The organism is Mycobacterium sp. 852014-52144_SCH5372336 (genome assembly GCF_001665615.1).
GTDB classification, from domain to species: Bacteria; Actinomycetota; Actinomycetes; order Mycobacteriales; family Mycobacteriaceae; genus Mycobacterium; species Mycobacterium neumannii_A.
Genome location: NZ_LZSW01000048.1, coordinates 226,814 through 280,339, shown reverse-complemented (window position 1 = coordinate 280,339; position 53,526 = coordinate 226,814). Strand labels below are relative to the sequence as shown.

At 66.4% G+C, this 53,526-nt stretch carries 51 protein-coding genes (1 of these 51 running past the window's edge); 20 read left to right on the top strand and 31 right to left on the bottom strand.

Features of this window, described 5'->3' with window-relative positions; translation table 11 throughout:
• From A5759_RS14685 to A5759_RS14655, 7 genes are all read right to left on the bottom strand, one after another.
• The coding region (locus tag A5759_RS14685) for a DUF222 domain-containing protein (protein ID WP_156616922.1) at positions 1-845 on the bottom strand (845 nt) is incomplete at its 3' end.
• Positions 846-1,225: 380 nt separating this feature from the next.
• Positions 1,226-1,564 (bottom strand): hypothetical protein, encoded by a 339-nt coding sequence (locus tag A5759_RS14680; protein WP_197506035.1) that lies wholly within the window; start codon positions 1,562-1,564, stop codon positions 1,226-1,228.
• Positions 1,561-1,932, bottom strand: a complete 372-nt coding sequence (locus A5759_RS14675) for a hypothetical protein (RefSeq protein ID WP_068198964.1) — start codon at positions 1,930-1,932, stop codon at positions 1,561-1,563. The genes A5759_RS14680 and A5759_RS14675 overlap by 4 nt, the downstream gene beginning before the upstream one ends.
• A gap of 44 nt (positions 1,933-1,976) precedes the next feature.
• Positions 1,977-2,615 carry a metalloregulator ArsR/SmtB family transcription factor gene (locus A5759_RS14670; protein ID WP_068198888.1) on the bottom strand — a complete coding sequence of 213 codons (639 nt, stop codon included), beginning with the start codon at positions 2,613-2,615 and terminating at the stop codon, positions 1,977-1,979.
• The gene (gene fdxA / locus A5759_RS14665; RefSeq protein WP_068198886.1) at positions 2,612-2,959 is read right to left on the bottom strand and encodes a ferredoxin; all 348 of its coding nucleotides are present in this window, start codon (positions 2,957-2,959) and stop codon (positions 2,612-2,614) included. The genes A5759_RS14670 and fdxA overlap by 4 nt, the downstream gene beginning before the upstream one ends.
• Before the next feature lie 54 nt (positions 2,960-3,013).
• On the bottom strand, positions 3,014-4,729 hold the full coding sequence (gene ctaD / locus A5759_RS14660) for a cytochrome c oxidase subunit I (protein ID WP_068198884.1): 1,716 nt from the start codon (positions 4,727-4,729) through the stop codon (positions 3,014-3,016).
• A gap of 639 nt (positions 4,730-5,368) precedes the next feature.
• Positions 5,369-7,180 carry a long-chain fatty acid--CoA ligase gene (locus A5759_RS14655; RefSeq protein WP_068198883.1) on the bottom strand — a complete coding sequence of 604 codons (1,812 nt, stop codon included), beginning with the start codon at positions 7,178-7,180 and terminating at the stop codon, positions 5,369-5,371.
• Positions 7,181-7,330: 150 nt separating this feature from the next.
• Between A5759_RS14655 and A5759_RS14650 the strand changes: the two genes are divergently transcribed.
• Positions 7,331-7,690: a DUF4440 domain-containing protein gene (locus A5759_RS14650; protein ID WP_068198882.1), complete on the top strand. Its 360-nt coding sequence runs from the start codon at positions 7,331-7,333 to the stop codon at positions 7,688-7,690.
• Entirely contained in the window at positions 7,687-8,526 is an 840-nt protein-coding gene (locus tag A5759_RS14645) for an SDR family NAD(P)-dependent oxidoreductase (protein ID WP_068198880.1), read from the top strand. Before A5759_RS14650 ends, A5759_RS14645 begins: the two co-directional genes overlap by 4 nt.
• Before the next feature lie 15 nt (positions 8,527-8,541).
• On the opposite strand, the gene A5759_RS14640 is transcribed toward A5759_RS14645, so the two are convergent.
• On the bottom strand, positions 8,542-9,360 hold the full coding sequence (locus A5759_RS14640) for a MerR family transcriptional regulator (RefSeq protein WP_068198879.1): 819 nt from the start codon (positions 9,358-9,360) through the stop codon (positions 8,542-8,544).
• 37 nt (positions 9,361-9,397) lie between these two features.
• Between A5759_RS14640 and A5759_RS14635 the strand changes: the two genes are divergently transcribed.
• Positions 9,398-9,664 (top strand): YdeI/OmpD-associated family protein, encoded by a 267-nt coding sequence (locus A5759_RS14635; protein ID WP_068198876.1) that lies wholly within the window; start codon positions 9,398-9,400, stop codon positions 9,662-9,664.
• On the opposite strand, the gene A5759_RS14630 is transcribed toward A5759_RS14635, so the two are convergent.
• The gene (locus A5759_RS14630; protein ID WP_068198874.1) at positions 9,665-10,870 is read right to left on the bottom strand and encodes an NAD(P)/FAD-dependent oxidoreductase; all 1,206 of its coding nucleotides are present in this window, start codon (positions 10,868-10,870) and stop codon (positions 9,665-9,667) included.
• Between the two features lie 163 nt (positions 10,871-11,033).
• Here A5759_RS14630 and A5759_RS14625 point away from each other — a divergent pair, with 163 nt between their 5' ends.
• Genes A5759_RS14625 through A5759_RS14615 form a run of 3 tightly spaced genes read left to right on the top strand, consistent with a single transcriptional unit; the run spans position 11,034 to position 13,587 of the window.
• Positions 11,034-11,729, top strand: a complete 696-nt coding sequence (locus A5759_RS14625) for a TetR/AcrR family transcriptional regulator (RefSeq protein WP_156616921.1) — start codon at positions 11,034-11,036, stop codon at positions 11,727-11,729.
• Positions 11,726-12,679: an SDR family oxidoreductase gene (locus tag A5759_RS14620; RefSeq protein ID WP_068198869.1), complete on the top strand. Its 954-nt coding sequence runs from the start codon at positions 11,726-11,728 to the stop codon at positions 12,677-12,679. The genes A5759_RS14625 and A5759_RS14620 overlap by 4 nt, the downstream gene beginning before the upstream one ends.
• The gene (locus A5759_RS14615) at positions 12,676-13,587 is read left to right on the top strand and encodes a hypothetical protein (RefSeq protein ID WP_068198868.1); all 912 of its coding nucleotides are present in this window, start codon (positions 12,676-12,678) and stop codon (positions 13,585-13,587) included. The genes A5759_RS14620 and A5759_RS14615 overlap by 4 nt, the downstream gene beginning before the upstream one ends.
• Here the strand turns inward: A5759_RS14615 and A5759_RS14610 are convergent.
• The 5 genes from A5759_RS14610 to A5759_RS14590 form a co-directional block, all read right to left on the bottom strand.
• Complete coding sequence (locus A5759_RS14610; protein WP_068198866.1) at positions 13,584-14,864, bottom strand: hypothetical protein; 1,281 nt, start codon at positions 14,862-14,864, stop codon at positions 13,584-13,586. The two genes, A5759_RS14615 and A5759_RS14610, sit on opposite strands and share 4 nt — an antisense overlap.
• Complete coding sequence (locus A5759_RS14605) at positions 14,858-15,619, bottom strand: SDR family NAD(P)-dependent oxidoreductase (RefSeq protein ID WP_068198864.1); 762 nt, start codon at positions 15,617-15,619, stop codon at positions 14,858-14,860. Before A5759_RS14605 ends, A5759_RS14610 begins: the two co-directional genes overlap by 7 nt.
• Entirely contained in the window at positions 15,616-17,973 is a 2,358-nt protein-coding gene (locus A5759_RS14600) for a CaiB/BaiF CoA-transferase family protein (RefSeq protein ID WP_068198861.1), read from the bottom strand. The genes A5759_RS14605 and A5759_RS14600 overlap by 4 nt, the downstream gene beginning before the upstream one ends.
• Positions 17,974-17,978: 5 nt before the next feature.
• The gene (locus A5759_RS14595; protein WP_064398255.1) at positions 17,979-18,950 is read right to left on the bottom strand and encodes an enoyl-CoA hydratase/isomerase family protein; all 972 of its coding nucleotides are present in this window, start codon (positions 18,948-18,950) and stop codon (positions 17,979-17,981) included.
• A gap of 124 nt (positions 18,951-19,074) precedes the next feature.
• Complete coding sequence (locus A5759_RS14590; RefSeq protein ID WP_082962130.1) at positions 19,075-20,319, bottom strand: cytochrome P450; 1,245 nt, start codon at positions 20,317-20,319, stop codon at positions 19,075-19,077.
• A 548-nt stretch (positions 20,320-20,867) separates the two neighbouring features.
• Here A5759_RS14590 and A5759_RS14585 point away from each other — a divergent pair.
• Positions 20,868-22,292: a hypothetical protein gene (locus tag A5759_RS14585; protein ID WP_068198859.1), complete on the top strand. Its 1,425-nt coding sequence runs from the start codon at positions 20,868-20,870 to the stop codon at positions 22,290-22,292.
• 8 nt (positions 22,293-22,300) lie between these two features.
• Here the strand turns inward: A5759_RS14585 and A5759_RS14580 are convergent, their stop codons facing one another.
• On the bottom strand, positions 22,301-23,218 hold the full coding sequence (locus A5759_RS14580; protein WP_197506045.1) for a nitronate monooxygenase family protein: 918 nt from the start codon (positions 23,216-23,218) through the stop codon (positions 22,301-22,303).
• A 113-nt stretch (positions 23,219-23,331) separates the two neighbouring features.
• On the opposite strand from A5759_RS14580, the gene A5759_RS14575 reads away from it, so the two are divergent.
• Genes A5759_RS14575 through A5759_RS14565 form a run of 3 tightly spaced genes read left to right on the top strand, consistent with a single transcriptional unit; the run spans position 23,332 to position 26,120 of the window.
• Positions 23,332-24,381: a Rieske 2Fe-2S domain-containing protein gene (locus A5759_RS14575; RefSeq protein ID WP_068198855.1), complete on the top strand. Its 1,050-nt coding sequence runs from the start codon at positions 23,332-23,334 to the stop codon at positions 24,379-24,381.
• Positions 24,378-25,469, top strand: coding sequence for a dihydrodipicolinate reductase (locus tag A5759_RS14570; protein ID WP_068198851.1), 1,092 nt, complete (start codon positions 24,378-24,380; stop codon positions 25,467-25,469). Before A5759_RS14575 ends, A5759_RS14570 begins: the two co-directional genes overlap by 4 nt.
• Positions 25,470-25,472: 3 nt before the next feature.
• A complete protein-coding gene (locus A5759_RS14565; protein ID WP_068198848.1) occupies positions 25,473-26,120 on the top strand; it encodes a TetR/AcrR family transcriptional regulator in 648 nt (215 codons plus the stop codon).
• A gap of 2 nt (positions 26,121-26,122) precedes the next feature.
• Here A5759_RS14565 and A5759_RS14560 read toward each other — a convergent pair whose 3' ends face one another.
• The 3 genes from A5759_RS14560 to A5759_RS14550 all read right to left on the bottom strand — a co-directional run bounded on the left by A5759_RS14560 (position 26,123) and on the right by A5759_RS14550 (position 29,470).
• A complete protein-coding gene (locus tag A5759_RS14560; RefSeq protein ID WP_068198959.1) occupies positions 26,123-26,998 on the bottom strand; it encodes a universal stress protein in 876 nt (291 codons plus the stop codon).
• Positions 26,999-27,096: 98 nt separating this feature from the next.
• Positions 27,097-28,221 (bottom strand): acyl-CoA dehydrogenase family protein, encoded by a 1,125-nt coding sequence (locus A5759_RS14555; protein WP_068198847.1) that lies wholly within the window; start codon positions 28,219-28,221, stop codon positions 27,097-27,099.
• A 10-nt stretch (positions 28,222-28,231) separates the two neighbouring features.
• Positions 28,232-29,470, bottom strand: coding sequence for an acyl-CoA dehydrogenase family protein (locus tag A5759_RS14550; RefSeq protein WP_068198844.1), 1,239 nt, complete (start codon positions 29,468-29,470; stop codon positions 28,232-28,234).
• 133 nt (positions 29,471-29,603) lie between these two features.
• On the opposite strand from A5759_RS14550, the gene A5759_RS14545 reads away from it, so the two are divergent.
• Positions 29,604-30,005 carry a PAS domain S-box protein gene (locus A5759_RS14545; protein WP_068198843.1) on the top strand — a complete coding sequence of 134 codons (402 nt, stop codon included), beginning with the start codon at positions 29,604-29,606 and terminating at the stop codon, positions 30,003-30,005.
• On the opposite strand, the gene A5759_RS14540 is transcribed toward A5759_RS14545, so the two are convergent.
• Both A5759_RS14540 and A5759_RS14535 read right to left on the bottom strand, forming a co-directional pair.
• The gene (locus A5759_RS14540; protein WP_369816200.1) at positions 30,006-30,728 is read right to left on the bottom strand and encodes a ScbR family autoregulator-binding transcription factor; all 723 of its coding nucleotides are present in this window, start codon (positions 30,726-30,728) and stop codon (positions 30,006-30,008) included.
• Positions 30,725-31,348, bottom strand: coding sequence for a TetR/AcrR family transcriptional regulator (locus A5759_RS14535; RefSeq protein ID WP_231984637.1), 624 nt, complete (start codon positions 31,346-31,348; stop codon positions 30,725-30,727). The genes A5759_RS14540 and A5759_RS14535 overlap by 4 nt, the downstream gene beginning before the upstream one ends.
• Before the next feature lie 590 nt (positions 31,349-31,938).
• Here A5759_RS14535 and A5759_RS14530 point away from each other — a divergent pair.
• Positions 31,939-32,820 carry a hypothetical protein gene (locus A5759_RS14530; protein WP_064398272.1) on the top strand — a complete coding sequence of 294 codons (882 nt, stop codon included), beginning with the start codon at positions 31,939-31,941 and terminating at the stop codon, positions 32,818-32,820.
• On the opposite strand, the gene A5759_RS14525 is transcribed toward A5759_RS14530, so the two are convergent.
• From A5759_RS14525 to A5759_RS14515, 3 genes are read right to left on the bottom strand one after another with little or no spacing between them, the layout of a single operon-like run.
• Entirely contained in the window at positions 32,767-34,566 is a 1,800-nt protein-coding gene (locus A5759_RS14525) for a bifunctional diguanylate cyclase/phosphodiesterase (protein ID WP_068198954.1), read from the bottom strand. The two genes, A5759_RS14530 and A5759_RS14525, sit on opposite strands and share 54 nt — an antisense overlap.
• Before the next feature lie 47 nt (positions 34,567-34,613).
• On the bottom strand, positions 34,614-36,761 hold the full coding sequence (locus tag A5759_RS14520; protein WP_082962126.1) for an Rv1355c family protein: 2,148 nt from the start codon (positions 36,759-36,761) through the stop codon (positions 34,614-34,616).
• Positions 36,758-37,507, bottom strand: coding sequence for a hypothetical protein (locus A5759_RS14515; protein ID WP_068198841.1), 750 nt, complete (start codon positions 37,505-37,507; stop codon positions 36,758-36,760). The genes A5759_RS14520 and A5759_RS14515 overlap by 4 nt, the downstream gene beginning before the upstream one ends.
• Positions 37,508-37,771: 264 nt before the next feature.
• On the opposite strand from A5759_RS14515, the gene purU reads away from it, so the two are divergent.
• Together purU and A5759_RS14505 are read left to right on the top strand one after the other, a co-directional pair.
• Entirely contained in the window at positions 37,772-38,704 is a 933-nt protein-coding gene (purU, locus tag A5759_RS14510; RefSeq protein WP_197506044.1) for a formyltetrahydrofolate deformylase, read from the top strand.
• 33 nt (positions 38,705-38,737) lie between these two features.
• Positions 38,738-39,190, top strand: coding sequence for a MaoC family dehydratase (locus A5759_RS14505; RefSeq protein WP_068198837.1), 453 nt, complete (start codon positions 38,738-38,740; stop codon positions 39,188-39,190).
• 1 nt (position 39,191) lies between these two features.
• Here A5759_RS14505 and A5759_RS14500 read toward each other — a convergent pair whose 3' ends face one another.
• A complete protein-coding gene (locus tag A5759_RS14500; protein WP_068198835.1) occupies positions 39,192-40,010 on the bottom strand; it encodes a mycofactocin-coupled SDR family oxidoreductase in 819 nt (272 codons plus the stop codon).
• Positions 40,007-41,179, bottom strand: a complete 1,173-nt coding sequence (locus A5759_RS14495) for an acyl-CoA dehydrogenase family protein (RefSeq protein WP_068198832.1) — start codon at positions 41,177-41,179, stop codon at positions 40,007-40,009. Before A5759_RS14495 ends, A5759_RS14500 begins: the two co-directional genes overlap by 4 nt.
• A gap of 167 nt (positions 41,180-41,346) precedes the next feature.
• On the opposite strand from A5759_RS14495, the gene fabG reads away from it, so the two are divergent.
• From fabG to A5759_RS14475, 4 genes are read left to right on the top strand one after another with little or no spacing between them, the layout of a single operon-like run.
• Complete coding sequence (gene fabG, locus A5759_RS14490) at positions 41,347-42,087, top strand: 3-oxoacyl-ACP reductase FabG (RefSeq protein ID WP_068198828.1); 741 nt, start codon at positions 41,347-41,349, stop codon at positions 42,085-42,087.
• Positions 42,084-43,304, top strand: coding sequence for an acetyl-CoA C-acetyltransferase (locus tag A5759_RS14485; RefSeq protein WP_068198826.1), 1,221 nt, complete (start codon positions 42,084-42,086; stop codon positions 43,302-43,304). The genes fabG and A5759_RS14485 overlap by 4 nt, the downstream gene beginning before the upstream one ends.
• Positions 43,301-44,494, top strand: a complete 1,194-nt coding sequence (locus tag A5759_RS14480) for an acyl-CoA dehydrogenase family protein (RefSeq protein WP_068198823.1) — start codon at positions 43,301-43,303, stop codon at positions 44,492-44,494. The genes A5759_RS14485 and A5759_RS14480 overlap by 4 nt, the downstream gene beginning before the upstream one ends.
• A gap of 2 nt (positions 44,495-44,496) precedes the next feature.
• Positions 44,497-45,165 (top strand): GntR family transcriptional regulator, encoded by a 669-nt coding sequence (locus A5759_RS14475; protein WP_068198950.1) that lies wholly within the window; start codon positions 44,497-44,499, stop codon positions 45,163-45,165.
• Here A5759_RS14475 and A5759_RS14470 read toward each other — a convergent pair.
• Genes A5759_RS14470 through A5759_RS14445 form a run of 6 tightly spaced genes read right to left on the bottom strand, consistent with a single transcriptional unit; the run spans position 45,158 to position 52,034 of the window.
• Positions 45,158-46,648, bottom strand: a complete 1,491-nt coding sequence (locus A5759_RS14470) for a class I adenylate-forming enzyme family protein (protein ID WP_068198822.1) — start codon at positions 46,646-46,648, stop codon at positions 45,158-45,160. The genes A5759_RS14475 and A5759_RS14470 overlap by 8 nt on opposite strands.
• Positions 46,641-48,152, bottom strand: coding sequence for a class I adenylate-forming enzyme family protein (locus A5759_RS14465; protein ID WP_068198820.1), 1,512 nt, complete (start codon positions 48,150-48,152; stop codon positions 46,641-46,643). Before A5759_RS14465 ends, A5759_RS14470 begins: the two co-directional genes overlap by 8 nt.
• On the bottom strand, positions 48,145-49,611 hold the full coding sequence (locus A5759_RS14460; protein WP_068198817.1) for a class I adenylate-forming enzyme family protein: 1,467 nt from the start codon (positions 49,609-49,611) through the stop codon (positions 48,145-48,147). The genes A5759_RS14465 and A5759_RS14460 overlap by 8 nt, the downstream gene beginning before the upstream one ends.
• A complete protein-coding gene (locus tag A5759_RS14455) occupies positions 49,611-50,402 on the bottom strand; it encodes an enoyl-CoA hydratase/isomerase family protein (protein WP_064425107.1) in 792 nt (263 codons plus the stop codon). Before A5759_RS14455 ends, A5759_RS14460 begins: the two co-directional genes overlap by 1 nt.
• Position 50,403: 1 nt before the next feature.
• Positions 50,404-51,213, bottom strand: a complete 810-nt coding sequence (locus A5759_RS14450) for an enoyl-CoA hydratase/isomerase family protein (protein ID WP_064398297.1) — start codon at positions 51,211-51,213, stop codon at positions 50,404-50,406.
• A 14-nt stretch (positions 51,214-51,227) separates the two neighbouring features.
• Positions 51,228-52,034 (bottom strand): enoyl-CoA hydratase/isomerase family protein, encoded by an 807-nt coding sequence (locus tag A5759_RS14445; protein ID WP_064398300.1) that lies wholly within the window; start codon positions 52,032-52,034, stop codon positions 51,228-51,230.
• Positions 52,035-52,145: 111 nt separating this feature from the next.
• Here A5759_RS14445 and A5759_RS14440 point away from each other — a divergent pair, with 111 nt between their 5' ends.
• Positions 52,146-52,796 carry a hypothetical protein gene (locus A5759_RS14440; RefSeq protein ID WP_068198815.1) on the top strand — a complete coding sequence of 217 codons (651 nt, stop codon included), beginning with the start codon at positions 52,146-52,148 and terminating at the stop codon, positions 52,794-52,796.
• Positions 52,793-53,526: the 5' portion of a FadR/GntR family transcriptional regulator gene (locus A5759_RS14435; RefSeq protein ID WP_064425111.1), read on the top strand. The gene runs 40 nt beyond the window's last position; the window shows 734 of its 774 coding nt (coding positions 1-734); it begins with the start codon at positions 52,793-52,795; the stop codon falls past the right edge of the window. The genes A5759_RS14440 and A5759_RS14435 overlap by 4 nt, the downstream gene beginning before the upstream one ends.

Sequence of the window (53,526 nt, the reverse complement as noted above, 5' to 3'; positions counted from 1 at the left end):
CTCATCAGGGCGATGCGCCCGACGGCGATCATCGCGTCGTGTTGACGCTGGGCCAGACTGCGGTGGTCGTTGTCGATTTGAGCCTGTGTCGGGGTCCCCGATGTGCAGGGTTGGGGATCGTCGGGATTGCACATACCCGGTGCCGCGTACTTTGCGAAGATCACTTCCCACACGGCCCACGCTTCAGGCGTCAAAGTCCCGAAGATGTCAATCATCCCGTCGGCGCGCTGTTTTTTCTTGGTGACCCCGCGCTTGCGGGCGCGCTCGGCGTCATCGGGCTCGGGCCCGTCCTGATCGAGCAAAAACAGCGTCAGATCGGCGCTGTCCTTGAGTTCCTTGGGACCGACGCCGACCGCCGTGCGGACCAGGTCGACCTCGAACTGCTCGCGAGTGGCCGCATCGACGAATCCGGGCAACCTGTCAACGGCCCTGCGGATGACGTCCACATGCTCGCCGTTGATCAGCCCATGAGCTTGCGCGACAGCCGTCGCGGGCAACGCCGGCGGCAGCGACGGCCCAGTCACCGCCTGACGCGGCGCCAGCACGGCAGCTTCGGTCAGTCGCCGGTTGGCCTCGGTGGTCGAGATCCGCCAGCGGACCCTCAACACCTCTTTCCACGATTTCGCACCCATCTGTTGCGGCGTCGCCTCGACCTGCAGGCGGGCCAGCAAGCGGTGGCGCATCGCGGGAAGTTGGCACCCGAGAGCTTCGAGCTCATCAAGAGCCATGACGAGATCCCGGCGGGTCAGCAAGTCGACGTCACAGGCGGCCGCCTCCTCAAAGGCCGCACGCAACACGGTCACCGCGGCCTGCAGGTCATCACCCGCCATGCCTCGAACATACATTCGACCCCCGACAGGCCACTGACTCAAAGTTTCTGGCAGGTCCGCGTATCCACAACGCGGCCGGTGTTGAGGAGGTTGAGTGGGGCATGGCTAGATCACGTCGAACAAATATCCCTGCCGAGGAGAACCCGACTGGTGTTGACGGGTCGACGTTGGCGCAGCGCAGAGCAATCACTGAGGCGGCGGCGAGCCGCTACTAGCTGGCGCGAAGGCAATACCGCGCGAAACGTGTTGCTGCCACGGATGTGTGATCAAGGATGTACCGGTGCGCGTGCAGCGTGTCAGGGCGATAGAGACCGGATCGAAGCTGCACGGTCCCCCGGAAGTCGCGCGCTGGGATGCGTATGGCGGTCATTGTCTTCGCGGGCGGCTTCCTACGCCTAGCGTCGTGGACTGCCGGCGGGCTTGGTTGCGCGGTCACGACGTGAGGTCTCCCACGTTGCGGTGGGTAATGTCCCGTCGCGCAACGCCGCTCCGACGTTGGCCAGCAGATGCTGCATGACCGCGACACAGGCGTCGCCGTTGTCACGCAGGTCGGTCATGCCGCGGTGAGCGAGAAAGGCATTCACCCGGCGCTCGATCGGCCAGTCAGCGTACGTCAGGCCTGCGAACTCCGACCCGAGGAATCCCCAGGCGATGGTCTCGAGGTCAACCTCGCACAGCCCGCGCAGGTGAACGGACGCGCGTGGTCGCGACGCGCGCTCCAGGCGCGCGGTCATGCGGGCTTCTTCGATTTGTGCAGTGAGGCGGCGGTGTGCGGCTCGTCGGAATGGACGGTGAGCAGGATGACCGAGTCCTGCAGCGCGTCCAGGCAATGCCGACGAGTGGGCAGAGTCACCTGATCGCCGACGACGCCATCCCAACGGTCCTCGATGGTGCTCAGCCGCACGCGCCCCCTCAGCACCTGAAGGGTCGCCTCGGCCGGATCGGCTTCTTGGCGTAACCGGAAGCCTCTGGTCAGCGCGACCACCGTTTGGCGCAGCCCGTGATCGGGGCCGCCGTGAACGGTATAGGCGGCCCGGCCCCCGAACCGACGTGCCCGGCCGAGCTGTTCGTCGGCAAGCACCTGCAACGGAACCGATCTCATCGTCTCCACCTCTGCTTCCTTTTCGATGCGTCGCCCCGCGCCCATCACGAGGGCCCGGTTGTCGAGGCCAGGTGCGCCACACACAGATCCGGTTCGGCGAACGGCGTCAGCGCATCGACCGTGATCGGAGCATCCCAGACCTCCAGTGCGCCCTGCATGAGCCCGAGATGGACCGGACAGACCGCATCCTGGCGGCTGCCTGCTACCTCGAGGAACGGGCAGTTGCGCAACCCGATCTCGCCTTGACCCGTTGTGCCGGAGTGTTTCTCGGGTGCGAACCCCAGGTCGGCGAGCAGATCGGTGAGCCGATCGACGGCCTGACGGCGGCTGCGCGCTCTGCCGGGCTGGGCGACATGACCGGCCCAGGCGCGTCCAGCCGCGACGGCCGGCCGCTCGGGCTGGGCTTGGCGCGCGAGCGCATCGGCGAGGACGGCGGCGAGCGTTCGATAATCACGCGGCCCCCCTGGGTCCATGCCGACAACTGCACGAAACATCAACGGGGGCCGGCCCGGTCCGGTGCGGTCTGCCTCCACGGCTTCTACGCGACCGGACTGAACCAGCGAGTCGAGGTGGAACCGCGCGGTATTGGGGTGAATGTCCAAGCGTTCGGCGATCTCGGCGATGCTCAACGCGGCCTCTGCGCTCCGCAGCAATGCGAACACGTCTTCGCGACGGCCGCTCACGGCTGGTCCTGCCGCTCCATTGCGGCCACCAGCGGGGCATCGGCGGCCACCGGCCCCAGCTTGGCCGCCCCACCCGGCGAGCCCAAGGGGGCATCGCGTCCGGGCAGCGTCTCGAAGAAGAAGGCGGCGTTGTCGGCCAGGTGTCCATGTTCGTCGGCCGGAAGGTCATCTTCGTAATAGATCGCCTCGACCGGGCACACCGGTTCGCACGCACCGCAATCCACGCACTCATCCGGATGGATGTACAGCGCCCTGCCGCCCTCATAGATGCAATCCACCGGGCACTCTTCGACGCACGCCCGATCCATGACGTCCACACAATTCTTGCCAATCACGTAGGTCATGTCACCGAGTTTACACAAATATAACTTGTAAAAACTAGGGCCAATGTCCCATGATCAGCGGTGCGCGACCCCCTCGGCCTCGCGATGACGTCCGATGTGGGATTCGGCGCGCATGCGGTCGACCATCCAGGGGTAATGCAATTCGAATGCCGGCCGTTCCGAGCGGATGCGCGGGAGTTCCGTGAAGTTGTGCCGCGGCGGCGGGCAGCTGGTGGCCCACTCCAGCGAGTTGCCGAAACCCCAGGGGTCATCGACGGTTACCGGCTCGCCGAATCGCCAGCTTCTCAGCACATTCCACGAGAAAACGATCATCGATATGCCGAGGACGAAGGACCCGATGGAGGAGACGACGTTGAGCGTGGTGAAGCCGTCGGACGGCAGATAGTCGGCGTAACGGCGCGGCATACCTTCATTGCCCAGCCAGTGCTGCACAAGGAACGTGGTGTGAAAGCCGATCAGCGTCAGCCAGAAGTGCAGCCTGCCGAGTCGCTCGTCGAGCAGTCGACCGGTCATCTTCGGGAACCAGAAGTAGATTCCCGCGAAGGTGGCGAACACGATCGTGCCGAACAGCACGTAGTGGAAATGCGCGACCAAGAAGTAGGTGTCGGTGACGTGGAAGTCGATCGGTGGGCTGGCCAGCATCACCCCCGACAGGCCACCGAGCAGGAAGGTCACCATGAACCCTACCGAGAACAGCATCGGTGTCTCGAAGGTCAACTGCCCCTTCCACATTGTGCCGATCCAGTTGAAGAACTTGATGCCCGTCGGTATCGCGATCATGTAACTCATGAACGAGAAGAACGGCAGCAACACTGCGCCGGTGGCGAACATGTGGTGTGCCCACACCGCCATCGACAAGGCGGCGATGCCCATCGTCGCGAAAACCATGTTGTTGTAACCGAACATCGGCTTGCGGGCAAAGACAGGGACGATTTCGGTGACGATACCGAAGAACGGCAACGCCACCACATATACCTCTGGGTGGCCGAAGAACCAGAACAGGTGCTGCCACAGGATCGCGCCACCGTTGGCAGCGTCGTAGACGTGGGCGCCCAGATGCCGATCCGCCGCCAACCCCATCAACGCGGCCGTAAGCAACGGGAACACCATCAACACCAGAATTGATGTGATGAGGATGTTCCACGTAAAGATCGGCATTCGGAACATCGTCATGCCCGGCGCGCGCATGCACACCACGGTGGTGACCATGTTGACCGCACCCAGAATCGTGCCCAACCCGCCTACGGCCAGGCCCAATATCCACAGATCACCGCCGGCTCCGGGGGAGTGGATCGCATCTGAGAGCGGCGTGTAGGCCGTCCAGCCGAAATCTGCGGCGCCGGTCGGCGTGATGAAGCCCGACAAGACGATCAGACCGCCGAACAGAAACAGCCAGTAGGACAGCGCGTTCAGTCGGGGGAAGGCGACATCGGGCGCGCCGATCTGCAGCGGCAGAACCAGGTTGGCGAAGCCGAACACGATCGGAGTGGCGTAGAACAGCAACATGATCGTGCCGTGCATAGTGAACAGCTGGTTGTACTGCTCGTTGGACAGGAATTGCAGACCCGGGCTCGCCAACTCGGCGCGGATCAGCAACGCCATCAGGCCGCCCGCGAAGAAGAAGCCGAAACAGGTGACGACATACATGATTCCGATCAGCTTGTGATCGGTGGTCGTCACCAGCCTGTAGACCAGGGTGCCCTTCAGGCCGACACGGGCTGGGAACGGGCGGCGAACTTCCAATACCGCGGGAGGCGCTTCGGCGGTCACGGGTTTCCTCCTGTCCACACGCGGTGGTGATGGTGTGGACCGGCTGGCCGGGCGGTCAGCCGGTTAAATTTCGGCTCGCTTCGCCAGCGAAAGTGCGGTGCATGTCCGCGCGCGTGTGCGGTCGGACGCTGGTGACGGATGCTGCTGCAATACAGCGTCTTTAGTGAGCAGTAACCTGTTGTGGCCGAAGCTGCACCGTCGCCGGAGTCGGCGCTTCGCCCGCGGTCCGTGCTCGGTGAACGACCGCGACAGCCTGCCGTCAGGGGAGCTGTCGCCGCACCTGGTCAGCGGCGCATCGCGACCGCATCGCCGGCGTCGTGAACCGGCCTGGTATCGGCGGCGACGTCGGCTATTCATCCGGACCTCCCGCTACTTTTTACAAGCTAGGGTTGTGTAAAATACTAGCGCGGACGTCGCCGATATGAAACCCTTAACAATCCCTACGTTGCGGCGGGCCCCCGGTTGGGTCCTGCCGCCGGCCAGGGCTTGCGGCGCTTGCCGATGCGACGTGCCTTTGACTCCGCCGACCCAGTTGAGAGAGCGGCTGGTAGTCGCCACACCACTGCAGCCCACGACATTGGCGGTGTCGGTTTTTCGCCAACAGTGTGGAGTGGCAATACGTCTACGGCGATGCAGCGCTCAGGAGTAGAACGAGTCGAGCAACTCCTGGTTCTGTTTTTCGACGACGCCCCGCTTGACCTTCAACGACGGTGTCAGCTCACCGTTTTCGATCGACAGGTCGTGGTCCAGCAGCTCCCATTTCTTGATCGTTTCCCATCGATTCAGTTGCGAGTTGAGCTCGTCGACGTACCCGCCGACCATGTCGCGCACCGCATCCGACTTCACCAGCTCCGAGTAGGACTTTCCGCCGAGGCCGTTTCGCTCGGCCCACCCCGACAGCGCATCGGGATCCAGCGTGATCAGCGCGACGCAGAAGTTGCGGGATTCGCCGAAGACGAGCATGTGACCCGCATACGGGCACAGAGCCATGAACTTGCCTTCGATGGCCGGCGGCGCAACGTACTTTCCGCCCGAGGTCTTGAACAATTCCTTGATCCGGCCGGTGACCGTCAGGAAGCCGTCCTCGTCCAACTTGCCCCGGTCCCCGGTGCGCAGCCACCCGTCGTCGGTGAACGTCTCGGCCGTCTTGTCGGGCAGGTTGTGGTACCCGTCCATCACACACGGGCCCTGCACCTGCACCTCGCCGTCATCGGAGAGACGTACCGACGTGCCGTCGAACACCTGCCCGACGGTGCCCAGCTTGTAGTTGTCGGGCCGGTTGATGAACGCACCGGCCGCGGTTTCGGTCAGGCCGTAGCCCTCCAGGATCAACAGGCCTGCGGCGTGGAACCATTCGGCGATATCGCGGTTCAGCGGAGCGGAGCCGGAGATGAAGAACTTGATGCGCCCGCCGAACACGTCGCGCACCTTGCTGAAGACCAAGCGGTCGAACGCGGCGTGCGCGATCTTCAGCGGAAGCGGTACGTCCTCACCCTTCAGCCGGTGCCGGTCGGCATTGCGTCCCACGGCGAAGGCGGCTTCGAAGAGCTTCTCCTTCACACCCTCCTGAGAGGAGGTGACCTTCGCGTGGGCCTTCTCGAAGATGCGCGGAGCAGCGCCCATGAACGTCGGCTTCACCTCGGCCATGTTCGGAACGATCTTGTCGACGCGGCCGTCGATCGCGCTGGCGAAGCCGCACGCCAGCTGGGCCGTGATCAACACCTTGCCGAACGCGTGGGCCAGCGGCAGCCACAACAGCTGCAGGTCGTCCTCGCCCAGGATGCCGAAGTCGGCGATGGTGTTGCCCTCGTACACCCACGCCCGGTGCGGCAGCCTCACACCTTTGGGCTTGCCGGTCGTCCCCGACGTGTAGATCAGTGTCGCCAACATTTCGGGCTTGATCGAGTCCGCGGTTGTCCGCACACACTCCGGGTGATCTGCGAGGTACTTGGTTCCGACGTCGATCAACTCGGCGATGGTGGTGACCTGGTCCCCGTCGCCCGCACCGTCGAAAAGCACCACCTTCTCGAGGCGCGGCAGGTCGTCGCGCCGCTCCTTGAGCTTCTCCAGTTGCGTCTCGTCCTCGGCGAACACGACGCGAGACTCCGAATCGCTCAGAATGTAGGCGGTATCGGGCGCGTTGGTCGTCGGGTACACCGTGGTGGTGGCCGCTCCCGCGCACATGACCGCGAGATCCGCGAGAATCCATTCGTACCGCGTGCTCGAGGCGATCGCGACCCGTTCCTCGGGCTGGATGCCCAGTGCCAGTAGCCCGGCCGCCACCGCCTCTACCTGTTCGGCGGCCTCTCGCCAGGTAAGCGAAACCCACCGATCCCCATCACGCCTGCGGAACGCCTCCCGGTCGGCGGACTTCCCAACGCGGTCGAAGAACATGGCGGCCACGTTGGCCGGCGACACGGTCGTGGGTTTCTGGTTGGTGTCGGTCGACATCGCTGTTCTCCTGGAATCTCGTACGGCACCGGTGCCGCTAGTGTCGCGCCTCTAGTACCCAATGCGGGCGGGTATGACGCGATGGGACTGTAGCCCCGTGGTTCCGCATCGTCTTGACCCTCTCCCTGGGGGAGACTCGAAGATGGGCGCATGGCAATGCAACAGAGCGACGGCACCGCTATTTCACGGGACGAACTGCCCTGGGCGGTCGCGACCTATCTCACCGCCCACCGCGACGTCACGACCGCGCTGACGGCCTTCACCGTCGACGCCATCGTCACCGACGAAGGGCACACCTACCGCGGCCACGGTGAGATCGCCGACTGGCTGCGCAACGCCGCCAGCGGATACACCTACTCCACCGAACTCGTCAGCGCGACCCGCCTCGGCGGCGCACACCTCGATGTCCTCCAGCACCTGGAGGGTGACTTTCCCGGTAGCGTGGCAGACCTGCACTTCCGCTTCACTCTCGACGGCGAACTCATCACCGGCTTGGTGATCGAACCATGACGCGGACGTGGTTCATCACCGGAGGCACCCCAGGCGGGTTCGGGATGGCGTTCGCCGACGCCGCTCTCGAGATCGGCGACCGGGTCGCGCTGACCGCCCGCCGCCCGGCCGAGCTGACCGACTGGGCGCAACAGCACGGCGAGCGCGTCCTCGTGCTGCCGCTCGACGTCACCGACACCGAGCAGGTGCGGGAGGCGGTGCGCGCCACCGAGGAGCACTTCGGCGGTATCGACGTCCTGGTCAACAACGCCGGCCGCGGCTGGTTCGGGTCAATCGAGGGCATGGCGGACGCTGCGGTCCGAAAGATGTTCGAGCTCAACTTCGTCGCGGTGCTGTCGGTGATTCGCGCGGCGCTGCCCGGTATGCGTGCCAGGGGCAGCGGATGGGTCGTCAACATGTCCTCGGTCGCCGGATTGCGCGGCGTCACCGGCTTCGGTCACTACAGCGCAACGAAAGCCGCGATCGAGGCGATCACCGAGGTTCTCCGCGACGAGGTCGAACCGCTGGGCATCCGCGTCATGGCGGTCGAACCCGGAGCGTTTCGCACCCGTGCCTACGCCGGCTTCGGCCACGAACCGATCGAGGAGTCCATTCCCGAGTACGGCACTCTGCTCGAGCAGGTGCGCGACGCGATGGCCGAACAGGACGGTGCTCAGCCGGGCGATCCCCGACGCGGGGTGCGCGCGGTCGTCGCGGCCATGGCCGAAGACCCGCCGCCCCGGCGGCTCGTCCTCGGCAGCGGCGGCTACGACACCGTCGTGGGCACACTCGAAGAATCTCTCGCCGAGGTCCGGGCGCACGAAAAGTTGTCCCGAGGAGCGGATTTCCCCACCTGAAGGCTGACGCGGAAATCAGATGAGATCCGGGGCAAGCCGAAACACCGGCCAGCCGATCTCGGTTCGCCACCGCGCAGGGTCGCTCGTGTCGCGAGGGCCCACCACGTAGGTTTCGTGGATCGGCCCGTCGACAGCGAGCGCATTGTGCACCACCCAGGCTCCGAGACGGCCGTAGGTGACGTCGAGATCGTCGTGCGGACCATCGTGGATGGCGACGACGAGATCGACGGGCGGAAGCTGCACGACCTCGATGCGGCCCGACGCCCGCGGGGAGCGCACCGGCCGGAAGACCGTCATCGTCCCCACGGACTGGGTAAAAAGTTCGTTGGCGTACCGCCCGCCGGGCGGTCCGGTGCGCTCGGCTTCGGGGAACGCGGCATCCAGTTCGGCCATCGCCTCGTCGTACCACGCAAGCGAATCGTCGAGCCGGACAAGACCGGTGATCGCGGCGACCCGCCGGGCGGGAACCGACCGCAGCTCGACATCCAGATCGGCAGGCTCTGGGTTCAACAACCGGCGTAGGGAGACGACAGCGGCGCGCGTCCGGTGCAGCTCGGCCTCCAGCCGCCGCACATGACCGGCGATCACCTCGGCACGCCTCTGCGGATCCTCGGTGTCGAGGATGGCCCGGACCCCGGCCAGCGGCACGTCGAGCTGGCGCAGCCGGTGGATCACCTGGGCGGTCGGTATCTGTTCGGCCGAGTAGTAGCGGTACCCGGTGGACGGGTCGACGCAGGCGGGCTCGAGCAGTTTGGCCTCGTGGTATCGGCGCAGCGTCCGCACGCTCAGGTGCGTGACCGTGGCGAACTCTCCGATAGTCAAACCCGAGCGCATGCGGCCAGTCTGCCTTCCCGCCGTCTATCCTGCGCCCATGGGAAGCTCGCGAGTCTCCGGCGGCGTGGTGCACCAGCTGCCGACCGATCTGCGTAAGGCATTGCTCGCCAACGACACCGCGCTCGCCGCGTGGAACGACATCACCCCGCTGGCGCGCAACGAGTTCATCTGCTGGGTCGAGGACGCCAAGCAGGAGAAGACCCGCGAACGCCGGATACGGCGGACCCAGGAAGAACTCGAAGAAGGTAAGCGCCGCCCGTGCTGCTGGCCGGGCTGCAAGCACCGTGAGCGAAACGGCAAGTAGTCACTGCTCGTACACGGGCGCCGTCTGCAGCTCCGGTACCGCCGCGGCCAGCAGCGCCGCACGGTCACCGGTCAGCGGGGGATAGATCCGCTCGCCGTTGATGATCCGCTTCGTCGCCTTGGCCGCCGCGCCGGTGCCGACGACGCGGCGGTCCCAGCCCTCGGTGTACACCGCACCGGCCGGGCCGAGGTCGAGCACCGTGACGTACCACGGAATCCGAAGCGTCCGCATGGGCAGGCCCAACAGGTCGCCGATCACGTTGTAACCCGCATACCGACCCATCGGCCTGCCGTGTTGACACGACATCACCGACATGTGCTCGTCGTCCATCCGCGCGGCGGCCACGTCACCCGCCGCGAACACGCCATACACGCCGTCGGCCCGTAGATAGTCGTCGACCGGAAGGCGGCCGAGCCGGTCCAGCGGCACACCCAGCTGGCTCGTCAGCGGATGAGCGCGCATACCGGCACACCAGACGACGGTGGCCGTGTCGATGACCTCACCCGTCGACAGGGTGACGCTGCGCTCGCCGACCGCGGTGACGCCCGCTCCGGTGATCGCCTCGACGCCGTTGTCGCGCAACGCTTTCTCGATGACCGGCCGCGCCGACTCGCCCATGTCCGACCCGACGCCGGCATTCCGGTCGACGAGCACCACCCGCGGTATCGACTCCGGACCGAGGGCGTCCGCCAGCATCGCGGGCAGCTCGCTGGCGGTCTCGATGCCAGTGAGGCCCGCACCGACGACGACGGCCGTCGCCGACGCGGGGTCGTCGGCCCGCAACGTGCGAAGGTGCCTGTGCAGTTCTTGCGCGGCGTCGTAGGTGTCGACGTCGAACCCGAACTCGGTCAGCCCCGGAATGCCGGGTTTGACGACGCGACTGCCCACCGCCAGCACGAGGCGGTCATAGGGCAACGTCGCTCCGTCGGCGGTGCCCAGCGTCGCGGCCGCCGGGTCGATAGCGGTCACCTCCGCGGACACGTGCCCGACGCCGACGGGATCGAGCAACTGCGACAGCGCAATTCGACACGGTGTGAGGTCTGTTTCGTAGTTGCGCACCCGGATATCGTGATACGGCTTGGGACTGACGACGGTGACGTCCACCGTGCGCACGCCGAGTTCGTCGAGGCGGCGCGCCGCGCCGAGGGCGGCCCACAGTCCGGCGAACCCGGACCCGGCCACGAGAACGCGCGCTGACGCCGGCATCGTCTCATCGTCGTGCGGCGACGGGGTGAGGGCAAGCAGCCTGACGAACTCGCGAACTGTACGCCAGGGTCGTGGTAGCCGGCATCCCGCGACCCTCCGGTACATCTCGCGAGCTTCACACCGTGCTCACGCCGCCGAGGCGCTAAATAAATCGCTTGATTTAATGGTTGGGCCCGTGTCTACTGGGTCGGTGACCGCAGCCCGGCCCTTGAGTGGACATCGATCGGAAGGGACGCGCGAAGTATTGCTCGCCGCCGCCGAGCGCCTCTTTGCCGAACGGGGTATGCACGCCGTGTCCAACCGCCAGATCAGCGAGGCGGCTTCGCAGGGCAACAACGCCGCGGTCTGCTACCACTTCGGCACCCGCACCGACCTTTTGCGCGCGATCGAGAGCAAGCATCGGGTGCCGATCGAACAGTTGCGCGCCAGGATGCTGGCCGAGCTCGGCACGGCCGCCTCCCTGCGGGACTGGGTCGACTGCCTGGTGCGTCCGCTGACCGAACACCTCGACCAACTCGGCAATCCGAGTTGGTACGCGCGCTTCGCCGCACAAGCCATGGCCGACCCGAGTTACCGCGAGGTCGTCACCAAGGACGCCCTGTCGTCCCCGCATCTGGTGCAGGTGATCGACGGCATCACAGGATGCCTGGCCGAACTACCCAAGCGGGTCCGCTTCGAACGGATCGTGATGGCGCGCAACCTGCTCATGCACACCTGCGCCGAACACGAAGGGGCGCTGGCGCAACACGGTCCGCTCGCAAGGTCGCCCTGGCCGCGCGCCGCCGAAGGGCTCATCGACGCGATCACCGGCCTGTGGCAGGCGCCTGTCCGCCGGACCGTCTCCAGGAACTCACAATGAGCCGCGGGCTCGAACTGCACGTGCCCGATCTGTCGGGTCGCCTCGCCGTGGTCACCGGCGCCAACAGTGGTCTCGGATTCGGGCTGGCGCGGGAGCTGTCGGCGGCCGGCGCCGACGTGATCCTGGCGGTCCGCAACCACGCCAAAGGGGAGGCCGCGATCGCGCAGATCCGCCGGGCCGTCCCGCGGGCCAGCACACGCATAGCACAGCTGGATCTAGCGTCGCTGGAAAGTGTTGCCGCCCTGGGTGAACAGCTCACCGCCGAAGGTCGTCCGATCGACATCCTCATCAACAACGCAGGCGTGATGACACCGCCGCAGCGGCAGACGACCGACGACAACTTCGAATTGCAGTTCGGCGCGAACCATCTCGGCCACTTCGCCCTGACCGGACACCTGCTGCCGCGGCTGCGGGCCGCCGAAGCCGCGCGCGTGGTCACCGTCAGCAGCATCGCCGCCACGCAGCGCGGATTGACATTCGACGACCCCAACGCCGAACAGGGATACCGGCCCATACGCTCGTACGGGATGGCCAAGCTGGCGCAGCTGATGTTCGCCAAGGAGCTCGATCAACGCAGCCGCGCACACGGATGGGGTGTGATGTCGAACGCCGCGCACCCCGGCTTGAGCAAGACCAACCTGCTCAGCGGCGCTTCCTACGGTCGGGACAAACCCACCCTGAACGCCCGGCTCACCAGGGCCACATGGCGCCTGCTGCCGTTCATGTGGCTCGACGTCGACGAGGGGATCAAACCGACGCTCTACGCCGCGACATCACCCGGCGCCGAAGGCGGTGCGTACTACGGTCCGCGCGGCTTCTACGAGACCGCCGGCGGCGGTGTCGGTTTCGCGAAGGTGCCGGCCGCCGTGCACCGCGCCGACGAGCGCCAAAGGTTGTGGCAGCTGTCCGAGGAACTGACCGCTGTGACCTACCTGGATTTTGCGCCATGACACCTGACGCGATCACCGCGGCCGACGAAATCTTCCACTCCGCCACCGATGAGCCGGACTGGAACGAGAGCGGGTGGTTCAACTTCGCGATCCCCGAGCGCGACATCAACGGGTTCGTGTACTACTACCACGACGTCCGCACCGGAACGAGCGGAGGCGGGCCCGCGATGTGGGACCCCAGTGGTGAACAGACCTACGACTGCCTGTTCTACGACTGGCGCTGGATCCAACCTCCCACGGGCGCACTGGATTTCACCGACTTCCAGCTCCCGAACTCGCTGCGTCACGTCGTCGAAGACCCGATGCACCGCTACCGGCTGTCCTACTCGGAACTGGGGCTCGATCTCGACCTGGAGTGGACGTCACTGATGGCGCCGCACGTCCTCGGCGAGGCATCCCCGCAGCACTGCCACTTCGACCAACCGGGCCGCATGCGGGGCACCGCGACGCTGAACGGCGAGCGCTTCGACATCGACTGCTTCTCGATGCGCGACCGCACCTGGGGTCCGCACCGCCCGGGCGCCCGCCGGTCCGGTGACTACCTGTGGGCCATCGCCGACAACGAATCGAGTTGGCATGCCATCACGATGGCGACCCGCTCTGGTGTCGACCGTGTGATCGGCGGATACCTGCTGCGCGACGGAACGGTGGGCGAACTCGTCACCGGCGCGCGTCGCGTGCTCGACCGCCGCGCGGGCGCCCCCGCAGGGGTGGTGCTCGACGCCGAAGACGACCACGGCCGGACCCTGCACGCCGAAGGCGACGTGCGTACCGCGTTGCGCTGGCTCGGCTGGCCCGGACGGATGACGTTCTGGACGTTGACCGACTGGCGGTGGGACGGCCGACAGGGATGGGGTGAGGACCAGGAGTTCTTCGCTCGCGAACAGGTGCGCGCACTGATGCGTTAAGGCCCAGCCAGTTTCGCCGCCCGGCCGCGGGTCTGCCACAGGTTCAGCACATTGATCAGCATCTGCAACGGCGCGCGCACGCTCTCGTCGGACCGGATACGCGGGTCGGCGCGTGTGGTGTGCGGGCCCGCGTCGGGAAGCCGCTTGCGGATCAACGCAGGCACGTCGAGCAGCCAGGTGACACCCATCAACGTCGCGTACACGACCAAGGACCGCTCCACCGTGGCGGGGTCGAGGACCGGCCCACCGCTTGCGAGCACCTCCCTGCAGAACATCTCGAGCAGCTCGTCGAGATGGTCGTCCCACAGCGATGTCTCGGCTCCCGACAGGGATCCCCATATCGCCATCGACACGTGCATCCGGCTGACGCAGCCCCAGTCCATCAGCCCGCAGCACAACTCGCCGTCGTCGTCGCGCCAGAACCAGGCGTTGTCGACGTTGGCGTTCCAGTGGCACAGCGCAAGGTAGTCGATGTCGGCGCTCAGCTGCTGCCACACGTCTGCTTCGCGCCTCATCAATCGAGGCGCCTCCGCGGTCATCTGAGACAGGAACGACGACGAGCGCACGTTGTGTGCGAACAGGCCCTCGTGGTGTTCGACGAACTCGGCGAGCCGGCGCAGTCGGCGCTCGAGTTGATCAGCGGTGTACACCGGCGGTTGGCCCACGGTCGCCGCCCGCAGGTCCACCGGGAACTGTGCGAGCAGGTCCGCGGGCAGCCGACCCGACCGCTCGGTTCCCGCCAGCCGCGCCACCGCGGTCAACAACGCCCGGTAATACGTTGCCGGCTCGGGCATCTCGTAGTCGAGACACTTGTGGTACTGCGGTTCGATCGCACCGGTGCCGAACGCGATCCGCTCGGTGATCATCAACCCCGTGCCGGTTTCGCGGTGGAAGTCGGCGAAAACCGTAGCCGGCACCGCGATCGGAAACGCCGGAGCGCGCGTGAGCGCCGCGAACCGGGTCTCGGATTCCATCTGGGTGCGCCCGACATCACGCACCGCGTCGTCGAAGTCGCGGGAGAACTTCACGAACAGGTCGGTGCGCGCGTCGGGATGCTCGCGCGCGTAGCGCACGGTCAGCACGGCCTTGCGCCCGGTGCTGCCGCCGGATACCAGGTCGAAGCGCTCGATCGCGACCACTTCGTTGTCTTCGGACAAGACACCGTAAGCACGGAACGCCTCGGTGAGGAACTCCGTTCCGCCCTTCCGCAGCGCTTCGGGGTGGGCGGGGAACGCGAGGCCGGTGGCGTCACCGTGCACCCAGTCGACCTTCACCATGTCTGTTCCGCCGCCCGCACGAGGATCTCGTTGACCGCGACACGCCTATCACGTGTCACCATGTACGTCACCGCGTCCGCGATATCCTCGGGCCTCAGCTTGACCATTCCAGACGTCCTGGCCTGTTGAGCCGTAAGCGCCTGCGAGTCAAGGTGATCGAAGATCTCGGTTTCGACCGTTCCCGGTTCGACGATTCCCACGCGGACCCGGTTGCCGACGAGTTCCTGGCGGATGCCCTCGCTGAACGCGTTGACGCCGAACTTGGTCAGCGAATAGACGGCGGTTCCCGGCCGCGCCACCCGCCCGCCCGTCGAACTGATCGTGACGATATCGGCGACACCCCGCGGCGAATCAGCGGCCGCCGCGATCAGATGGGGGAGCGCGGTGCGCGTGGCGTACAAAACGCCTCGAATGTTGACCGAGACCAGGGCATCCCAATCGGCCAGCGGCGCGTGCGCGGCGGCACCCATGCGCAACAGGCCGGCGTTGTTGACCAACGTGTCGAGGCGACCCCACTCGTCGACGGTCATCGCCACCGCGGCGGCCACCTGATCGGCGTCGGTCACATCGGCGGGCACGGCCAGGGCTCTGCCACCTGCCGCCGCGATCTCATCGGCGAGTGCGCTGAGCCGGTCGCGCCGCCGCGCCACCAGTGCAACCGAGGCGCCCTCGGCGGCGAGCGCACGGGCGGTTGCCGCGCCGATCCCGCTGCTGGCCCCGGTCACCAGCGCCACCGTCCGGGCCAACGCGGTCACGTGGTCCTCACTTCCTGCCCGAGGATGTCGCCGAGCACGTAGTCGTTGTGTTCGCCCAAGTTCGGTGCGCCGCGTTCGATGCGTGCGGGACGGGTCATCAGCCACGAGGGCCCAAGCACCGGCCGCTGTCCTTCGACCCGGTCGGACACGAAGCGATACGTGCCGCGGTCCCAGAGCAATTCGTCGCCGATCACCTCGGTGGCCGTCGCGCTCCTGGTCGCGGGCACACCGGCGCAACGCAGCCGCTCGGCGAGACCGCCCGCCTCGTGCCCCCGGGTGAGCGCGATCAGGTGCGCGTCCAGAACCTCGGCATCGCGTTGTCGCGCGGCCATTGTCGGATAACGGGCGGCGAGTTCATCGGCGCCGAGCACCTCACAGAGACGGTGCCAGGCATCGTCGTCCGTGACGGCGACGACGATCCAGTCCGCGCCCGCGCAGGGGTAGCAGCCGTGCGGCGCCATGTCGGGGTGGCGGTTGCCGTCGGGTCCCAACAGCCGGCCCGTCAGGTTCTGCTCGAACAGGCAGTCACCCACCATCGACGAGAGCACCTCGACGGCGGAGACGTCGACGAATTGGCCCCGCCCCGTGCGCTCCCGGTGCAGTAGCGCCGCCACGGCGGCCAACGCCGCGGCCGCACCCACGGTGGAATCGCCGTACCGCATGCTCGCCCCGAGCGGAGGGCCGCCGGGATAACCGACCAGCGAGGCGAGGCCCGCCAGGGCGGCAAAACACGGCGCGTAGCCGGTCTGATGGCCCAGCGGGCCATCATTGCCCCACATCTTGACGGACACCGAGACGATGTCGGATTTGAGCGCGGTCAGATCCCGGTATCCGAGGCCTTGGCGTTCCATCGCGCCGGGCCGCAGGTTGTTGAGCACGATGTCGCTGCGAGAAATCAACGCCAGCAGGGTATCCCGGCCGCGGGGCGTTTTGATGTCGAGGTCGACGCTGAGGATCTCGGGGTTGATGCTCAGGAAGTAGGGGGCGTGGTTGATGTCGGTGCCGCCGTAGGCGCGCATCTCCTCGGGAGTGGCCGAGCACTCGACCTTGATCACCTCGGCGCCGAGGAAAGCCAGCAGCTTGCCGGCGTAAGGCCCGGCCCACACCTTGGTCAGCTCGACGACCCGCACACCCTGCAGCGGTCCACCCCGCGAACCGTGGGCCTTGGGTTGCGGGTTCCGCGCCGCGGGTGCGGTGCGCGGGCTGGAGAGTTCGGCCAGGACCTCGTCGGTGTGCTGGCCGAGCGTCGGTGCGGGTCGAATGATCCGGGCCGGAGTCGCGCTCAGCCGGTAACCCACGGTGGGGTAGGGGCTCGTGCCCAGCACGGGATGGGTAGCGTCGCAGAAGAACTCACGGTGCCGGTACTGCGGTGAGCGCAGGAGTTCGGCCGCGCCGTTGACCGGCACCAGGGGTACGCCGAGTCGCTGCGCCTCTTCTGCGGTGTCCTCGCCGGGCCGGCCGCGCATCCACTCGGCGAAGCCGCTGCGGAAGTCGGCGACCCGCCCCGGTGTGACGCCGAATTCCAGCCAGTCGTCGTCGAATTCGTCGAGCCACGCCGGCGCCCCCATCAGAGTTTTGAGGCCCAGCCAGTGCGTGCTGTTGGTCATGTAGAGGTAGACAAAGCCGTCGCGCGAGGCGAAGAACGTCGCGGGTCCCGCCTGGTCGTAGTCGTCGCGGCGGTTCTGTGGCGCGATCTCCCCGGTGACGAACCGGCCCAGGATGCAATCGGCGCGCGACACCAGGACGGCCTGCTGTGATACGTCGATGTATTCGCCGCGGCCGGTGTGCATCCGCTCGAACAGCGCCGACATCACACAGAGGGCGGCGTCGAGCGCGCCCTCGTAGTCGGCGAGGAACCGGCCGGGTCCCTTCAACGGCGGCCGGTCGGGATCGGCGTGGCTGGGGGTGTGGTAGCCCCACCCGCTGGCGTGAAAGACGTTCAGGCTCACAGCGTTGTCGAGTGCCGCCGGTGCGGTGAGGCCGAACGGCGTGACGGCGCAGAACACCACGTGTGGATGGCGACGGGCGACGTCCGCGGCCGACAATCCGTGCTCGGCGGCCCAGGTCGCGCTGTGGTCGTCGATCACCGCGTCGGCGGTGGCGATCAGCTGATGCGTTGCGGCGGTGTCGAATTCGACCGATCGCTTGTTGGTGTTGAGGTAGGCGAACAGCGCGCTGCGTTCGGGACCGTCCTCGCCACCGACTAGCGGCGCCATGGCCCGGGTGGGACTGCCCCGCCCGGGCCGTTCGACTTTGACGACATCGGCTCCGAGATCGGCCAGTAGCTTGCCGCAGTACTCACCGGCGACCCGCTCGGCCACCTCGACGATCCGAAAGCCGGTCAGCGCCGACATGCCGGTCAGGGCTTGTTACGTCCCGACCGGCTCAGCCGCCACTCCGGCGGGAAGTTCATGTCGTTGTCCTTGACCACGTTGTTGAGCCCCTTTTCGAAGGTGCCCTCGGTGAGATCGACATCGTTGCGCTGGTCGTTCTGGATCATCGGCAGCATCCCCTCGACCATGCCGGTCAACAGGCTGCCGAAGTACTCGCCCTTGTGCTGCTTGTACAGCTCGAGGAAGGTCTTCTGCACCGCGACCGTGTCGGTCGGGCGCGACTTCGAGCAGGCGAGCGCGTACTTCTCGGTCTCGGCTTCGAGCTGGTCCCTGGGCACGACGCTGTTCAGGAAGCCGCACTCGTACATCTCCTTTGCGCTGAACGGCCTGCCGGTGAACAGCATTTCGGAGAACTTGCGCAAGCCCATCGTCTCGGCCCACCACCACAACCGCGGTCCCCACCCGACATAACGGAACGCCGGATGGCCGAACAGCGCGTCGTCGGAGGAGACCACCAGATCGGCGTCGCCGGCCTGATAGAAATGCCAGCCGTAGCAATACCCCTTCGCTTCGATGATGCTGACCTTGCGAAGTTCCTGTAGGGGCCGGTTGCCGGCACGCGCCTTGGCGTAGAAGTCGGTCACCGTCGACAGGTAGCGATACGAACCCCCGGGCGGGTACTTGACGTCGTCGTCGTTGATCGCGAGTTCGTGCAGCAGCGGCATGCCCGGGTTCTCCAGCATGCCCCGCTGTTCGGGAAGGTCGCCACCGCTGCCGAAATCATCGCCCTCGCCGCGGATCACGACGACCTTGACGTCGTCGTCGACGTTGCACTTGTGGATCATGTCGGCGTAGAGCTGGCGCATGCCCATCGTCGTCGAGTTCTGCGCCTCGGGCCGGTTGAACGTGATGTAGGCGATCCGGTTCTTGCGGTCCTTCTCGAACCGGATGTGCTGCTCGGCTTCCCGTTTCATCTCTTCGTAGTCGTACTCTGGCATGTTCGCTTCCTCCACTTTGTGTTACCTCCGGTAGGTGGCCCGCGTAGCCGGGCAGCTGAACGCCTCCGACGAAGTCGAATTCGTCAGGGGCGAAGACTCTGATCTTCGTGCGTATCGCTCTCCGTCAAACCACCACGGCAGGCATCGACTCCCATCCACGCACGGTGGACGTCGGGCTGAGCTCGGCGTCGGTGACGTCGACGTGCCAGTCCGGGAATCGTTGAAGGATCTCGTCCAGCGCGATGCGTCCTTCCAATCGTGCGAGCGCGTTGCCGAGGCAGAAGTGCGTGCCGACCCCGAAGCCGAGGTGCTGACGCGGGGGCCGATGAATATTGAACCGCTCGCTGTCAGCGCCGAAGCGTCGCGGGTCACGATTGGCCGCGCCGACGATCACCATCATCGCGTTGCCCGCGGGCACCGTCTCGCCGTAGTAGGTCACGTCGCGGGTGACATATCGGCAGACATGCGGGGCGGGTGGCTCGAAACGCACGACCTCCTCGATGGCCGCAGGCAGCATTGACCGGTCGGCGACCAACGCGCGCCGCTGGTCGGGGTGATCGGAGAGCAACTTGCCGGCCCAGCCGATCAGCCGGGTGGTGGTCTCGCTGCCTGCCGTCGCGATCACCTGCAGGTAGAGCAGAAGTTCCTCGCGGCCCAGTCGCCGCAGCGTCCCGGTCTCGTCGGTGAACTCGGCGTTGAGCAGTTCGGTCATGATGTCGTCGCTGGGATGCCGTGCCCGCCAGTCGATGTAATCAGCGAAGACCTGACCCGTGGCGATGGGGCCGTCGGGGTTGTCGGTCATCTTGCCGCCCCGTTCGGTGCGGATCGCCGACTCGCCGTGTTCGATCACGTGCTCCTGGTCGGCCTCCGGAATGCCGAGCAGCATGCCGATCACCCGCATGGGCATCTGAGCGCCGAGGTCCTTGACGAAGTCGAAGCGGCACGCGCCGACCAAAGGGTCCAGGCAGCGGGCGGTGAACTGACGGATCTTGGGTTCGAGCGCGTTCACCTTTCTGGGGGTGAAGATTCGCGACAGTAGCTTGCGGTGGATGTTGTGGACCGGCGGGTCCTCGAAGATCAGCGTGCCGGCCGGGATGTCCAGGCCGGCCTTGATGATCTCCAGGACCGCCCCGCGAGCCGAGCTGAACGTCTCGTGGTCGAGCAGTGCCGCGTCGACGTCGGCGTAGCGGCTCAGCGCATAGAAGTCGTGCTCGGCGTTGTAGTAGAGCGGTGCGTGCTCACGTATCCGCGAGAACATCGGATAGGGGTCGCGGTTGAGGTCGGCGTCGTAGGGGTCGTAGTGGACCCCCTCCTTGTCGGTATCGCTGTCCCGGCTGTCTCGCACACCTTCGTCAGCGCTCACCGTCATCTGCGTTCCGCCTTTCACCGGACCTCACCGGAGCGGTGCCGTCACACGCCACCGGTTCGTGGACAGTCTGTCAGCGCTCGTCCGCGCCGGGGCTGTTTAGACTGTCCGCTTAAAATGGCGCGTCTTTGGATCAGCGGACTGCTTTTTCGGCTACCAAAAGACCACCAAGATCAATTGTCGGCCGGATCAGTCTCGCGGTCGGGGATGGGGCACCGCTGAGAGGGTCTCCGGCGCAGACGTCGCAATGTCACGGCCGTGCGGTCACCACCGGCGACCTGCCTCGATGATCTCGGAAGCCGACCCGCTGTCCGCGGAGCGAATCAGCCGTCACGATTCGAAACCGAAGGTTCGGAACCCGGCGCGGCGGCGTTGATCTTGAGCCGCTATTCGCGACGGTTCTTCAGTCGGCAAAGATTTGCACCGAGCCGCCCGCAATCGTCACCAATAGCTCTGTATTGCGAGGCTAATTCTGTGTAACAATCGTCTATCAAACCCTCTCTCAACGAGGGTTCTCTTTTCGGACGGAGGCGATCATTCCCACGTCACCTTTGCGCCTCACGGCGGGTGTCTGTGTCCTCGCTGCCGGATTGCTGTTCGGCGGCGGCGGTGCCGTCGCCAGTGCTGACGACTCAGGTAGCACCGGTGGCGCGGGAACGAGCGGCTCGACCGGGACCAGCCAGGGTTCCACCACCGGCACCGACGGCTCGGGGAGTTCGGGTGCCACCACCGGGACGGCGACCAAGTCCACTCCGAAGATCGACCGGCGCTTCCGGCTCCGCCTTCCCGACTTCTCCCGGCAGTCGCCGTCGCGCAAAGACGGGTTCACCCGCCCCACCACCATCGTGCGGGGCGGCGTCGACACGACCGCGACCACGGGGACCAAGGCGGACGCCGGTGTGACCGGGGACGAAGAGAGCGCTGCCGACGAAGCCAACGCCGCACCTGCCAATCCGCAGGGGACCGAACTGGGCGTCGGGGCGCAGACGACCGAAAGCGGAACCGTCCCCGAGACCCAGGAACTGACGACGGAGACCGAACCCGCTGCCGAGGCTCCGGTTTCGACGGCGCCCGCGGACGGTTCGGCCACTCAACCCGACTCCAACTCCGCCGCAGACGACGCCGCAGCCTCGCCTGCCCCGCAGACCGGCACGACGCCCGCCGTTCAGGTCAACACCCCTGTGACCCCGGAAGCCAAGACGACCGATCCGCTGACCAACGCGTTCGTCACCATCAACGGCGCGGTGGTGACGTGGTCGGAGTCGCTCGCCGCGCTGCAGACATCGAAGACGCCGATCCGAGATGCGATCACCTCGTGGCAGACCATGCTGACGACGGTGACGGGCGCAGTCACGCGGGTGCCTTCGGATTTCTACGCGATGCTGGGCATTCCCGCTTCGTCCGGTCCGCCCCAGTCGTTGATCGGTGGAAGCGGCACGCTGGATGCCAGGAAGGTGAACGCCCCGATCGGAGGAACACTGGTCGGACCGCATCCGGGCGAAGCCACGCGGCCCCTGGCCCCCGCGCACAGCGGATCGCTGTTCGGCACCATGGCCCCGCGGCCGGTGCAGGGCAAGGTGGCCACCACTGACACCGTCCAGCCGCTCTCGGTGTCGGGAACGGTTCCGCTGACCACCGCCGCCGCGCCGGCGAGTGCGAAGTCGATCTTCGAGCACGTCATCGAGGCGGTCCTGGTTCCGGCATCGCTGACGGCGCTGGCTGCCGTGGCGTTGCCGGGTGTCGCCGCCTTGCTCATCGTCGCCGCCGCGGGCATCCGGGTCGGCTACCGGCAGGCGAAAGCAGCTGTCGCTCTGCGCGTCTCTGGTATCGCGCGGTTCGCCGGCCCGGGCCCGCTGGGGGTCGTCCGCTCGGGCTCCATGGTCGCGCTCCGTCAGCGCGCCCGTGGGCCGCGCACCAAACGCGCGGTGTGCCCGGAAGCCGAACGCGTGGCGCGCAGCCACGAGCGTGTCGCCTAGCCCGCGGACTACATCCTCGATTTGGCGTCGGTCAACGCCGCATCGATCTCGGTCCACGTGCGCCGCACGATGTCCGCGACCGGCAGCAGCCCCCGGATCCGGGACGAAACCTGACCGGTGTTGGCCACGCTGGCGTTCATATCGCCGTCGAAGTAAAGCTCCGTGATCTTGCCCAGCAGGCGTGCGCCGGGGTCGTGAGCCGCGACCCGCGCGGCCAGCCCGGTGCGCAGGACACGCATCGTCGGGTTGCCGGGGATGTCGAGAAGCACGGTGCCGGAGTCGTCGGCCGTCACGATCGCATCCTTGAAATTCGCGTGCACGGCCGCCTCGACGCTGGCCAGCATCCGGGTGCCCATCTGGACGCCCTCGGCACCGAGTACCAGCGCCGCCGCGGTCGACCGTGCGTCGCACATGCCGCCCGCTGCGATGATCGGCAGGTCGACGTTCTCGGCGACCAACGGAAGCAGCACCATCGTCGATGCACCCAGCAGCGACTTGAACCCGCCGCCTTCGACGCCCTCGACCACCAACGCATCGACGCCGGCATCGGCCGCCTTGCGCGCACCCTTGAGGGATCCGACGACGTGCACGACCGTCATGCCGGCGTCGTGAAGGCGTGCGGTGAACAACGCGGGATCGCCTGCCGAGGTGAAGACGTGGTTCACCCCGGCAGCGGCCAGGGTGTCGACGATGGACGGGTCGGCCTTCCAGCCTTGGATCATCAGGTTGGCGGCGACAGGCTTGTCGGTGAGGTCTCGCACTCGGTACAGATCGGCGCGGCCGTCTTCGGTCAGCGTCTCGATCATGCCAAGGCCGCCGGCCTCAGAGACGGCGGCGGCGAGCTCGGCGCGCGCGATGTAGGTCATGGGCGCCTGCACGACAGGGAAGTCCACGCCGAGAAGCTCCTGGATTCGGTTGGTCACCAGGTCATTCTGCGTGAGGCCCGCCCGCAACGAAATCACCCTGGCCAAATTTACATTGAGTGCTCTATCATTTGTCCGACCGAGACCCAGTGGCAGCGCAGCCCGAGAGGACGTCGATGGCCAAGCCACCCCTGTCGATGAAGCCGACCGGATGGTTCCAGGTCGCGTGGTCGGCAGAGCTCAAGCCAGGCGATGTACGGCGGATGAAGTACTTCGACCGCGAGATGATCGCGTGGCGAACGTCTTCGGGCCAAGCGGTGGTGATGGACGCCTACTGCGAGCACCTCGGAGCCCACCTGGGATACGGCGGCCACGTCGAGGGCGACGTCATCGAGTGCCCGTTCCACGGCTGGCAGTGGAACTCCGAAGGCCGCAACGTCTGCATCCCGTACCAGGACCGCCCGAACCGCGGCAGGCGGATCCGCAGCTACCCCGTCGCCGAACGCAACGACTCGATCTACATCTGGCACGACATCGACGGACGCGCACCCTATTTCGACGCGCCCGACATCTTCGGCAGCTTCGGTGACACCCGCACCGCCGCCGACTACTACCCGCCGATGACCCTCTTCCGCGAGGGGCTCGAACTGCATCCTCAGTACGTGCTGGAGAACGGCGTCGACTTCGCGCACTTCAAGTTCGTGCACAAGACACCGATCATCCCTGTCTTCACTCGTCACGACTTCGCCGAGCCGTGGTCGTATGTCGACTTCACCATCACCTTCGAAGGCGACGAATCCCAGTCGATCGACGATGTCCGAAGTGGTGTGGAAGCCATCAACGGCGGCCTCGGCATCGCGGTGACCAAGAGCTGGGGCATGGTGGACAACCGGACGATCTCGGCGATCACCCCCGTGGACGACCGAACGTCGGATGTCCGGTTCATGGTCTACATCGGCCGCACCCCCGGCCGTGACGACCAGCGGGCCGAGGCGAAGGCCACCGAGTTCGGCGCCGAAGTCGTCCGCCAGTTCACGCAGGACGTACACATCTGGTCGCACCAGCGCTACTCCGACCCGCCCGCGCTGGCGACGGCCGAGTACGAGGGTTTCACCGCGCTACGCAAGTGGGCGACCCAGTTCTATCCCGACGGCCGCGGCGGCAAAGCTGCGGACCTTCAAACATCCGGTGCCGCAACGTCGTCCGAGAAAGGTCCGACCCGATGACCGCACAACCCACCCGCCCGACACGTGTGTTCCAGGTGGCCACAGGCAACCTCGGGACCGAGATGATCAAGCGGATCGGAGAGCATCCGGATCTCGAACTCGTCGGATTGCACTGCTACACCCCCGAAAAGGTCGGAAGGGATGCCGGTGAGATCGTCGGCATCGGGCCGGTCGGGGTGCGCGCCACCGGCACGATCGAGGAGATCATCGCCGCCCAACCCGACGTCCTGACGTTCCACGGGGTGTTCCCCGACGAGGACCTCTACATCAGAGTCCTCGAGGCGGGCATCAACATCGTCACCACGGCCGACTGGATCACCGGCTGGCACCGCGACACCAACCATCCACATCCCTCGGGTAAGCCCGTGTCCCAACTCCTCGAGGAGGCCTGCCGCAAGGGCAATTCCACGTTCTACGGCACGGGCATGAACCCCGGACTCAACCAGATTCTCGGCGTGGTGTGTTCGGCCGACGTCGCCGAGATCGAGAACGTCACCACTATCGAGTCGGTCGACGTGTCGTGCCATCACTCCAAGGACACCTGGATCGAGGTCGGCTACGGCCGGCCCGTCGACGATCCCGAGATCCCGGGCAAGCTGGAGAAGTACACCCGGGTGTTCGCCGACAGCGTGCTGATGATGGCCGACTGCTTCGATCTGAAACTCGACGAGGTCAAGTTCAGCTACGAATTAGGCGCCTGCACAAAGGATGTCGACCTCGGTTGGTATCAGCTGCCGAAGGGCTCGCTAGGCGGTAACTACATCAAGTACCAGGGCATCGTCGACGGGGTCCCTCGGGTGGAGACGCATCTGGAATGGCAGATGACACCGCACACCGATCCACACTGGGACATCAAGGGCTGCTACATCACCCAGATCAAGGGGGATCCGTGTGTGTACAACAAGCACATGATCTTCCCGAAGCCCGGGGTGGACCTGTCCAACCCCGAGGCCTTCGCCTCGATCGGAATGACGGTCACGGGAATGCCTGCGCTGCATGCCATCCGGTCGGTCGTGGCCGCACCGCCGGGGTTGATCACCAGTGCCGACCTGCCGTTGCGCGGGTTCGCCGGCCGTTTCAAGAGGTAGGGAATGCCGCAGGCCGCCAACGTCGCGCCGCGCCGCCCGCCGAACGGTAAGCAGCTCAGAGCGGATCGGACCCGCGCGCTCGTCATCGAGGAGACGGTGCGCTGCGTCCTGGAAGAGGGATTCGCCGCGGCGAGCGCCAAGCACATCACCGAACGCGCGGGTGTGACCTGGGGGGTGATCCAGTACCACTTCGGTGACAGGGACGGGTTGTTGATGGCCGTCGTCGACGAGGGCTTCGGGCAACTGGTGGCCTGCCTGCACGATGTCCAGGCCGCGCTGGGGGAGCACCACGGACGCGCGCGCACCGAGCTGGTGATCAACGCGGTCGCCGACGCGTTCCTGAGCCCGACATCCATTGCCGCGCTGGAGATCTTGATCGCGACCCGAACCGGGCGCGCCGATGCTCAGCAACGTCACCTGGCCGTACTGTTCTCCACACTGACCCGGCTCGGCCGCTTCGTGGCCGAGGGTCTCGACCAGAAGCACGCCGACGCGGTGGGCAACCTGATCTGGACCACGCTGATGGGCGCGATGGTGGCCAAGATGGCCGTCGAGGAGCCGGTCGACGTCGGTCGCGAGCTGCGCGCGCTGATCGACGTCGTCACGGCCTACGTCGAGCTTCAGCTCGACGAGGCGGCGGCCGCGCGATAGTTCTACCGCGGCCGGACGACGATCACCGGCGCCTTGGCCGACTGAGCCACCTTCGACGCAACGGAGCCGAGCACAAGGCTGGAGAATCCGCCGCGGCCCCGGCTGCCGACGACGACAAGCGCGGCCTCACCCGACGCTTCGACGAGCCGTCGTGCGGGGTCATCACTGACGATCCGGCGCTGCACCTGCACATCCGGATACCGTTCCTGCCAGCCGGCGAGGCGTTCGGACAGGACCCGGTGTCCGCCGTCCTCGTAGCGTTCCCAGTCGCTGCCGATGGATGGGAACGAGGCGTCACTCCACGCGTGCAGCGCGATCAGTCCCACACCGCGCCTCGAGGCCTCGTCGAACGCCAACTCCGTGGCGTCTTCGGAGGCAGGCGAGCCGTCGATGCCGACGAGGACGGGGGCGCTGGTGTCGACCGCGGCGGCATCGTCGGTGCGCACGATCGCGATGGGACCTTTTCCGTGGTGCAGCAGGCCACTGCTGACCGAACCGAGGAAGGCTCGGCCGAGAACACCGAGGCCCCGCGACCCGGACACGGTCATGTATGCGTCGCGTGAGGCGGTGACGAGCGCGGCGGGCGCCGCGGCGTTCACGATGTGCGCTTCGATGGCCGGCGGCGTCTTGTCACCGGCGGCGGCCTGGACGGTCTTCTGCGCCGCGTCGAGGATGTCGCGGCCACTGGATTCCATCGAGTCGATGTAGCTGGCTTCCAGATACGCGACGGGCCACGTCACGACGACAGGAGTGATGGCATGGAGCAACCTGACCGGCTGGTCCCGCAACAGTGCTTCGCGAGTCGCCCAACGAATCGCGGCCTCCGAGTCCGGTGATCCGTCGACGCCAACAAGTATTCCGCTCGGACCGGCAGCCATGATTTCTCCCTTCACCACATGGCGGTTGTTGATTTCGACGTTACGGCCTAAACCGTCCATGTGGACAGGGCCTTTGGTCCCTCATGCCACCGCGAGGGTCAGGTCTTGGACAGCTCCGCGTACCGGGTGACGTGGAAGTCGGTGGTGCCGAACTCGTACTGAAGCGCGGTCAACCGCTTGAAATAGTGGCCGATCGCGAGTTCCTCGGTCATCCCCATGCCGCCGTGCAGTTGCACCGACTGCTGTCCGATGAACCGCGCGGCCCGGCCCACGGTGGCCTTGGCCGCCGACACCGCGCGGGCCCGCACATCCGGCTCGGCCTCGAGGTTGAGGACCGCCAGGTACGTGGCGGACACCGCCTGCTCGACTTCCATGTACATGTCGACCATGCGGTGCTGCAGCACCTGGAAACTGCCGATCGGCAGCCCGAACTGCTGACGTTGTTTGGCGTATTCGACGGTGTCGGCCAACACCTTCCGCATGCACCCGACCGCTTCCGCGCAGACCGCGGCCGCAGCTTCGTCGCGTGCCTGAGCCAGCGACGGCCATGCCGCACCCTCCTCGCCGAGCAGCGCGCCGGCCGGAAGCCGCAGGCCGTCGAACGTCAGGTCGGATGCCCTGCGGTCGTCGATGGTGCGGTAGTGGTGGGCCGCGACAGCGTCTCCCGCCGACTCGAGATCGACGAGGAACAGCGAGATTCCGCTAGCGGTGCGCGCGGTGATCAGAAGGTGGGTGGCCAGAGGTGCGCTCGCGACGACGATTTTGGACCCCCGCAGCACCCACTCGTCGCCGTCGCGTTCGGCGCTGGTCGTCACGTCGGCCCAATTGTGGCCGGACTCGGATTCGTTCGCCGCGAGCGCGACGATGGCCGTGCCCTCGACGATCCGCTCGAGCAGCGCCGAGGCCGGCTCACCGCCCGCACGCTGCAGCAGGCCACCCGACACGACAACGGTGTCCACGTAGGGCTCGACGACCAACGCCTGCCCGAGTGCCTCGGCGATGACCATCACTTCCACCGGCCCGCCGCCGATTCCGCCGAAGTCCTCGGGCAACGCGGCGCCGAGGATCCCGAGCTCGTTGGCGAACCCGGACCAGATGTCGGGCTGCCAGCCGGAACCCGTCTTCGCCGCCGCGCGGCTGCTCTCGAGCTCGTATCGGCTCGACAAGAACTTGTTCAAGCCGTCGCGCAGCAGTTCTTGTTCCTTGCTCAGGTTGAAGTCCATATCAAGCCCCTCAGAGTCCCAGCGCCGCTTTGGCAAGGATGTTGCGCTGAATCTCGTTGCTGCCGGCGTAGATCGAGCCGGCCCGGTCGTTGAAGTAGCGCAGTGGTGCGACCGCCTGCCAGGGTTCACCGCTGAGATATCCGTCCGGCGGCGGCTCGAACTCGGCGATCGGCCCGCCGGGGCAGGTGGCATGCGGCTGGTAGACGCGGCCCCGCGGTCCGGCCGCTTCCATGGCGAGTTCGGTGATCGCCTGGCTCAATTCGGTCGCGAGCACTTTGAGCATCGACGACGCGGCGCCGGGGTTCTTACCCTCGGCCACGGTTGCCAGCACCCGGTACTCGAGGATCTCGAGCACCTCGGTGCGGATCCGCGCGTCGGCCAGCTTGCGGGCGAACGCCGGGTCATCGATCAGTCGGCCCCCGCCGGGACCCGGTTCAGTGGCCGCGACGGTGGCGATGTCCTGGGCCATCACCTGCAGCGCCGGCGACGACGCCCCGCCTCCGCGTTCGAACTCCAGCAGGTACTTGGCGACGGTCCACCCGTCGTCGATCTTGCCGAGGACGTTCGTCGTGGGGACCCGCACCTCGTCGAAGAAGACCTGGTTCTGTACTTCTTCTCCGGATGTCATCACCAGCGGCCGGATCTCGATGCCGGGTGAGGACATGTCGATGAGCACGAACGTGATGCCCTGTTGTTTCTTCTGGCCTCTGGAGGTGCGCACCAGCGCGAACATCCAGTTCGCCTCGCGGGCGTGCGTCGTCCAGATCTTGCTGCCGGTGCAGATGAGGTCGCCTGCCGATTCATCGAGGACCGCCGCCATCGACAGCGCGGCCAGATCCGACCCCGCCTCGGGTTCGGAGTAACCCTGGCAGAAGAAGACCTCGCCGGTGAGGATGCGCGGCAGAAAGAAGTCCTTCTGTGCGTCGGTCCCGAACTTGATCAGGGCGTGGGCGACCATGCGGATCCCCATCGGGGACAGCGACGGAGCGCCCGCCAGCGTGGACTCGCGGCTGAATATGTAGTGCTGGGTCAGGCTCCAGTCGCAGCCGCCGTACTCGACCGGCCAGGCCGGCGCGGCCCAGCCCCGCTCGTGCAGAATCTGCTGCCATTCCATGCTCGCGTCGTGGTCGGCGTAGACGCTGGTCATCAGGCGGCCGGCGCGACGGAGTTCCGGTGTCAGCTTCTCGTCGAGGAAGCTGCGCACCTCGTCACGAAACGCCGCGTCTGCCGGCGACCACTTCAGGTCCATCGTCGATCCCCTGTCTGTTGACGCTCTACACAGTAAACCTAGTTGACTATGTGGCCAGTTCGGGGGCGCTCTTGATCGGCACTCCTACATATTTGTGGAACGAGGACGTTGCGGCGACTGCATAATTGAATCCGTGGAGCGACGACGAGACAGTCAGGCTGCGAAATCGCCGACGGCTGTCCTCGGGGAGTTGCCCGCGTTAGTGGTGCTCGACCGCCTGCCGGTACCGGTGTTGGCGATCGCTGAAGACGGTGCGATCGTGTTTGCCAACGAGGCGTTCGCCGACATGGTCGGATACAGCGCTGACGCGCTGCGCGAGCTGCACTTTCATCAGATCTTCCACACCTTGCCCGCCGACGAGTCGGCGGTGTCGGTGATGCGTGCGCACGAGGAGTTGGTGGTCGAACTCCTTCACCGCGACGGTTCGATCGTGCGGGCCAGGATGAGCAAGTCGGCCCTGCGGCGCGGTAGTGACCCGGTCGCCCTGGCCACTTTCCAGGATCTGACCGAACGACTCTGGCTCGACGAACTGTAATCAGGGCTCGAGCGGCGGCGCGGATTGGCGCATCGACTCGCGGGCCAAGTACTGCTGGAAATAGCTCAGCGATTCGTCGGTCACGAGCGCCGGTAGCAAGATCTCCCATATCCGCCCGAGGCGTTCCATCACGTCGGCGCCGGACGAGGTCGAACTGGAGAGAAGTTCGGCCCCGGTCATCGATCCCACAACCGTCTCGGCGACCGCGACGGGATCGAGGTCAGGACGTACGTCGCCGTCCTCGATGGCCAGCGCCGTGCTCGACGCTATCTCATCGAGCCAGCGGCCGAAGATGCGTGCGTTGGCCTGGCTGAACCCCCCGAATGCGCGCCGCAACTGGGTGGCGCTTCGGGCGACCATGTCCGTGGCGAGCAGGTCCGCGACAACGAAACACGAGTGGATGATGCGTTCGAGCGCGGGCGCCGAGGACTCGCTGATCTTCTCGAATGCCTCGAACAGGATCGTGCTGCCCTCGTCGATGATCGCGGCCGCGAGCGCGTCTTTGGAATCGAAGTGGTAGTACAGAGCGCCCTTTGTCATCTCGGCGCGATCGATGATGTCGCCCAGGCTGGTCGCGGGATAACCGATCTCGTTGAACAGCTCCACCGCGGCATCGACGATCCGCCGCCGGGTGGCTTCAGATCGCGCTTGGCGCACCATCGCCGGTACCTCCGGATGCTCCGACGGCCTCATCCGGTTGGAGATGGCCTGGTCGGGGATCATAGATCATTCAATGGAGCCGCCGTCTTGATGGCGACCGCGGTCCGTCGCTTGACGAACTCGGTGAGATAGGCGATGCGGTCCGGGGCGGTAAGGCCGGGCAGGAGCAACATCCAGGCGGACTGCAGGTCGCGCATGAAGCGCTCGGGGTTGTCGAGATCGCTGGTCTGCCGTAAGCCCATGTACACCGAAACCAGGAGGCGGCCGATCGCTTCGGCGTCATCTTGGTCGCGGATGTCGCCTTCGGCGACCGCCCTGTCGATGACCTTCGCGTAACCCTCGACCCACCGGCGCAGGATGTCGGGCTGCAAGCCGTCGGTACGTCCGATGGATTCCAGGAGATTCAGTCCCGCCCTGGCGACTTCGCTGCCGATGTCGTCGACCGCGAGCCGGAACGACAGATCGATGAGCGTCTCCAGGCCGGACAACCTCCGTCCCAGCACCTCGTCGACCGAGGCTCGCGCTTCCTCCATACGGAGCTCGACGATCGCCGATGCCAGCGCGTGTTTGGAGCGGAAGTGGAAGTACATCGCGCCCTTGGTGACCGCCGCATCGGTGAGAATGTCGTCGAGGTTGACCCGGCTGTAGGAGCTGCGGGCGAACAGACGAGACGCCGCACGCAAGATCTGGAGCCGCGTCGAGTCCGACCGTCGATCGACCTGGTCGGCCGGTGGGGGAACGGCGTTCAGTGGGGGCCTCGTTTGCCTGAAATTAACCAACCCTGCAATTCTTCCATCCACTTCCCCGGTTCGATGAATTCTCTCCAGTTAGCTGTGTGCGACAACCCGGATGGCCCACGCTCTTCCGCCGCTTCCGATTCCTCCGCAATCTTTTCGTCTGACTTTTCCAGAATCCCGTATGTCGAATTGTTGTGTCCGACACGTCAAACTCTAAGTCATAATTAGACGCCCATAACATCCGAAAAGTATGTAAAGTACCTCCCGTGATGACTTTCGGTTCGCGGCGATGCGGATTGCCGGCCGTCGGTCGCACTGCGTCGCAGGCGTTCGGTGCTCACCGCGACCGGACATGTTCGGCGTCGCGCACGTTGTTTCCTATCGCGTTGCCATTGCCTGTATCGGCGAACCCCTCGAGAAAGCCATACGGGCAATGGCAGCTTTTCGAAAACGGCCTGAATCATCGTGTGATGCGCAGAATCCCGCATCGATATGCGGCCGGACTGTAAATCACAGCGACCTTGGAGAAGTTAACGGTGCAGTGGGACGACGAAGTCGACGTGGTGTGCGCCGGTGCCGGCGCGGCTGGACTCGCACACGCCATCGCGCTCGACGAACTCGGTGGTGAGGTGTTCATCGCGGACTGGGGAGTCGCCGAGCACAACTGGCTCGGTACGAATGCGACCGATGAGTGCACCCGCCACTTCTTCGCCGAGATGACGTCGGACCTGGGGCCGCTGCACGGTCAGTCCCACGATGTCGGCGTGCCGATCCGCGCCGTGCCCTCGCATGTGCCCGCCGATAGCGGCCGCACAGTGGCGCCGTTCGTCGGGGCCCGCCTGCGGGAATGGGCGGCCCAATGTCTGGCGACGCCGTTCGGTTACCTCTCGACCCGGCTTCCGGATTGGAGCGCGACGACCGTGCAGGCGTCTGATGGCCAAATCCTCGAGGTCCTCGAGATCGGTGCGCTCTCCGCCGATTCCGGTGAGCTCGCCGGCTCCATACTCGATCTGCTCACCACGGGTGTGGCCGACCGTGACATCGAGGTGCATTCCGACCATGCGTTGCAACGCCTGGTTTTCGAGGAGGGCCTCGCGGTGGGCGCGGTGTTCGCGACTCCCGACGGGCCGATGGCGGTCCGGGCTCGGCACGGTGTCACGGTCACGAGCGGAGCCGTGCAACTCCCCGAAATCGATCCGCGGTCGGTGTCCGGCGACATCCTGCGTGTCTGCCTCGTCGGACAGCGTGCCAGCAGGTTCGGCCGCGTCGAGGTGCTCACCTCCGAACCGCCGGCAGTGTCCGGCGTCGCGTGCCATGCGCGCGGTCGCCGGCTACCGGCCAATCTCCGTGAGACATACCGCCACTCAGGGTCGTGGCGATGCGGCAAAGTCCACGGGTACCCGTCCCTGGGCGAGTAGCGACTGCATCTCGGCGCCCGGCAACGGACGCGACAACAGAAATCCCTGCGCCCGGTGGCATCCATGTTCGAGCAGGGTGCGCGCGGCCTCCTCGGTCTCCACACCCTCGGCGACGAGCTGCAGGCCGAACGCCTCGGCCAGCGCGATGATGGCGCGCACAATTGCGAGATCGCCGGGATTGTGGCCCAACTCGCGGACGAAGCCCTTGTCGATCTTCAGGGTGTCGACGGGCAGCGACTTCAGATGTGACAGCACGCTGTAGCCGGTGCCGAAGTCGTCGATGGCGACCTGCACGCCGACCTGTTTGAGGCCGGCCAGCGTTTTGCGGGTGGTCTCGATGTCCTGCACCACGACGCTCTCGGTGATTTCCAGGCACACCGATCCGCCGTCGAGGCCGAACTCATCGATCGTCGCCGCGACCGATTCCACGAATCCGTCGCTCACCAGTTGGACCGGCGAGACATTGACCCGCAATACCGCGTCGCAGCCGACACCGTTGGCGCGCCACTGGGCGAACTCGCGGCACGCCGTCCGCATCACCCAGCGACCCAGTTCGCCCGCCAGGTTGATCGATTCGGCCACCCCGATGAAGGAGCCGGGTGCGAGCAGGCCGCGCGTCGGATGCTCCCAGCGGACCAGCGCCTCGGTGGCGAGAATCTCGCCGGTGCGCATGTTGACCTCGGGCTGATAATGCAGCAGAAGGGCGCCCGTTTCGATGACGTTGTGCAGGTGAAGCTCGATGTCGTTGCGGAAGTCGGACTCCATCGACATCTGATCGGTGAAGACCGCGACCTCGTTGCCGCCGGATGCCTTGGCGGTCAACACCGCTTGGTCGGCGCGCCGCAGGAGGTCTGAGGTGTTGTCGCGGCCCGGCTCGCCCAGCGCCACACCGATGCTGACGGTGCGGGTGAGCGTCTCGCCGTCGACCGCCACCCGCTCGTTGAGCGTCGATTGCAGCCGAGTGGCCAACTCCCTTGCGGTGTCGACGTCCGTCAGCCCGGCAGGCACGACCACGAACTCGTCGCCACCGAGTCGGGCGAGGAACGTGCCGTCGTCGGCACTTTGGCGCAGCCGTTCGGCCAGGACGCGAATGAACCAGTCACCGGCGGTGTGGCCGAGGTAGTCGTTGATGGCCTTCAACCGGTCCAGATCGAAGAACAGCACCGAGACCGGCCCCGGTTGTCCCTGCCGCAGACGGGCGTCCAGGTGCGCCAGCAGCGCCCGCCGATTGCACAGTCCCGTCAGGTCGTCGTGTTCGGCCAGGTAGCGCAGGCGATCCTCGGCTTCGACCCGCGCTTGAACCTGAGCGAACAGCGACGCGATCGCCTTGAGCGCGTTGAGTTCCTCGGACGTCCAGTCCCTGTCGCCGAACTTGACGAATCCGAGCACTCCGGAGGTGATCTCACCCGACAACATCGGGACGCAGGCCATCGACGTCGACGGAACCTGTCTGCCCTCGGCGATGGTCTGCTGGTACTCCTCGGTCGAGGGCTCCGGGCGGAACACGATCGGTTCCTTCTGATGCTCGCACCGGGCGAACACCGGGTCGGCGTCGGCGAAATACACCACACCCAACGGGTCGGGATCCGGAATCCCCGGGCGGACCGGCCACTCCGCGACCAGCACGGACGCGCGGATCCGGTGATCGTTGTGGCGCAGGAAGCTGACGTCGACGCCGAGGTACTCGACGAGGTCGGCCAGCACACGCTGGCTCACCTCCACCTGCGTCGCGACGTTCACACCCATCAGGTGCGTGGCGACCGACGTGACGAGGTTCTCGAGACTGCTGGGCACTAACCCTCCCTAACGCCGTCGGCGTTGTCGCGACGGTAGTGACTGCGGCGCCGGCTTCTGACCGACGGGCGGGCTGCGTAGGTGAACCTGAGGATCAGCGCCTGTGACTCAGCCGTACCGGTTCCCGCGAGTTGCCGAAAATCATATTGCAGCCTGGCGAGGTCGTCGGCGAAAGCGGGCGACACCCGGCGGCGGTCCTGCTCGTCGAGCACATACAGAAACGGCGGTGAAACCGGTTGTACGGCAAGCCCGTGCTGCTGGGCCCGGATCCACACCGACTCGACGGCCGCCCCGGCGTGTGCGTAGTCGGCCAGACGGTGCCCGCCCACCGAGACGACCGCCAGACCGGCGCAGTCCCGCACACGACGCGCGGTGTCGTCGCCGAGGGCCCGCCCGCCGTCCCACTCTCTCACGTGGCCCATCACCTCCGGCCGGCGCAGGACGTCGAGCATCACCAGGTCCGCGGGAGCGAGCTCGAGCGTGCGTACGTCGATGCCGGACTCCAGCGAGGCCGAGTCGGGCCACCGCAGTTCGGCGAACATCTCGGCGTGCAGGCGCGGAGTCAGATATCGGATGCGATCGGCGGCGGCCAGAATCGCTGCGGCCGATTCGAGGTCGGGCCGGTCGGTCAGGACCCTCAACCGGGCGCCTTCGGCCTCCGCGGCGGCGATCAGGGTCGCGATCGTGTCGGCAGGGATCGGCGCGGCGTTGCCGAGACGCCGATTGGTCTCCCGGGCCAGCATCGGCTCGTAGAGCGATCCGAGTTCGGGGTCGTCGCCCGGCGCGAGATGCACCGTCGCGACCAACGGTGAAGCCTCGTCACCGGCGCCGTAGTGCACCTGTGCGGTCATCTGGTGGGCGGCGGCCGCGACGCGGGCGTTGAAGGTCGCGGCGCCGACCGCAACGGCGCTGGCACGCAGACCGACGTCCATCGTCGTGGTGAACCGCGGGTCCAACGCGACGGTCACCGATCCGGCGGTGACCTCGATCCACCATGGCTGCGCATTGCCGCCCGAGGGTGCGCGCTGCGCGGCGGCAGCGATGGCGTCCGTCGCCCGGTTCGGCCGGTCCTCGGCAGGGTCGTCGACCGGGTGGTCGACCGGGTGGTCGCCGACGGGCACGACCGGGGTGTCGAGGCGGTCGAAGACTTCGGCGATGTCCATCCGCGCCCGTCCGGACGGGAGGTGCTCGCCAAGGCCGATCCGCCGGACCGCCTCGGCGACCAGGCTCGTGTTCAGCGCCACCTCGGAGGTCAACTGCGGCCACGTCGAGAGGGTCTGTCCCACCTCGATCAGTGAGGCCGCCATCCGGGCCGAAACCTGGCTGGCCTCGGCCAGTCGAAGCGAGTAGGGCAGCTTGTCGGTGCTGCTGAGATTCGCCAGGCCGGCCGCGTTCATGTCTCCGACGAGGCCGTGCAGGATCGGGCGTGCCGGATCGAGATCGAACCGCTCGACGTCGAGCAGCGCGCGATCGCTGGTCGTCATCAGCACCGGGATCCCGCGCTCGCGTGCGTCCTCGCGGACCAGCAGCTTGGCGTCCAGGGAGTCGCATTCCTCGATGACGAGGTCCACGCCGTCGAGGAACTCGTGCACGGTTCGCTCGTTGACGCCGGCGACGTCGACGCGCACCGGCAGATACGGATCGAGTTCGGCGATCCTTCTGGCGCACACGACCGCCTTATTCACACCGATGTCGAGCACCGAGGCGGGCACCCGGTTCAGGTTCGTCAGATCCATGTCGTCGAAGTCGCTCAACCGCAAGGCGCCGCACAGCCCCTGAGCCGCGAGCGCGTAAGCGATCGTATGACCGACACTCAAGCCGACGACGCCGACGGTGAGGCCGCCGAGCTTCTTCTGTTCGGCGGCCGTGATCAGGTTGCGGTTGCGATCCAGACGGACGCGGCGAAAACCTCGTGGGCCGAGGATGCTGGCCGCGGCCCGGCGCCACGGATAGTAGACCCATCGAATCGGTTCAGCGAGAACGTCTTCCGGCGGTGGTGGCCGCATTTCGCGCAGCACCTGCTGTTGGTGTGCTGCGCCGTCGATGATTTCGATGCTCGAATCCGACTGCAATTGGGCGAGGACGGGATCGTCGGCGCGCAGAACTACTGCGGTGCACCAACTCGGATCGCCGTCCCCGCCGGTCACCGCTCGGTCCCGGTGGCGGCCGATAACCCGACCGCCTTGTGAACAGGGGCCAGCATCTGCTGTTCGGCGAAATACAACGAAAGCTGTTTTGGGTCGGCATGTTTGGGGAACGTCGCACGATCCCACCAGGCCAGTCGGGTCTCATAACGCTCGTCGGGATACGGCGTCGGAGGAATTTTCGTCGCCAGAATACCGCCGGACGAAAGCCATCGCTTGAGCACATAGGAGGCCGCCGTCGCGACGATGAACTGAATGTCGAGAAGCCCCATCGCATGCAGCGGTGTTCGGGAGATGGCGTAGGTGAGCTGACGGTTGCGATCGGGATCGTCAGTCACCCATGCGGTTTTCATCTCCACGACGCCGAATGGTAGCCGGTCGCTGATCATCTTCCGCACCGCGTCGAAGCCCGGCTGACCTTTCCACTCCAGCAGTGCATGGGCTTCGTCGGCGGACTGGTAAGGCCCTTTCGCGCGAAGGCCGCCGACCACCTTTCCGGATCGGTCGACGCAGGCGGCGAACAGGATGGTGTCCGAGCCGGTGTGCAACGCATCCATGTCGAGTGCCTTCGCCACACCGTGCTTGGTGTAACTGCGCGTCGCCCCGTGCACGAAATCCCGCCAGAGCTCGGGCTCGACCGCGGGGTGCGCAAAGGTGATCGTGCAGTCGGTCTCCGAATCCCAGAAACTGGGAGTCTGTCGCAAACTGGGGGCGACATCGGTGGCGGACTGGATTTGTGCAATGGTCATAATCGTCCGATCATCGGGCAGTTCCCATGGACGGGTCGCTGCTGATTACGTGTGGATTTCCCACATCCATATGAGTATCTCGCCGAGTGCGGTTTTATTACCAGGAAGCGCAGTGATCTTGTGGTGAAAAGGCTTGTTGTCGGCGCAAAAAAGGGGACCGGCGTGGTGCGGTGAACGCGCGCAGCTAATTGCCGAGAATCCCCTGCGGAATCGAGTGGGCCGCGCGCGGATTCGGTGCGGCAACCGCGCGATGCGGCCGTTCACCTGCGCTTGCGGCGGCCGAGTGCCACGCTGGGTGAGGTGACCGGGGGATATCCGAGTCCGGGTGCAGGGAACCTGCCCGTTAACGATGTGGGCCGGTTGCTGCTTCGCTGTGTGGATCGGCCGGGATTGGTGGCCGCCGTCAGCGCATTTCTCGCCGCCGCCGGGGCGAACATCGTGTCGCTGGACCAGCACGCGACCGAACAGTCGGGCGGCACATTCATGCAGCGCACCATTTTTCACCTGCCCGGCCTGACAGCTGCGCGCGATGACCTCGAACGCGAATTCGCCGAACGGGTCGCCGTACCATTCGGTATGGACTTTCGGCTCACCGAAGCCGCGAAACCCAAGCGGGTGGCGATCATGGCCTCCAAAGAAGATCACTGCCTGCTCGATCTGCTGTGGCGCAACCGGCGCGGCGAGCTCGACATGTCTGTGGCCATGGTGGTCGCGAACCATCCCGACCTCGCGGATCAGGTCCGGCCCTTCTCGGTTCCGTTCATCCACGTACCGGCCAGTAGGGAAATCCGCGAGGATGCCGAACGCCGCCAGCTCGAGTTGCTGCGCGGCAACGTCGACCTGGTGGTCCTTGCGCGCTATATGCAGATCCTCACGCCGCGATTCATCGCCGACGTCGGGTGTCCGCTCATCAACATCCACCATTCGTTCCTGCCGGCGTTCATCGGCGCTGCGCCGTATCGGCGGGCCAAGGAGCGCGGGGTCAAGCTCGTCGGCGCCACCGCGCACTACGTGACCGAGGACCTCGACGAGGGGCCGATCATCGAGCAGGACGTGGTGCGGGTCGACCATCGGCACGGCGTGGAGGATCTGGTCCGCCTCGGATCGGACGTCGAACGCGTTGTTTTGTCCCGAGCGGTGCTATGGCACTGTGAGGACCGCATCATCCGATTCGGCAACCAGACCGTCGTCTTCTAGCGACGATCTTCTCGCCGGTACGAAGGAGAAGTAGTGAAGAAGTTCAGCGACCTCGACGAGTTCATCGCGGCCGAGGGCAGCCAGCTCGGCCCCACCGAATGGCTCGAAGTCACCCAGGACCGCGTCAACCTGTTCGCCGACGCGACCGAGGACCACCAGTGGATCCACGTCGACCCCCAGAAGGCGGCCAACGGGCCGTTCGGGGCGACGATCGCCCACGGCTTGCTGACGCTGTCGCTGCTCCCGTACTTCTCGCATCAGCTGTACACGGTGGGCAACATCGCGATGGCCATCAACTACGGCTACAACAAGGTTCGCTTCATCACACCGGTCAAGGTCGGCGCCAAGATCCGCGCCACGGGTGAATTGACGAAGATCGACCAACTCGACGGCGCCGTGCAGTCGACGATGACCACGACGATCGAGATCGAGGGCTCGGAAAAGCCTGCCGCCGTTGCGGAGTCGATTGTGCGCTTCATCCGCTGATTCAGTACTGGGTGGAGCCCTGATCCACCGGAATGGCCGTCGCCGTCATGTGTTTCGACTCGTCGCCGGCCAACCAGCACACCACCTCGGCGACGTCTTCGGGTTGCAGAACCCACGTCGGCAGAAACGGCGTCATCATGTGCTGCAGCGACGGGTTGGTTTCCATCACCTTGGCGATCGCGGTGATCATGTCGCCCGAACCCATCGGGGTGTTGACCGGGCCGGGGTGCACGCTGTTGACGCGGATCGAGTGCTTTCCGAGTTCGGCGGCCAGGGCGCGGGCCATGCCGGTGACGGCGTGCTTGCTCGCGGTGTAGTGAACCATGAACGGCTGCAACTTGATTCCGGCAGCCGAGCTGATCAGGATGATGGACCCGCCCCGGCCACCGTCGATGATGTGCTGCGCGCCTGCCCGAACGGCGTTGAAGGTTCCTGCCACGTTGATGTCCATCACGTCGCGGAAGTCCTCCGGCGTGATCTCGTCCCACAGCTGCGGTGGTGAGATACCCGCGTTGGCGACGATCACGTCGAGCCGGCCGAATGCGGCAACCCCTTCGGCGACGACCTCGTTGAGGGTCTCGGCGTCACGGGTGTCGGTCTGCGAGGTGAGGATGCGGCGACCAGTGGCCTCGACCAGGCGGGCCGTCTCGGCGAGTTCCTCAGGTGTTGCATGGTCGTAAGGCACGCAGGCCGGGAGCTTTCCGGCGATGTCTACGGCGATGATGTCGGCGCCCTCGGTGGCCATCCGGACGGCGTGTGCGCGACCCTGACCCCGCGCGGCGCCGGTGATGAACGCGACCTTGTCGGTGAGCCTGTTCACGAGCGCTCCTTCTGTGCGGCCTTGACGAGGTTGGACCCGATGATGAGACGCTGTATCTCGCTGGTGCCCTCGTAAAGTCGCAGCAGCCGGACATCGCGATAGATGCGTTCGACGGGAACCTCGCGCATGTAGCCGCTGCCGCCGTGGATCTGGACCGCGATATCGGCGACATCACCGGCCATCTCGGTGCAGAACAGCTTGGCAGCCGACGGTGCCACCCTGCGGTCCTCGCCGGTGACCCATTGACGCGCGGCGTCGCGGACCAGTGCGCGGCCGGCCATCACGCCGGTCTGCTGATCGGCGAGCATCGCCTGCACCAACTGGAAGTTGCCGATCGGCGTATCGCCCTGGGTCGCGGTGGCGGCGTAGGCGACCGACTCGTCGAGCGCGCGTTGTGCGGCCCCGACCGCCAAAGCGGCGATGTGTACGCGTCCGCGAGCCAACGAGATCATCGCAGCGCGATAACCGATGTCCTCGCTGCCGCCGACGAGTGCTTCGGCGGGCACACGCACGTCGTCGAAGCTGACGTCCGCCGTCCACGCGCCCTCCTGGCCCATCTTCGCGTCCTTGGCGCCGACCTGGACGCCGGCGGCGTCGGCGGGCACCAGGAACACAGCGATGCCCGCGCCGTCCGCATCGGCGGGGCGGCTGCGGGCGAACACGACGAAAAGGTCGGCGGTCGGGGCGTTGGTGATGAACCGCTTCTGGCCCGTGATCACCCAATCGCCATCTTGTCGAACGGCTTTGGTGCGAAGTCCCGACGGATTGGAGCCCGCGCCGGGCTCGGTGAGTGCGAACGATGCGACGACGTCGCCGGTGGCCATCGGCTCGAGCCAGCGTGCCTTCTGCTCGTCGGTGCCGAATCCGACAAGGACCTGTCCCGCGATGCCGTTGTTCGTCCCGAACATCGAGCGCAGAGCCAGCGAGGTGTAACCCAGCTCCATTGCCAGCTCGACGTCCTGCGAGAGGTCCAGCCCCAGCCCGCCCCACTCCTGGGGGATCGCATAGCCGAAGAGCCCCATCTTCTTGGCCTGCTCGCGAAGGTCGTCGGGGACCCGGTCTCCGGCCAGGATCTCCTGCTCACGGGGGATCACCGCGGTGCGGACGAAGTGACGGGTCTGCGCCAGGATCTCCTGGAAGTCCTCGTCGCTGACTTCGGATGTCGCCATCCTGTGCTCCTTGTCCTCATCTGCTCGCGCGAGCGTTGCTGCAAGTCGTGGCGAGCACGCGCGCGGTGTGACCGGTCGGCCCATCGAATGGGGGCGATCATATATGAAATATGATGTTCGATTGACGCGGCCCCGGGTGGGCCTTGACCAGTGGAAGGGGTGATCAGGTGTCGCTGTTGACCGGACAGACGGCGGTCGTGACCGGAGGCGCGCAGGGTCTGGGATACGCGATCGCCGAACGGTTTATCGCCGAAGGCGCGCGGGTGGTGCTTGGCGACGTGGATCTCGCCGCGACCGAAGCGGCGGCCGGGAAACTCGGCGGCGTGGACCATGCGCTGGCGGTGCGTTGTGACGTCACCAAGGGCGCCGACGTCGAGGCGTTGGTCGGCGCCGCCGTCGAGCGGTTCGGTGGGCTGGACATCATGGTCAACAACGCCGGGATCACCCGTGACGCGACGCTTCGCAAGATGACCGAGGAGCAGTTCGATCAGGTCATCGCCGTGCACTTGAAAGGCACATGGAACGGGCTGAAGGCGGCGGCGCCGATCATGCGCGAGAACAAGCGCGGCTCGATCGTCAACATGTCATCGATCTCGGGCAAGGTCGGCATGATCGGCCAGACCAACTACTCGGCGGCCAAGGCAGGCATCGTCGGTATGACCAAGGCGGCGGCCAAGGAACTCGCCCATCTCGGGGTGCGGGTCAACGCGATTCAGCCGGGACTGATCCGCTCGGCGATGACGGAGGCCATGCCGCAGAAGGCGTGGGACCAGAAGTTGGCCGAGGTGCCGATGGGCCGCGCCGGCGAGCCGGAGGAGGTGGCCAAGGTCGCCCTGTTCCTGGCCAGTGATCTGTCGTCGTACATGACCGGGACCGTTCTCGAGATCACCGGGGGACGGCACCTATGAGCACCCGCGAGGCTGTCATCTGCGAACCGGTGCGAACGCCGATCGGCCGTTACGGCGGAATGTTCAAGTCCCTCACGGCCGTCGATCTCGGCGTCACCGCACTCAAGGGTCTCTTGGAGCGCACCGGGATCGAGCCGGAAGCAGTCGAGGACGTGATCCTTGGTCACTGCTATCCGAGCAGCGAGGCGCCCGCCATCGGCCGCGTCGTGGCGCTGGACTCCGGGCTGCCGGTGACCGTGCCCGGTATGCAGGTCGACCGGCGGTGCGGTTCGGGTCTGCAAGCCGTCATCCAGGCGTGTCTGCAGGTCGCCAACGGCGACAACGACGTCGTGATCGCGGGTGGCGCGGAGAGCATGAGCAACGTGACGTTCTATTCGACCGACGTCCGGTGGGGCCCTGCGCCCGGCGGGGTCATGCTGCACGACTCGTTGGCCCGCGGCCGCACCACCGCCGGCGGCAAGCACTATCCGGTGCCCGGCGGGATGCTCGAGACCGCCGAGAACCTGCGCAGGCAGTACGGCATCTCGCGGGAAGAGCAGGACGAGCTCGCCGTGACGTCTCATCGTCGCGCGGTGGCCGCCCAGAAAGACGGCATCCTGGCCGAGGAGATCATCCCCGTCACGGTGCGCACCCGGCAAGGCGAAGAGGTGATCGACACCGACGAGCACCCGAGACCCGACACCTCGCTCGAATCACTGGCGAAGCTGAGACCCGTTCTCGGCAAGCAGGATCCGGACGCGACGGTCACCGCGGGCAACGCGAGCGGCCAGAACGACGCCGCATCGATGTGCGTGGTGACCACGCGCGACAAGGCCGAAGAGCTGGGACTGACGCCGCTGGTGCGGCTGGTGTCGTGGGGTTCGGCGGGCGTGGCCCCCAACGTCATGGGGATCGGGCCCGTGCCCGCCACCAAGGTGGCGCTGGCCAAGGCGGGACTGTCGTTGGCCGATATCGACCTGATCGAGCTGAATGAGGCGTTCGCCGCGCAGGCCCTTGCTGTGATGCGGGAGTGGAGTTTCGGCGCGGCCGACACCGAACGCACGAACGTGCACGGCTCGGGAATCTCGCTCGGGCATCCCGTCGGCGCGACGGGCGGTCGGATGCTGGCGACGCTGGCGCGTGAACTGACGAGGCGCGGCTCCCGCTACGGCTTGGAGACCATGTGCATCGGCGGCGGCCAGGGGCTGGCCGCGGTGTTCGAGAGGGTCGACGCATGACCAAACTCGCGCAGACAGTGGGCCTGACTGATGTCCAGACCGAAATCCTGTCCACCGTACGTCAATTCGTCGAGAAGGAGATCATCCCGAACGCGCCGGAGTTCGAGATGACCGACACCTACCCACAGGCCATCGTCGATGCGATGAAGGAGATGGGGCTGTTCGGGCTGATGATCCCCGAGGAGTACGGGGGCCTCGGCGAATCGCTGCTGACGTACGCGCTGTGCGTCGAGGAGTTGGCGCGCGGCTGGATGAGCATCTCCGGTGTGCTCAACACCCACTTCATCGTCGCTTACATGTTGCGTCAGCACGGCACCGATGCGCAGAAGCAGCGCTACCTGCCGCGGATGGCGACGGGGGAGACGCGCGGTGCGTTCTCGATGTCCGAACCCGAACTCGGTTCCGACGTCGCCGCGATCCGGACGCGGGCCACCCGCAACGACGACGGCACCTACCGGATCGACGGTCAGAAGATGTGGTTGACCAACGGGGGAACGTCCACGCTGGTCGCGGTGTTGGTCCGCACCGACGAGGGCGCCGACAAACCGCATCGCAACCTGACCGCGTTCCTGGTCGAAAAGCCGGTCGGTTACGGGGAAGTCGCGCCGGGGCTGACGATTCCGGGCAAGCTCGACAAGCTCGGTTACAAGGGCATCGACACCACCGAGTTGATCTTCGACGGCTACGTAGCCAAGGCCGACGACATCCTCGGCGAGTCGCCGGGGCAGGGGTTCTTCCAGATGATGGACGGGATCGAGGTCGGCCGGGTCAACGTCTCGGCGCGGGCGTGCGGTGTCGGCATCCGCGCGTTCGAACTGGCGGTCCGCTACGCCCAGCAGCGCCAGACGTTCGGCAAGCTGATCTCCGAGCACCAGGCCATCGCCTTCCAATTAGCCGAGATGGCAACCAAAGTCGAGGCGGCCCATCTGATGATGGTCAACGCCGCGCGGCTGAAGGACTCCGGGGAACGCAACGACGTCGCGGCCGGAATGGCGAAGTACCTCGCGAGCGAATTCTGTTCGGAGGTCACGCAGCAGAGTTTCCGGATCCACGGTGGTTACGGGTACTCCAAGGAATACGAGATCGAGCGGTTGATGCGCGACGCGCCGTTCCTGTTGATCGGCGAGGGCACCAGCGAGATCCAGAAGAACATCATCAGCAAGCGGTTGCTCGCCGACTATCAGGTGTGACGGTGACAGCGCCCGAATTCGCCTTCCGGCCTCAACTCGCCGAGGACGTCGCACGTTTCGTGCGCAAACGCATCTTCGACGGCACCTACGGCGCCGGTGAGTACGTGCGGCTGGAGCAACTGGCCGCCGAACTGGGCATCAGCGTCACCCCGGTCCGCGAGGCGCTGTTCGAGTTGAAGGCCGAAGGGTTACTGGCCCAACAGCCGCGGCGCGGTTTCGTCGTGTTGCCGGTGACGGGCCGCGACCTCACCGACGTGTCGAATGTGCAGGCGTACATCGGTGGTGAGCTGGCGGCGCGTGCCGCGGCCAACATCACCGACGATCAATTGCGCGACCTGAAGCAGATCCAGTCCGACCTGGAAGCGGCGTACGCGGCCGTCGACGACGAGCGGGCGGTACGGCTCAACCACGAATTCCACCGTGCCATCAACGTCGCCGCGGACTCACCCAAGCTGGCCCAGCTGATGTCACAAATCACCCGCTACGCCCCCGAGTCGGTCTTCCCGGTCATCGCGGGCTGGCCGGAGAAGTCGAACGATCACCACCGCAGGCTGCTGGCCGCACTGGAACAGCACGACGAGCGCCTCGCCCGCGCCGAGATGTCTGAACACCTCGCCGCAGGCGCGAAGCCGTTGATCGACCACCTCACAGAGCGAGGCGTGGTCACCTGACCTGCTCGCGCAGGACTTCGCGCAGCGCCCGGACGTCGACCTTGCCCGACGCCTTGCGAGGGATGTCATCGTCCTTGCCGGTTACGAGCCACACCGTCGGGACCTTGAAGGCGCTCAACCGGTTCCGGGCCTCGACGCGCAGCTCGTCCACGGGTCGTGCCGACACCACGACGGCACCGACGGCACCTGCCACGTCGGTGACGATCGCGTTCAGCACCCCGTCGATGGTCCGCAACGCGCGCTCCACCTCGCTGGGGTACACCGTCGCGCCGCTGACCTTGAACATGTCGTCGCTGCGGCCGTGGCAGAACATGAAGCCGTCGTCGTCGAGACGCCCGAGGTCGCCGGTCGGGTAGAAGCCGTCAGGAGTGAACACGTCCTCCCGGCTACGACGGCAGATGCCCCGCATGACGTGTGGCCCGCGAATCTGGATCATCCCGATCGTCCCGGCCGGCACCGGCTCCCCGGTGTCGGGGTCGACAATGCGAACTTCCATGCCGTCGAAGGGTTTTCCGCAACTGCCCCATGCCGAACGCGGCATGTCGGTGTCGGCGGGGTAGCCACAGTACGGACCGAACGACTCGGTCATACCGAACAGATTGGCCCGCGCGCCGCGGGCCGCGCGCTGCTCGGGTGGCAGCAACGCCTCCATGCTGCCGGGCCGCAGCTGTGACAGATCAGCTCCCACAGCGGCGTTCGCGCGTGCCAGCGCCGCCGCCTGATCGGGCCAGCCGCGAAACAGCGTCACGCGCTCGCGTTCGATCAGGCGCAGTGTCGTCTCCGGGCGGGGCATCTCCTCGGTCACCAGCGTCGCACCGGTCAGCAGCGCAGACAGCAGGCCGCCCGCCAGCCCGCCCACCCAGAAGAACGGCATCGGTAGATACAACCGGGTGTCTGCGGAAATGCAACGCGCCGCCAAACCGGATCGCACCGCGCCCAGAGCGTTGCCGTGGGAATGGATCACACCCTTGGGTGGGCCGCTGCTGCCCGAGGTGAACATGATCGCCAGCGTGTCGCTCGGAGTGACCGCGGCCGCGATCTCGTCGACGGGCGCCGCGCCACCCGATGGGAGCCGGTCCGCGCGCCAGACCTCGCGCAGAGCCGGAAGATTGCCGCGCTCGGCGTGGATGTCGTCGAGGTAGCGGTGGCCGCGGAACTCCTCGACGGCCACCACGAACTGCACCGCCGCCACGCGAAGCTGGGCCGCGAGTTCGGGTGGCTGCAACAGCGTGCTCAACGGCACCAGCACCGCGCCGATGCGGGTCAGCGCGATCGCGATCCGCACCCACTCGACGCAGTTCGGCATGATCAACGCGACCCGACTGCCCTTGCCCACCCCTGCGGCCACGAACGCGGCTGCCATCTCGCGCGTATTGGCGTCGAGTCCGGCGTAGGTGATCTCGGCCGACGGGTCGATTACCGCCGGCTTGTCGCCATGTTCGGCGGCGCAACATCGCACCAGCGCATCGATCGTGTCAGACATCGAAAACCTCTGCCAATTTCGACAAGTCGACCTTTCCGCTCGACAACACCGGGACGTGGGCGGCGGGCACTGCGGCGAACCGCCGGGGGATCTTGTAGGAAGACAGCTCGTTCTTGAGTCGCTCACGACATCCGGTCTCGTCGAATGACGCGCCGTCTTCCAGCGCGATGACCGCGGCGACCAGCTGGCCGCGTTCGGCGTCGGGGAGGCCGATCACGTGCGCGACGACACCGCCGGTCACCTTCGCGATCGCCCGTTCCACCTCCGCGGGTGCGACATTGGCGCCCGCGGTCTTGATCAGTGAGCCGCGGCGGCCGACGAAGTAGAAGAAGCCGTCGGCGTCCGTGCGAACGAGGTCGCCGGTGTGGAACCAGCCGTAGTCGTCGAAGCACTCCTCCCGGCTGCGCTTGTAATACCGCTGCATCATGAACGGCCCACGTGCGCACAGCTCACCGACGGAGCCGGTGCCCACGGACGCTCCGGTATCGGGATCGACGACCTTGACATCGAATCCGGGTACCGGCTTGCCGAACGATCCGCGCCGATGCTCGGGCTGATCGGATTCGTCGGCGCAGGCGAGGATGACGCTTCCGGATTCGGTCATGCCGAGCATCGTGTGGCGTAGTTCGGGGTCGGCGGGCCGGACGTCGTACGCCATGATCGGGTACAGGTTACCGCGCCTGATCGATGACAGATCACGGCTCGGCAGGCTGGGGTGCCGGGCCAGGTGCGCGATGCCGGCCACGAAACCGTTGGTCATCGTCGGCTTCTCGGCCTCCAGCAGATCGAGGGTTTCGCCGGCATCCACGGCGTTGGAGCACAGTAATGTTGCGCCGACCAGCAAGGTGGCCAGCACCGAGTAGGCGAAGCCGCCGATCCAGAAGAACGGCGAATTGCTGAACAGCTTCTCCTCGGCGGTCAGCCCGCGGATCTCGTTGAGCACCATCTGGTGGTCGAGCAGTCCGGCGTGCGTGTGCACGACACCCTTGGGTGCGCTGGTCGACCCCGACGTGTAGATGATCGCCAATTCGTCGCACGGTTCGACATCGTCTTCGAGCGCGGCCAGCAGGTCGGTGTCGGCCAACTCCGTCGGCTCGGTGTCGACGAGAACGTGACGGAGCAGCGGAATGCCCTCGACGTCGGCGAGCCGTTGCCGGTAGTCATGAGATCGGTATGCCCCTGTGGCCAGGAGGATCTCGACGTCGGAGTGGGCGAGTTGTTCGCGCATCTCCCGTGCGGTCGCCAGCGTCGAGACCGGGATCACCACGGCGCCGATCCGCGCGGCGGCCAGCATCGCCACGACGAACGCCGACCCGTTCGGATACAACACGCCGACGTGCGTGCCCTTGCCCGCGCCGAGACAGATCAGCCCGCGAGCCAGCCGGGCCGACCGGCGTTCGGCGTCGGTATAGCTCACCCGGTCCGCATCGCAGATCAGCAGCGGCTGATCGCCCCGCGCAGCGGCCTGCGCGCGCAGCACCGACCCGACGGTGCGGTCAGCCATGGCCGGCGGTGGCTCCGGTCTCGAAGTGTTGCCGGACCGCGCTCAGGTCGGGTTTACCCGAGGGCGTGCACGGCATCTGCTCGACGATCGCGATCGCGGTGGGAACCTCATAGCGTGCCAGGCGGTTTCGCAGGAACTCCTCGAGCGTCGCGGCATCGACGGGTTCGCGCGGCTGCACCATCGCCACCGGCGTCTCCCCGAGTCGTTCGTCGGGTCTACCCACGACGGCGGCACTGTGCACCGCGGGGTGGCTCTCCAGCGCTCTGCGCACATCGTCGGGCATGACCTTGAAACCGCCGCGGATGATCGCCTGGTCCGCACGTCCGAGGATCCACACGAACCCGTCGGTATCGATGCGCGCCATGTCGGTGGTGCGCATCCAGTCCGCTGCGGGACCCAGTTGGCCGGGTTTGACCTCGAGCAGGCCGGGCTGATCGACGCCGAGGGGGTGACCGTCGTCGTCGACGACGCGCAGTTGTGCGCCGAGGCTGGCCCTTCCCACACTGCCCCGCTTGGTCTGCCAGTGCTGCTGGTAATCGGTCAGCGTCCAGCCGGCGACCCCGCCGCCGAACTCGGTTGCGGCATACGACGTCAACACCGGTATGCCGAACTTCTCGGTGAACGCGTCGGCGTCCTCGGCGGACAGTGGTGCGGTGCCGGAGGTGACCGCCTGGATGCCGGCCAGATCGTCGCGGGTCAGGTCCGAGTGCAACACGGTGCGCAGCGCCGCGGGCACAAGGGACACCGCGCGCGGACGGTGACGCCGCACCGCGTCGACCCAGCGGTTCAGTTCGAAGCGGTCGAGAAGGGCGAACGAACGCCCCTCGCACACACACTGCAGCACCCGGAACACCCCACCGATGTGCACCAGCGGGGCGTTGACGATGGCCACCCCGCTTCGCAGTCGCTTCGGCGGCGGCGCCTCGTCGAAGCCTTCGCCGATCACGCTGTGGGCCAACATGTCGTAGGTCAGATCGATCCGCTTGGGCGGACCGGTCGTGCCGCTGGTCAGCATCCGCACCGCGACGCCGATGCGGTTCTCCTCGGGCACCAGGGCGCGGGCCGCGGTCCAACGGATGGGGTCGCGAACCGTCGAGATCGCCACCATGTCGGTGCCCGGGGTGCGCACCAGCCGTGTCAGGTCGTCCTGTTCGCCGATCACCACCGGCAGCGCCAACGCATCGAGGTCAGCCCTGATGCGATCGTCGCCGCGCGACGGGTTGACGACCACCACGGTGCCCCCACCGAGCAGGACACCGAGAAAGCTCGCGACATGGGCGGGCGTGTTGCGCAACAGCATTCCGACCTGGCGCCCCATTACCCCGACCCCGTAGACCTGCGAGGCCAGTCCGTGCAACTGACCCCAGGTGACCCATTGCCCTTCGTATTCGATGGCGGGCGCGTCCGCGTCGAGCGCGAGGACATCCCGAATGCGTCTGCTGAGCGGGTGCTCACCCATCAGCGGATCCTCGGTTCGGATCGCGTGGGCGTTGGCGCTTGGGCCAACTCGGCCTGACCGAGCGGATTGCCCAGTCGGGTGTAGATCAAGTTCTGTTCCATCGCTGCGCGATAGGGCTTCTCCAGCGACTCCCAGATCGCCTTGACGGTGCCTTGTGTCGCTGAGGGCGGCTTTGCGGCGATGCCGGCGGCGATCTCGTGTGCGCGCGCCCACAGGCGGTCGATGGGAACCACCTCCGTCACCAAGCCCATCTGCAGAGCCGTGGCGGCGCTGACACGTTCGTCGTTGCCCATCAACGCGATACGCAGCGACTGGGCGAGGCCGACCCGTCGCATCAGCCCGATCGGTTCCAGTGCGCACACCAGGCCTGCGCTCACGTGGGAGTCGAAGAAGGTGGCATCCTGCGAACAGATGACCACGTCGGCCTCGTTGAGGAAATAGAACGCTCCCGCTGTGCACATGCCCTGGACCGCGCAGACGACCGGCTTCCACATCTTCTGCCACTTCGGGCTGAGGTGCTCGCCGGGATCCTCATGGTTCCACACGTTTTGAGGCTGGCCGTAGGACTCCTTGATATCCAGGCCCGCGCTGAACGCGCGGTCGCCCACCGCGCGAAGCACCACCGCGTTGACCGCGTCGTCGGTCTTGACGAGCTGCCACGCCTGCGACATCTCCTCACACATCGTGCGGTTGAAGGCGTTCAGCGATTCCGGTCGGTTCAGCGTGATGGTCGCGACGTGGTCGGTGGCGTCCACATCGACGAGGATGGTCTCGAACGACGGCTCCGACATGTTATCGACACTGCCAGTTCGGGGTGCGCTTCTCCATGAACGCCTTGGGGCCCTCGGCGGCGTCGTCGGTGCGCACCACCCGCTCACGGAACGTCTCGGCGAGGATCTCTGCCTCGTGCAGCGGCAGGTCGAGCGTCTTGTGGATGGCCAGCCGGGTACCCCGGACCGCGAGCGGGGCATTCGAGTTGACGATGTCAGCGATCTCGTGCGCGCGCTCCAACAGCCGGTCGTGCTCCACCACCTCGCTGATCATGCCCAGCTCGTATGCCCGTTCGGCGCTCATCCGCTCGTGCTTGCCCATCAGCGCCATGCGTAGCGCGATGTTGCGTGGCAGGATCCTGGCCAGCCGGACCATCTCGCGGCCGGCCACCAGACCGATGCTCACGTGTGGGTCGAAGAATGTGGCCTTGTCGGAGGCGATCGCGATGTCGCCGGTGGTGATCCAGTCCAGTCCTGCCCCACAACACAACCCGTTCACGGCAGTGAGGACCGGTTTGGCCATGCGGCGGAACGGGGGTGTGCCCTCCTGCGGCGCCTCCCACTGTTCGTAGGTGGACAGGTACGGCCGCTCGTAGATGACCCTGCCGTCCTCGGGGATCTCGCCGACATCGGCGCCGGTGCAGAACGCACGGCCCGTGCCCGTCACGATCAGGATCCAGATGTCGTCGTCGTTCTCGGCTTCGTCGTAGGCGTTGCGAAGTTCTGAGACCATGTGCGGGCTCAGCGCGTTGAGCGCATTGGGCCGGTTCAAGGTGATCGTGGCCTTGTGCCCGTCGACCTCGTAGGTGATGTTCTCGAAAGTGGGGGACATCGTCTTCCTATCCGTCAGCGCCCTTGGAATTCCGGCGGGCGCTTGTCGCGGAACGCCGCCAGCCCTTCTTTGAAATCGGTGGTCCGGCAGGACAACTCGACGTTGTAGAGCTCCCTGATCATGGTGTCGGAAAGCGACGCGTGCTGGCCGTAGTGCATGGATTGTTTGGCCAGGCCCATCGCGACGGTCGGCCCGGATGCCAACCGCTCGACGAGTTCGTCGCTCACCGCGGATAATTCGTTTTCCGGCACCGCGGCGTGGATCAGACCCCACTGCGCCGCGTCGGCGCCGCTGACCCTCTCGCCCAGCAGCAGCATCCGCTTGGCGCGCGCCAGCCCGACGAGGCGGGGCAGCAGCCAGGTCGAACCCGAGTCGGGACTGAAACCGCGCCCGAGGAACGGCTCCCAGAACACGGCGTCCTTCGCGGCCACGGTGAAGTCGGCTGCCAGCGCCAGGTTACAACCGAGCGCGGCGGCCCAGCCGCGAACCGTGCACACCACCGGTAGATGAAGCGTGTGGACCAGTTCGACCACTCGGTGCGCGGTGTGGGGTTGGCGCCGGAGGATATCTCCGGTGCGGGGACGCCGCTCACCGGCGTTGGACGCTACCCAGTCCACCCCGGCGCAGAAATCCGACCCCTCGCCACGGATGTGGACGGCGCGTAGGGAATCGTCGGTGGCGGCTGCGGTCAATGTCGCCACGAGCGTGTCGGTCATGCTGCGGCTCAACGCGTTACGCCGCGAAGGGCGATTCAGCGTGATACGCAGGATCGCGCCGTCGCGCGAGGTTTCGACCACGCCGTCGTCAGCCGCATCGGTCACCGTTGAATCCGCCAATCTCGAGCTATACGGTTAGACATACAGTATTGCTATCTTGTACAAGTTAGCAAGGACAGCGGTCGAAAAGACGTTGCCGCCGACGAGAGGCCATCGATGGCACAGGACACGCCGAGCTACGGCGAGCAACCGCTGGCGCGGACCGTCGCGGCCGCGGGTGCCCTGCGCCGGCTCAGCGGCCTGCTGCTGTCGCTGGAACACGACCATCCCACCGTCGACGTGATGCTGCGCCAGATCGGTGATTGGGAACGCGAATTGGCCGCCGCCGCACCGACCGATATGACGCCGCGCATCGGCCCCGACGCCGCGGAGACGCAGCGGGTATACCTCGACCACGCCTTCGACGTCGGCGCGTACAACCCGGCGTTTCCCGAATACGCCATCGACGCATTGGACGCCGACTCCGCGTCGGGCAGGGTCACGTTCCCGGTCGTCTTCGAAGGTCCACCAGGATTGGTCAACGGTGGGTTTCTCGCCGTGTTCTTCGACTGCGTGACGCAGCATCACAGCTGCGCCATGGGCCGAACGGGCAAGACCCGCTCGCTGACGGTCACCTTCCGCAGGCCGACGCCGATCCTCACGGAGCTGGAATTCGACGTGCGGCGCGTGGAGGCCGACGGCCGCGTGACATCGACGGCCCGGTTGCTGCTGGGCGAGGAGGTGCTGTGCATCGGTGAGTTCAACACGTCGGCGTCCTCACCCGAGCGGCTGTCGGTGTTCCAATTCGGGAAGCGCCGGCCGAGATGACCAGCGCGCACAGGATCCGTCAGCCCCGAGTGGCCGAGATCATCGCTGCGCGGCTGCGCGACGACATCCTGTCCGGGCGGCTCAAAGAGGGCGACGTGCTGCCATCGCAGGACGGCCTGCTCGCCGAGTTCGGCGTCAGCCCACCGGCGTTGCGCGAGGCCATCCACATCCTCGAGACGGAGGGCCTGATCTCGGTACGGCGCGGCAACATGGGGGGTGCGGTCGTGCATCAGCCGTCGGCGGACCGCACCGCCCACATGATCAGCATGGTGCTGCAGGCCCGGTCGGCGACTCCCGCGGATGTCAGCGGCGCACTGCTGCACCTCGAACCGATCTGCGCGAGCATGTGCGCGGCCAGGTCCGACCGCATGACCGAGGTCGTGCCCCACCTCGAGGACGAGATACAGAGACAGATCGACGATTTCGACGACCCGTCGCGGTATGTCCCCAATGCCCGGCGGTTTCACGAGACGATCGTCTCCCGCTGCGGCAACGAGCCAATGATCCTGTTGATCGGCTCGCTGGAGCTGATCTGGTCGGCGCACGAGTCGTCGGTGTGGGGCGATGAGACGGGCGCCGATCCGATGAACGACAAGACGATGCGGGCCGCGCTGCGCGATCACCAACGCCTGCTCGACGCGATCCGCGACGGCAACCAGGCCCGCGCGGCGCGACTGGCCGCCGACCACCTTGCGGTCGCACGGCGCAACACGCTCGCGGCCGGAACGGA

What these genes read in the sequence shown, in the direction of transcription:
- A5759_RS14625 (WP_156616921.1), top strand. Translation starts at nt 11,034, where the DNA reads ATGGTTGGGCCCGTGTCTACTGGGTCGGTGACCGCAGCCCGGCCCTTG.
- A5759_RS14560 (WP_068198959.1), bottom strand. Translation starts at nt 26,998, where the DNA reads ATGGCTGCCGGTCCGAGCGGAATACTTGTTGGCGTCGACGGATCACCG.
- fdxA (WP_068198886.1), bottom strand. Translation starts at nt 2,959, where the DNA reads ATGACCTACGTGATTGGCAAGAATTGTGTGGACGTCATGGATCGGGCG.
- A5759_RS14610 (WP_068198866.1), bottom strand. Translation starts at nt 14,864, where the DNA reads ATGGTGAAGGTCGACTGGGTGCACGGTGACGCCACCGGCCTCGCGTTC.
- A5759_RS14650 (WP_068198882.1), top strand. Translation starts at nt 7,331, where the DNA reads ATGGCAATGCAACAGAGCGACGGCACCGCTATTTCACGGGACGAACTG.
- A5759_RS14640 (WP_068198879.1), bottom strand. Translation starts at nt 9,360, where the DNA reads ATGCGCTCGGGTTTGACTATCGGAGAGTTCGCCACGGTCACGCACCTG.
- A5759_RS14555 (WP_068198847.1), bottom strand. Translation starts at nt 28,221, where the DNA reads ATGGACTTCAACCTGAGCAAGGAACAAGAACTGCTGCGCGACGGCTTG.
- A5759_RS14460 (WP_068198817.1), bottom strand. Translation starts at nt 49,611, where the DNA reads ATGGGTGAGCACCCGCTCAGCAGACGCATTCGGGATGTCCTCGCGCTC.
- A5759_RS14595 (WP_064398255.1), bottom strand. Translation starts at nt 18,950, where the DNA reads ATGCCAGAGTACGACTACGAAGAGATGAAACGGGAAGCCGAGCAGCAC.
- A5759_RS14550 (WP_068198844.1), bottom strand. Translation starts at nt 29,470, where the DNA reads ATGGACCTGAAGTGGTCGCCGGCAGACGCGGCGTTTCGTGACGAGGTG.
- A5759_RS14565 (WP_068198848.1), top strand. Translation starts at nt 25,473, where the DNA reads ATGCCGCAGGCCGCCAACGTCGCGCCGCGCCGCCCGCCGAACGGTAAG.
- A5759_RS14515 (WP_068198841.1), bottom strand. Translation starts at nt 37,507, where the DNA reads ATGACCATTGCACAAATCCAGTCCGCCACCGATGTCGCCCCCAGTTTG.
- A5759_RS14480 (WP_068198823.1), top strand. Translation starts at nt 43,301, where the DNA reads ATGACCAAACTCGCGCAGACAGTGGGCCTGACTGATGTCCAGACCGAA.
- A5759_RS14655 (WP_068198883.1), bottom strand. Translation starts at nt 7,180, where the DNA reads ATGTCGACCGACACCAACCAGAAACCCACGACCGTGTCGCCGGCCAAC.
- A5759_RS14615 (WP_068198868.1), top strand. Translation starts at nt 12,676, where the DNA reads ATGACACCTGACGCGATCACCGCGGCCGACGAAATCTTCCACTCCGCC.
- A5759_RS14540 (WP_369816200.1), bottom strand. Translation starts at nt 30,728, where the DNA reads ATGATCCCCGACCAGGCCATCTCCAACCGGATGAGGCCGTCGGAGCAT.
- A5759_RS14575 (WP_068198855.1), top strand. Translation starts at nt 23,332, where the DNA reads ATGGCCAAGCCACCCCTGTCGATGAAGCCGACCGGATGGTTCCAGGTC.
- A5759_RS14675 (WP_068198964.1), bottom strand. Translation starts at nt 1,932, where the DNA reads ATGAGATCGGTTCCGTTGCAGGTGCTTGCCGACGAACAGCTCGGCCGG.
- A5759_RS14470 (WP_068198822.1), bottom strand. Translation starts at nt 46,648, where the DNA reads ATGTCTGACACGATCGATGCGCTGGTGCGATGTTGCGCCGCCGAACAT.
- A5759_RS14600 (WP_068198861.1), bottom strand. Translation starts at nt 17,973, where the DNA reads ATGTCGGCGCTGACCGGCTTTCGGATCGTCGAGGTGGCCGAGCGGGTC.
- A5759_RS14455 (WP_064425107.1), bottom strand. Translation starts at nt 50,402, where the DNA reads ATGTCGGAGCCGTCGTTCGAGACCATCCTCGTCGATGTGGACGCCACC.
- A5759_RS14635 (WP_068198876.1), top strand. Translation starts at nt 9,398, where the DNA reads ATGGGAAGCTCGCGAGTCTCCGGCGGCGTGGTGCACCAGCTGCCGACC.
- A5759_RS14570 (WP_068198851.1), top strand. Translation starts at nt 24,378, where the DNA reads ATGACCGCACAACCCACCCGCCCGACACGTGTGTTCCAGGTGGCCACA.
- A5759_RS14440 (WP_068198815.1), top strand. Translation starts at nt 52,146, where the DNA reads ATGGCACAGGACACGCCGAGCTACGGCGAGCAACCGCTGGCGCGGACC.
- A5759_RS14485 (WP_068198826.1), top strand. Translation starts at nt 42,084, where the DNA reads ATGAGCACCCGCGAGGCTGTCATCTGCGAACCGGTGCGAACGCCGATC.
- A5759_RS14465 (WP_068198820.1), bottom strand. Translation starts at nt 48,152, where the DNA reads ATGGCTGACCGCACCGTCGGGTCGGTGCTGCGCGCGCAGGCCGCTGCG.
- A5759_RS14630 (WP_068198874.1), bottom strand. Translation starts at nt 10,870, where the DNA reads ATGCCGGCGTCAGCGCGCGTTCTCGTGGCCGGGTCCGGGTTCGCCGGA.
- A5759_RS14590 (WP_082962130.1), bottom strand. Translation starts at nt 20,319, where the DNA reads ATGACGGTGAGCGCTGACGAAGGTGTGCGAGACAGCCGGGACAGCGAT.
- A5759_RS14525 (WP_068198954.1), bottom strand. Translation starts at nt 34,566, where the DNA reads ATGGGTGTGAACGTCGCGACGCAGGTGGAGGTGAGCCAGCGTGTGCTG.
- A5759_RS14495 (WP_068198832.1), bottom strand. Translation starts at nt 41,179, where the DNA reads ATGGCGACATCCGAAGTCAGCGACGAGGACTTCCAGGAGATCCTGGCG.
- A5759_RS14680 (WP_197506035.1), bottom strand. Translation starts at nt 1,564, where the DNA reads ATGACCGCGCGCCTGGAGCGCGCGTCGCGACCACGCGCGTCCGTTCAC.
- A5759_RS14620 (WP_068198869.1), top strand. Translation starts at nt 11,726, where the DNA reads ATGAGCCGCGGGCTCGAACTGCACGTGCCCGATCTGTCGGGTCGCCTC.
- A5759_RS14645 (WP_068198880.1), top strand. Translation starts at nt 7,687, where the DNA reads ATGACGCGGACGTGGTTCATCACCGGAGGCACCCCAGGCGGGTTCGGG.
- A5759_RS14450 (WP_064398297.1), bottom strand. Translation starts at nt 51,213, where the DNA reads ATGTCCCCCACTTTCGAGAACATCACCTACGAGGTCGACGGGCACAAG.